Source organism: Carnobacteriaceae bacterium zg-84 (assembly GCA_013874835.1).
Classification (GTDB): Bacteria; Bacillota; Bacilli; order Lactobacillales; family Aerococcaceae; genus WM01.
In genome coordinates this window covers 1,268,771-1,326,441 of record CP059430.1, presented here as the reverse complement: position 1 = coordinate 1,326,441, position 57,671 = coordinate 1,268,771, and the positions used below count along the sequence as shown (strand labels likewise).

The 57,671-nt window shown below is 32.3% G+C and carries 60 protein-coding genes (2 of these 60 running past the window's edge); 49 read left to right on the top strand and 11 right to left on the bottom strand.

Annotated elements, in window-relative coordinates:
* The 5 genes from H1220_06245 to H1220_06225 all read left to right on the top strand — a co-directional run.
* Nucleotides 1–1,557, top strand: the 3' portion of a protein-coding gene (locus H1220_06245; GenBank protein QMI85320.1) for a PASTA domain-containing protein. Its footprint begins 552 nt before the window's first position; only the last 1,557 of its 2,109 coding nucleotides appear in the window; its start codon lies beyond the left edge, outside the window; the stop codon is at nt 1,555–1,557.
* A gap of 14 nt (nt 1,558–1,571) precedes the next feature.
* Nucleotides 1,572–2,534 carry a phospho-N-acetylmuramoyl-pentapeptide-transferase gene (locus H1220_06240; GenBank protein ID QMI85319.1) on the top strand — a complete coding sequence of 321 codons (963 nt, stop codon included), beginning with the start codon at nt 1,572–1,574 and terminating at the stop codon, nt 2,532–2,534.
* A 147-nt stretch (nt 2,535–2,681) separates the two neighbouring features.
* Complete coding sequence (locus H1220_06235) at nt 2,682–4,040, top strand: UDP-N-acetylmuramoyl-L-alanine--D-glutamate ligase (protein ID QMI85318.1); 1,359 nt, start codon at nt 2,682–2,684, stop codon at nt 4,038–4,040.
* A gap of 12 nt (nt 4,041–4,052) precedes the next feature.
* The gene (gene murG / locus H1220_06230) at nt 4,053–5,150 is read left to right on the top strand and encodes an undecaprenyldiphospho-muramoylpentapeptide beta-N-acetylglucosaminyltransferase (GenBank protein ID QMI85317.1); all 1,098 of its coding nucleotides are present in this window, start codon (nt 4,053–4,055) and stop codon (nt 5,148–5,150) included.
* 12 nt (nt 5,151–5,162) lie between these two features.
* Entirely contained in the window at nt 5,163–5,885 is a 723-nt protein-coding gene (locus H1220_06225) for an FtsQ-type POTRA domain-containing protein (protein QMI85316.1), read from the top strand.
* Nucleotides 5,886–6,044: 159 nt separating this feature from the next.
* Here H1220_06225 and H1220_06220 read toward each other — a convergent pair whose 3' ends face one another.
* A complete protein-coding gene (locus H1220_06220; protein ID QMI85315.1) occupies nt 6,045–6,725 on the bottom strand; it encodes an IS30 family transposase in 681 nt (226 codons plus the stop codon).
* A complete protein-coding gene (locus H1220_06215) occupies nt 6,694–7,086 on the bottom strand; it encodes a helix-turn-helix domain-containing protein (protein ID QMI85314.1) in 393 nt (130 codons plus the stop codon). Before H1220_06215 ends, H1220_06220 begins: the two co-directional genes overlap by 32 nt.
* Nucleotides 7,087–7,340: 254 nt before the next feature.
* Between H1220_06215 and ftsA the strand changes: the two genes are divergently transcribed.
* The 9 genes from ftsA to nth all read left to right on the top strand — a co-directional run bounded on the left by ftsA (nt 7,341) and on the right by nth (nt 17,179).
* Nucleotides 7,341–8,711, top strand: coding sequence for a cell division protein FtsA (gene ftsA, locus H1220_06210; protein ID QMI85313.1), 1,371 nt, complete (start codon nt 7,341–7,343; stop codon nt 8,709–8,711).
* A 46-nt stretch (nt 8,712–8,757) separates the two neighbouring features.
* A complete protein-coding gene (ftsZ, locus tag H1220_06205) occupies nt 8,758–10,020 on the top strand; it encodes a cell division protein FtsZ (GenBank protein QMI85312.1) in 1,263 nt (420 codons plus the stop codon).
* Entirely contained in the window at nt 10,020–10,691 is a 672-nt protein-coding gene (locus H1220_06200; protein QMI85311.1) for a YggS family pyridoxal phosphate-dependent enzyme, read from the top strand. Before ftsZ ends, H1220_06200 begins: the two co-directional genes overlap by 1 nt.
* Nucleotides 10,692–10,704: 13 nt before the next feature.
* Nucleotides 10,705–11,145, top strand: a complete 441-nt coding sequence (gene sepF / locus H1220_06195) for a cell division protein SepF (protein QMI85310.1) — start codon at nt 10,705–10,707, stop codon at nt 11,143–11,145.
* Between the two features lie 4 nt (nt 11,146–11,149).
* Nucleotides 11,150–11,932: an RNA-binding protein gene (locus tag H1220_06190; GenBank protein ID QMI85309.1), complete on the top strand. Its 783-nt coding sequence runs from the start codon at nt 11,150–11,152 to the stop codon at nt 11,930–11,932.
* Between the two features lie 60 nt (nt 11,933–11,992).
* On the top strand, nt 11,993–12,571 hold the full coding sequence (locus H1220_06185) for a DivIVA domain-containing protein (protein ID QMI85308.1): 579 nt from the start codon (nt 11,993–11,995) through the stop codon (nt 12,569–12,571).
* A 402-nt stretch (nt 12,572–12,973) separates the two neighbouring features.
* Nucleotides 12,974–15,742, top strand: coding sequence for an isoleucine--tRNA ligase (gene ileS, locus H1220_06180; protein ID QMI85307.1), 2,769 nt, complete (start codon nt 12,974–12,976; stop codon nt 15,740–15,742).
* Between the two features lie 118 nt (nt 15,743–15,860).
* A complete protein-coding gene (locus H1220_06175) occupies nt 15,861–16,541 on the top strand; it encodes a DnaD domain protein (GenBank protein QMI85306.1) in 681 nt (226 codons plus the stop codon).
* A gap of 2 nt (nt 16,542–16,543) precedes the next feature.
* A complete protein-coding gene (nth, locus tag H1220_06170; protein ID QMI85305.1) occupies nt 16,544–17,179 on the top strand; it encodes an endonuclease III in 636 nt (211 codons plus the stop codon).
* 115 nt (nt 17,180–17,294) lie between these two features.
* On the opposite strand, the gene H1220_06165 is transcribed toward nth, so the two are convergent.
* Nucleotides 17,295–17,495, bottom strand: coding sequence for a DUF2929 family protein (locus H1220_06165; protein QMI85304.1), 201 nt, complete (start codon nt 17,493–17,495; stop codon nt 17,295–17,297).
* A gap of 209 nt (nt 17,496–17,704) precedes the next feature.
* On the opposite strand from H1220_06165, the gene H1220_06160 reads away from it, so the two are divergent.
* Nucleotides 17,705–19,159 carry an ABC transporter substrate-binding protein/permease gene (locus H1220_06160; GenBank protein ID QMI86678.1) on the top strand — a complete coding sequence of 485 codons (1,455 nt, stop codon included), beginning with the start codon at nt 17,705–17,707 and terminating at the stop codon, nt 19,157–19,159.
* A gap of 106 nt (nt 19,160–19,265) precedes the next feature.
* Here H1220_06160 and H1220_06155 read toward each other — a convergent pair whose 3' ends face one another.
* A complete protein-coding gene (locus H1220_06155) occupies nt 19,266–19,892 on the bottom strand; it encodes a hypothetical protein (protein ID QMI85303.1) in 627 nt (208 codons plus the stop codon).
* Nucleotides 19,893–20,035: 143 nt separating this feature from the next.
* Here H1220_06155 and H1220_06150 point away from each other — a divergent pair, with 143 nt between their 5' ends.
* Entirely contained in the window at nt 20,036–20,377 is a 342-nt protein-coding gene (locus H1220_06150; GenBank protein ID QMI85302.1) for a putative DNA-binding protein, read from the top strand.
* Complete coding sequence (gene ffh / locus H1220_06145; protein QMI85301.1) at nt 20,377–21,792, top strand: signal recognition particle protein; 1,416 nt, start codon at nt 20,377–20,379, stop codon at nt 21,790–21,792. Before H1220_06150 ends, ffh begins: the two co-directional genes overlap by 1 nt.
* 97 nt (nt 21,793–21,889) lie before the next feature.
* Here the strand turns inward: ffh and H1220_06140 are convergent, their stop codons facing one another.
* Together H1220_06140 and H1220_06135 are read right to left on the bottom strand one after the other, a co-directional pair.
* Nucleotides 21,890–22,021, bottom strand: a complete 132-nt coding sequence (locus H1220_06140) for a DUF4044 domain-containing protein (GenBank protein QMI85300.1) — start codon at nt 22,019–22,021, stop codon at nt 21,890–21,892.
* A gap of 48 nt (nt 22,022–22,069) precedes the next feature.
* A complete protein-coding gene (locus H1220_06135; GenBank protein ID QMI85299.1) occupies nt 22,070–23,734 on the bottom strand; it encodes an NFACT family protein in 1,665 nt (554 codons plus the stop codon).
* 134 nt (nt 23,735–23,868) lie between these two features.
* On the opposite strand from H1220_06135, the gene H1220_06130 reads away from it, so the two are divergent.
* A complete protein-coding gene (locus H1220_06130; protein ID QMI85298.1) occupies nt 23,869–25,899 on the top strand; it encodes a penicillin-binding protein 2 in 2,031 nt (676 codons plus the stop codon).
* Nucleotides 25,900–26,002: 103 nt separating this feature from the next.
* On the opposite strand, the gene H1220_06125 is transcribed toward H1220_06130, so the two are convergent.
* Nucleotides 26,003–26,719 (bottom strand): HAD family hydrolase, encoded by a 717-nt coding sequence (locus H1220_06125; protein QMI85297.1) that lies wholly within the window; start codon nt 26,717–26,719, stop codon nt 26,003–26,005.
* The gene (locus H1220_06120) at nt 26,694–27,545 is read right to left on the bottom strand and encodes a YitT family protein (protein QMI85296.1); all 852 of its coding nucleotides are present in this window, start codon (nt 27,543–27,545) and stop codon (nt 26,694–26,696) included. Before H1220_06120 ends, H1220_06125 begins: the two co-directional genes overlap by 26 nt.
* 143 nt (nt 27,546–27,688) lie before the next feature.
* Here H1220_06120 and tadA point away from each other — a divergent pair, with 143 nt between their 5' ends.
* The 17 genes from tadA (at nt 27,689) to H1220_06035 (ending at nt 39,045) form a co-directional block, all read left to right on the top strand.
* The gene (gene tadA, locus H1220_06115) at nt 27,689–28,738 is read left to right on the top strand and encodes a Flp pilus assembly complex ATPase component TadA (protein ID QMI85295.1); all 1,050 of its coding nucleotides are present in this window, start codon (nt 27,689–27,691) and stop codon (nt 28,736–28,738) included.
* The gene (locus H1220_06110; protein ID QMI85294.1) at nt 28,722–29,642 is read left to right on the top strand and encodes a type II secretion system F family protein; all 921 of its coding nucleotides are present in this window, start codon (nt 28,722–28,724) and stop codon (nt 29,640–29,642) included. Before tadA ends, H1220_06110 begins: the two co-directional genes overlap by 17 nt.
* A gap of 118 nt (nt 29,643–29,760) precedes the next feature.
* Nucleotides 29,761–30,081, top strand: a complete 321-nt coding sequence (locus tag H1220_06105) for a prepilin-type N-terminal cleavage/methylation domain-containing protein (protein QMI85293.1) — start codon at nt 29,761–29,763, stop codon at nt 30,079–30,081.
* Between the two features lie 4 nt (nt 30,082–30,085).
* Nucleotides 30,086–30,223 carry a hypothetical protein gene (locus tag H1220_06100; protein QMI85292.1) on the top strand — a complete coding sequence of 46 codons (138 nt, stop codon included), beginning with the start codon at nt 30,086–30,088 and terminating at the stop codon, nt 30,221–30,223.
* Between the two features lie 105 nt (nt 30,224–30,328).
* A complete protein-coding gene (locus H1220_06095; GenBank protein QMI85291.1) occupies nt 30,329–31,369 on the top strand; it encodes an IS30 family transposase in 1,041 nt (346 codons plus the stop codon).
* A 77-nt stretch (nt 31,370–31,446) separates the two neighbouring features.
* Nucleotides 31,447–31,797 carry a hypothetical protein gene (locus tag H1220_06090; GenBank protein QMI85290.1) on the top strand — a complete coding sequence of 117 codons (351 nt, stop codon included), beginning with the start codon at nt 31,447–31,449 and terminating at the stop codon, nt 31,795–31,797.
* Nucleotides 31,798–31,870: 73 nt separating this feature from the next.
* The gene (locus tag H1220_06085) at nt 31,871–32,059 is read left to right on the top strand and encodes a hypothetical protein (protein ID QMI85289.1); all 189 of its coding nucleotides are present in this window, start codon (nt 31,871–31,873) and stop codon (nt 32,057–32,059) included.
* Nucleotides 32,022–32,471 (top strand): prepilin-type N-terminal cleavage/methylation domain-containing protein, encoded by a 450-nt coding sequence (locus H1220_06080; protein ID QMI86677.1) that lies wholly within the window; start codon nt 32,022–32,024, stop codon nt 32,469–32,471. The genes H1220_06085 and H1220_06080 overlap by 38 nt, the downstream gene beginning before the upstream one ends.
* Nucleotides 32,437–32,796, top strand: a complete 360-nt coding sequence (locus H1220_06075) for a hypothetical protein (GenBank protein ID QMI85288.1) — start codon at nt 32,437–32,439, stop codon at nt 32,794–32,796. The genes H1220_06080 and H1220_06075 overlap by 35 nt, the downstream gene beginning before the upstream one ends.
* A 58-nt stretch (nt 32,797–32,854) precedes the next feature.
* Nucleotides 32,855–33,712: a DNA-binding protein gene (locus H1220_06070; GenBank protein QMI85287.1), complete on the top strand. Its 858-nt coding sequence runs from the start codon at nt 32,855–32,857 to the stop codon at nt 33,710–33,712.
* Between the two features lie 7 nt (nt 33,713–33,719).
* Nucleotides 33,720–34,622 carry a tyrosine recombinase gene (locus tag H1220_06065; GenBank protein ID QMI85286.1) on the top strand — a complete coding sequence of 301 codons (903 nt, stop codon included), beginning with the start codon at nt 33,720–33,722 and terminating at the stop codon, nt 34,620–34,622.
* A 15-nt stretch (nt 34,623–34,637) separates the two neighbouring features.
* On the top strand, nt 34,638–35,810 hold the full coding sequence (gene deoB, locus H1220_06060) for a phosphopentomutase (protein QMI85285.1): 1,173 nt from the start codon (nt 34,638–34,640) through the stop codon (nt 35,808–35,810).
* 17 nt (nt 35,811–35,827) lie between these two features.
* Complete coding sequence (locus H1220_06055; protein QMI85284.1) at nt 35,828–36,646, top strand: purine-nucleoside phosphorylase; 819 nt, start codon at nt 35,828–35,830, stop codon at nt 36,644–36,646.
* Nucleotides 36,647–36,725: 79 nt separating this feature from the next.
* The gene (locus H1220_06050; protein QMI85283.1) at nt 36,726–37,508 is read left to right on the top strand and encodes a segregation/condensation protein A; all 783 of its coding nucleotides are present in this window, start codon (nt 36,726–36,728) and stop codon (nt 37,506–37,508) included.
* Complete coding sequence (gene scpB, locus H1220_06045) at nt 37,501–38,109, top strand: SMC-Scp complex subunit ScpB (GenBank protein QMI85282.1); 609 nt, start codon at nt 37,501–37,503, stop codon at nt 38,107–38,109. Before H1220_06050 ends, scpB begins: the two co-directional genes overlap by 8 nt.
* A gap of 11 nt (nt 38,110–38,120) precedes the next feature.
* Nucleotides 38,121–38,855: an rRNA pseudouridine synthase gene (locus H1220_06040; GenBank protein QMI85281.1), complete on the top strand. Its 735-nt coding sequence runs from the start codon at nt 38,121–38,123 to the stop codon at nt 38,853–38,855.
* Nucleotides 38,856–38,865: 10 nt separating this feature from the next.
* Complete coding sequence (locus H1220_06035; GenBank protein ID QMI85280.1) at nt 38,866–39,045, top strand: hypothetical protein; 180 nt, start codon at nt 38,866–38,868, stop codon at nt 39,043–39,045.
* An 81-nt stretch (nt 39,046–39,126) separates the two neighbouring features.
* Here H1220_06035 and H1220_06030 read toward each other — a convergent pair whose 3' ends face one another.
* The 3 genes from H1220_06030 to H1220_06020 all read right to left on the bottom strand — a co-directional run bounded on the left by H1220_06030 (nt 39,127) and on the right by H1220_06020 (nt 43,099).
* Nucleotides 39,127–41,295 carry a PBP1A family penicillin-binding protein gene (locus H1220_06030; GenBank protein QMI85279.1) on the bottom strand — a complete coding sequence of 723 codons (2,169 nt, stop codon included), beginning with the start codon at nt 41,293–41,295 and terminating at the stop codon, nt 39,127–39,129.
* Nucleotides 41,296–41,323: 28 nt separating this feature from the next.
* A complete protein-coding gene (gene recU / locus H1220_06025; protein ID QMI85278.1) occupies nt 41,324–41,926 on the bottom strand; it encodes a Holliday junction resolvase RecU in 603 nt (200 codons plus the stop codon).
* Between the two features lie 207 nt (nt 41,927–42,133).
* On the bottom strand, nt 42,134–43,099 hold the full coding sequence (locus H1220_06020) for a rhodanese-related sulfurtransferase (GenBank protein QMI85277.1): 966 nt from the start codon (nt 43,097–43,099) through the stop codon (nt 42,134–42,136).
* Nucleotides 43,100–43,332: 233 nt separating this feature from the next.
* On the opposite strand from H1220_06020, the gene H1220_06015 reads away from it, so the two are divergent.
* The 14 genes from H1220_06015 to msrB all read left to right on the top strand — a co-directional run.
* The gene (locus H1220_06015; GenBank protein ID QMI86676.1) at nt 43,333–43,941 is read left to right on the top strand and encodes a superoxide dismutase; all 609 of its coding nucleotides are present in this window, start codon (nt 43,333–43,335) and stop codon (nt 43,939–43,941) included.
* Nucleotides 43,942–44,159: 218 nt separating this feature from the next.
* Nucleotides 44,160–44,522: an Asp23/Gls24 family envelope stress response protein gene (locus H1220_06010; GenBank protein QMI85276.1), complete on the top strand. Its 363-nt coding sequence runs from the start codon at nt 44,160–44,162 to the stop codon at nt 44,520–44,522.
* Nucleotides 44,523–44,606: 84 nt separating this feature from the next.
* Nucleotides 44,607–46,238, top strand: coding sequence for a DAK2 domain-containing protein (locus H1220_06005; GenBank protein ID QMI86675.1), 1,632 nt, complete (start codon nt 44,607–44,609; stop codon nt 46,236–46,238).
* Between the two features lie 133 nt (nt 46,239–46,371).
* Nucleotides 46,372–48,393 carry an ATP-dependent DNA helicase RecG gene (gene recG, locus H1220_06000; protein QMI85275.1) on the top strand — a complete coding sequence of 674 codons (2,022 nt, stop codon included), beginning with the start codon at nt 46,372–46,374 and terminating at the stop codon, nt 48,391–48,393.
* A 19-nt stretch (nt 48,394–48,412) separates the two neighbouring features.
* The gene (plsX, locus tag H1220_05995) at nt 48,413–49,426 is read left to right on the top strand and encodes a phosphate acyltransferase PlsX (GenBank protein QMI85274.1); all 1,014 of its coding nucleotides are present in this window, start codon (nt 48,413–48,415) and stop codon (nt 49,424–49,426) included.
* Nucleotides 49,426–49,662, top strand: coding sequence for an acyl carrier protein (acpP, locus tag H1220_05990; GenBank protein ID QMI85273.1), 237 nt, complete (start codon nt 49,426–49,428; stop codon nt 49,660–49,662). Before plsX ends, acpP begins: the two co-directional genes overlap by 1 nt.
* Before the next feature lie 238 nt (nt 49,663–49,900).
* Nucleotides 49,901–50,899 (top strand): ABC transporter ATP-binding protein, encoded by a 999-nt coding sequence (locus tag H1220_05985; GenBank protein QMI85272.1) that lies wholly within the window; start codon nt 49,901–49,903, stop codon nt 50,897–50,899.
* Nucleotides 50,899–51,852: an ABC transporter ATP-binding protein gene (locus H1220_05980; GenBank protein ID QMI86673.1), complete on the top strand. Its 954-nt coding sequence runs from the start codon at nt 50,899–50,901 to the stop codon at nt 51,850–51,852. The genes H1220_05985 and H1220_05980 overlap by 1 nt, the downstream gene beginning before the upstream one ends.
* The gene (locus tag H1220_05975) at nt 51,853–52,815 is read left to right on the top strand and encodes an ABC transporter permease (protein QMI85271.1); all 963 of its coding nucleotides are present in this window, start codon (nt 51,853–51,855) and stop codon (nt 52,813–52,815) included.
* Nucleotides 52,816–52,928: 113 nt separating this feature from the next.
* A complete protein-coding gene (locus H1220_05970; GenBank protein QMI86674.1) occupies nt 52,929–53,735 on the top strand; it encodes an ABC transporter permease in 807 nt (268 codons plus the stop codon).
* 60 nt (nt 53,736–53,795) lie between these two features.
* Complete coding sequence (locus tag H1220_05965; protein ID QMI85270.1) at nt 53,796–55,592, top strand: oligopeptide ABC transporter substrate-binding protein; 1,797 nt, start codon at nt 53,796–53,798, stop codon at nt 55,590–55,592.
* 434 nt (nt 55,593–56,026) lie between these two features.
* Nucleotides 56,027–56,737 carry a cytochrome c biogenesis protein CcdA gene (locus tag H1220_05960; protein ID QMI85269.1) on the top strand — a complete coding sequence of 237 codons (711 nt, stop codon included), beginning with the start codon at nt 56,027–56,029 and terminating at the stop codon, nt 56,735–56,737.
* A 32-nt stretch (nt 56,738–56,769) separates the two neighbouring features.
* Nucleotides 56,770–57,453: a redoxin family protein gene (locus tag H1220_05955; GenBank protein ID QMI85268.1), complete on the top strand. Its 684-nt coding sequence runs from the start codon at nt 56,770–56,772 to the stop codon at nt 57,451–57,453.
* 11 nt (nt 57,454–57,464) lie between these two features.
* Nucleotides 57,465–57,671 carry the 5' end (the start) of a peptide-methionine (R)-S-oxide reductase MsrB gene (msrB, locus tag H1220_05950; GenBank protein QMI85267.1) on the top strand. The gene runs 909 nt beyond the window's last position, so the window shows 207 of its 1,116 coding nt (coding positions 1–207); it begins with the start codon at nt 57,465–57,467; its stop codon lies off the right edge, out of view.

Genomic DNA, 57,671 nt, shown 5'->3' with positions numbered 1-57,671 from the left:
GATAAAGATTTTTATGGATATTCTGTTCCAGGAACACAAAAAGTGATAGAAGAAGTTCAAAATGGGAACAATATTTATACCACATTTGACAGTCGTTTAACAGAATACTTAGAAGAACAAATGTCAAAAATTTATGAGAAATATAAACCAAAATCTATGACAGCAATTGTTGTAAGACCTAAAACAGGAGATGTCGTTGCAGTTTCTCAAAGACCAACTTTTAATCCAAAACAACAAGAATATCCAGAAAATGGTTGGATTAACCAAATTGTTGAGCGTGCTTTTGAGCCGGGATCAACTATGAAAACACTTGTTCTAGCGGCAGCTATAAATGAAGGTGTATTCAGCCCTATGGAATTATACGATTCTGGAAAAATCAAAGTTGGGAGTATTGTTGTCAATGACTGGAATAGAACTGGTTGGGGTAGAATTTCTTATTTGCAGGGTTTGATTTATTCGAGTAACGTGGCGTTTGTTAATATTGTATCTCAAATTGGCTATGATAAGTGGAAAGAATATATGGACGCTTTTGGTATTGGTCGCTCTACGGAAAGTGGTTTCCCAAATGAAAATGTGGGATTAAACAGTTATGCTTCAGAAGAAGGACGAGCGAGTACCGGCTTTGGACAAGGTGTTTCTGTGACTAGCTTACAATTAGTTCAAGCATTTACAGCGATTGCAAATGAAGGGAAAATGCAAAAATTAAGATTTGTTGATCGCATTGAAAATACAACAACTGGAGAAGTGACATATACAAAAGTACAAACATTAAGTAATCCTATTAAGCCAGAAACAGCAAAATGGGTTTTAAAATACTTAGAAGAAGTTATTTATGCAGAAAATGCGACTGGGGAAAATTATAAAGTAGACGGTGTACGTTTGGCAGGTAAAACAGGTACAGCTGAAATATATGATGAAGAAAAGAAAACGTACTTAACAGACGGTAACTATTTACATTCTATTGTTGCTTTTGTGCCAAGTGAAAAACCTGAATATGTTATTTACTTTACATATGATAGACCTGAATCATCTAGAACAAGTAGTTTAGGTTTGTCTGAATGGTTTACAACGTTTACTAGCTATGCAATGAAATATTTAGGAAAAGATGAAGCTCCAGAATCACAAAAAGCGGAAGTTGTACCGTCTGCAACAGGAGCAGATGTTGAAACAGCAAAAGAAGCATTAAAGAATATTGGATTTACAGATATTATTGTATTAGGTAACGGTACAATTATTGAGAAACAAGCACCATTGGATAATCAATTATATACGCTTGATACGAAATTGATTTTATATACAGGTGGTATTGTGACACTTCCTGATATGACAGGCTGGTCTAAATTAGATGTTATGAAAGTCATGAATTTACTCAATATTCCTGTCAACTTTGAGGGAGAAGGATTTGTAAGTGAACAGAGTATTCCGTCTGGCGTAGATGTATCTACGATTACAGATACTGTAAATATCACATTAACATCACCAACTGTTAAATCAACTGCTATAAAAAATACATCGGATAAGATAGAAACGACAAGTACAACAAAAGAAACAGAATAAAGAGAGAGAAAATTATGAATATTTGGATTGAATTATTTATCATTTATTGTGCGAGCCTTACGCTAACAACAATGATGATGCCCTTTTTTATCATGTATTTCACACAAAAAAAATTAGGGCAAGTAACAAGAGAAGAAGGACCTACATGGCATGAAGTGAAAACTGGGACACCAACAATGGGTGGCGTGGCATTTGTTATTGCAAGTATCATTTCATTTGGTGTAATGGCACTTTATAAAGGATATCTTAATTTTTCAACTGGATCACTTATTTTTGTTTTAGTTGCATTTGGTATTATCGGTTTTCTTGACGATTACTTAAAATTGATTCGACAACATAATACAGGACTAACATCAAAACAAAAATTTTTATGTCAAATTATCTTTAGTATCATTTATGTTTTGTTTTATTTGTTATCCGGAAAAAGTATTTTACTATTTGCATCATTTGGTGGTGTTTTTAGTCTTATTTGTTACTTTTTATTTTCAATTATTTGGATAACTGGATTTTCAAATGCAGTTAATTTAACAGACGGTTTAGACGGATTAGTAGCTGGAACGGCAAGTATTGCTCTAGCATCGTATAGTGTGATTGCGTATCAGCAACAACAGTATGATATTTTAGCATTTTGTACAGCACTTCTTGGGGGGCTGTTAGGATTTTTTATCTTTAATAAAAAACCAGCAAAAATTTTTATGGGGGACGTTGGTGCATTAGCTTTAGGTGCGGTGTTTGCAGTGTTGTCTATGTTGTTACATGTTGAATTTAGCTTGTTGTTTATTGGTATTATCTTTGTTTTAGAAACAGCCAGCGTGATGTTACAAGTTGCCTCTTTCAAATTGTTAGGCAAAAGAATTTTCAAAATGACACCTATACACCACCATTTTGAAATGTTAGGGTGGAGTGAATGGAGAGTTGTTTTAACCTTTTGGTTTATAGGTTTGTTAGGTTCTCTTGTCTATTTTATAATTGTTTAGTATTGATAAAAATAGGATAGTGGATAGAGATAATATATCTCTATCCCTCTTATCGTGTTAGACGACCTATTTTTGTATGTTAGTACATGTATTGATATACAAAAGTTGGTAGTCATTATTGAAATTAACAGAAATTGAGGAAGAAAAATGAAACAAATTGATGATTTTAAAGGAAAACATGTTCTTGTTTTAGGATTGGCTAAAAGTGGGTATCATGCAGCACTACTTTTACATGAGTTAGGAGCACATGTCATTGTAAATGATGGTAAAATACCAGAGGATTTAACAGATGTTCATACATTACAAGATTTAAATATTCATGTTGTATTAGGAGAACATCCATTAGATTTAGTGCATGAAAAACTTGATTATATGGTGAAAAATCCAGGTATTTCTTATGAAAATAGTTTAGTAAAAAAAGCAATAGACTTAGATATTCCTGTTTTAACAGATGTTGAATTAGCTTTTCGTGTATCCAAAGCAGCTATTATTGGCGTGACAGGTTCAAATGGAAAGACAACAACAACAACATTGATTGGCAATATGTTAGAAAAAAATGCAAAAGGCCATACGTATATTGCAGGTAATATAGGTATACCGTCTACAACAGTTGCCAAACAAACAACTGAAAATGATGTTATCGTAATGGAATTATCAAGTTTTCAATTAATGGGTGTGACAACGTTTAGACCTAAAATTGCTATCATAACCAATATTTATGAAGCGCATTTAGACTATCATGGTAGTAGAGAAGCCTATAAAGAAGCAAAATTACATTTGATAAAGCAACAATCAATAGATGATTATCTCATTTTAAATGGTGATTTAGCTGAAATGAAAGACATCGCATCAACATCGAATGCACAAGTTTTATATTTTTCTAAAACAGATGATACAGCAGATGCTTATGTGAAAAACGGTAATATTTTTGTATTAGGAGAACCAATTATGTCTGTATCTGATATTCAAGTTCCAGGTACACATAATATTGAGAATGTTTTAGCTGCAAGCTTAGCTGCACGTTTGTATGGTCAGTCTAAAGAACTTATTCAACAAGCGGTTCAACAATTTCATGGTGTAAAACATCGTACTCAATTTATTGGTAATGTTAATGGGCGTCAATTTTATAATGATTCAAAAGCAACAAATATTTTAGCTACTAAAATGGCATTACAAGGTTTTAATGATAAAGTAATTTTAATTGCAGGTGGATTAGATAGAGGTAATGGCTTTGAAACATTGGAGCCTTCTTTAGAAAAAGTAAAAACACTCGTATTATATGGTGAAACAAAAGAAAAACTAAAATTAGCGGGTGAACATAAAAAAGTTGAAAAAATTATTTTAGTGGATACTTTAGAACAAGCCGTTAATACATCTTATGCATTAAGTCAAGTAGGAGATACTATCTTATTTTCTCCAGCTTGTGCAAGTTGGGATCAATTTCCAAGCTTTGAAGTACGTGGTGATGTCTTTATAGATTGTGTTTCACGATTAAATCAACAATAAGGGAGAATACGCATGAAGATAGTTTTATCAGGTGGCGGAACAGGTGGTCATATTTATCCGGCACTCGCTTTAAAAAATTATATTTTAACACAGTATCCTGAAACAGAGTTTTTATATATTGGAAGTGAAAGAGGACTTGAAAGAGAGATTGTTTCTAAAGAAAATATTCCTTTTCAGTCGATTAAAATACAAGGTATTAAACGTTCTTTATCACTAGAAAACATAAAAACAGCATGGTATATGCTAAGAAGTACATCACATGCTAAAAAGATATTAACAGATTTTCAGCCAGATATTGTTATTGGGACAGGTGGCTATGTCTGTGGCCCAGTATTGTATGCAGCAGCCAAGTTACATATTCCAAGTATTATTCATGAACAAAATAGTGTTGCAGGTATTACGAATAAATTTTTAAGTCGATATGTCACAAAAATTTGTACATGTTTTGATACAGCTAAACACGATTTTCAAAAATATGCTAATAAAGTTGTCTTAACAGGAAATCCAAGAGGACAAGAACTTGTATCCTTGGAGTATCAACAAAATGTTTTAGAACAAATTGGTTTAAAAAAAGACAAATCAACTGTTTTAATTTTCGGTGGTAGTCGTGGTGCTATGAATTTAAACAAACATTTTATATCGTATATAAACGACTATACAACAAATGATTATCAAGTTATCTTGGTAACAGGAAATGCTCACTATCAATCTGTTATAGATAGTCTTGAAACAATTCCGGATAATATTAAAGTTTTAGCATATATTGATAATATGCCAGATATTCTCCGTGCTGTTGACTTAGTTGTTTGTCGTAGTGGTGCAACAACTTTAGCAGAGTTAACTGCTCTAGGTGTAGCCAGTATTTTAATTCCAAGTCCTTATGTTACGAATAATCATCAAGAAAAAAATGCACAAACTTTAGTCGATAAAGGTGCAGCATTTATGGTTTTGGAAAAAGAATTAGCAGAAAATAAACTAGCTATACTAGTGAATGATGTGATGCAACATGAAGAGAAACAAAAAAAAATGGCACACCATGCTAAAGAACTAGGTATTACAAATGCCTCAGAACGTTTATTAACAATTATCAAGGAATGTGTTCAATCATAGATTGGAGGCTTTATGAGTAAACAAAAGAGAAAAAAACGTCGCTTTTTACATAGAGATATGACAGTCTATGAAAAAAGAATAGGATTTATTTTGTTTATCTTATTATGCATTTTTGCTTATTTTGTTGTCCCGTTTTCACGTATTTCAACTATTTCTGTAATTGGAAGTAAAGATACAGACGCACAAAGTATTGAAGCTAGTGCAAATGTGGTGCCAAACGACTTGATTTTAAGTTTATGGCTTAGACAAAATAGTATTAAAGAAAACATAAAAAAACAACAAGCGAGAGTGGCGGATGTAGCCATTCGTTTAGAGGCAGGAAATGTCTTTCAAATTCAAGTAACCGAATATGACACGATTGCCTACGTTGAACAAAATGAAGATTATTATACTATTCTATCTAGCGGTATCGTTTTAAAAGAAGAGAGTAAAAAGTATTTAGGAACAGTTCCAATCGTGAAATGGGAAGGTACTATTCAAACTTTAGAAATTATGGCTAAAGAATTAGCGAAATTAACATCGGATATTCGAGATAGTATTTCTGACATCAATTATAAAGAAAGTGATAAGTTAGCCTTAACTATTTTTATGAATGATGGGAACCAAATAAAAGCAAATTATACAAATTTCGCATCTAAATTAGAATATTATAAAGGGATGAAGTCTATTTTAGAAGGAAAAAAAGGTATTATTGACTTAACAGTAGGTGCTTACTTTGTACCATATAAAGAATAAATAAAGTATATAAAACTCCAATTGTAAAGTAAAGTGCAAAAAAACAGATAATTACTTTCTCTTTTGCGGGGTTAATAACCAAACAATAAAAACAAAGGTTTTCTAGTCAAGGCGAAAAACAAAGTGTGCCTTGACGGGAAACCTGTTTTTATTAAACTATTAATCTACCCGCAATAAAAATAACTCTGCAGGTGTACGATAACCTAATTTACGCCGTATTTTCTGATTTAAGCAGGATTCTATTTTACGAATAGTTGACTTTTTAACGGTATTGATAGATTTACCCTTAGGTAAAAACTCCCGTATCTGTCCGTTATGATTTTCGTTAGTACCACGCTCATAAGATGAATAAGGGTGTGCATAGTAAATGCTTAAATATGTCGATTCTAATTCAGATAACGAGGCGAATTCTGACCCATTATCAGATGTAATACTCTTGAAGGTTGATTTCCTATATTGTTTAAAAATATTCTTTAATGTCCGTAAGACACATTGTGCTGTTTTATCATTCATTTTACGTATAATTGTATAACGTGTTTGTCGTTCTACTAACGTTAATAATAGTGCTTCATTTTTTGTCTTCTTAAATAAGACTAAATCAATTTCCCAATGTCCAAATTCTGTACGATTATTCGCTACGTCTGGTCGATTTTCGATAGATGTACCCATATTTTTCTTGTATGTTTTGGTGTTCTCTTTTTTCGGTCGTTTTCTAATGCTTACCATTTTGGGTAAATCAATTGGTTTGATAGGGATAATACCTTGATGAACAAACGTATAAACCGTTTTCGTACAAGGGACTTTTTCATTAGGATGATTTTTGCCGATACCAATGTACAAAGGTATCAATACTATGGGTTCTATATTTTTCAGTAACTACCTGTTGTAAGTCTTTGAAAAATTGTTGACTAAATTTTTCAGTTAAATCATGATGATATTTATTTTGTTGCTTAGCTTTATAGATGTAATGGCTTGTTTCAGCGTAATATTTTAATTCGTCACGTTGGATACCATTTCGATTAACAATTTGATTAACGCTTCCTCGTTTAATTTCTCTATAAATTGTGGATACATTTCTTCCGAGTCGTTCAGCGATATATCGTATTGGCTTTTTTTCGTTTAATAACGTTTCAATTTTTGTACGTTCAACCAATGATAGCTGTTTATATTGTTTTTTTGTGTTATAATTTGTTTTAGACATGATAATGACCTTTCTAATTTTGTGGTGAATCTTAGTAAGTTAATTATCTGTCTTTTTTTGTTTTTATAACACTATTTTGCTTTTGCACTTTATTTTACAACTCGGCAAAGTATATAAAAGTCATTTATTTAGTGTAAAATACTACTGTTTTTCACGTTTTTATGGTAAAATGTATGGGTGATAGTTTATCAAAAACTATCTTTAAATGAATTTAAGAGATAAATAGCTGAAAAATCCAAAGAGGAGGAACTTGTATGATAGAAAAGTCTATTCATGTTAGTTTAGACATAGGAACGAGTTCAATTAAAGTTGTTGTATGCGAATTTGCAAGACAGCAATTAAATGTGATAGGCGTCGGAGTAGAACGTTCAACCGGTGTGAGTAGAGGCATTATTGTTGATATTGACGCAACAGTTGAAGCGATTAAACGAGCAGTAAAAAAAGCAGAACAAAGAGCAAATGTGACAATAAAAAATGTTATTGTTGGTGTACCAAGTAATCAAATCAGTATTGAACACTGTCAAGGAATGATTGCTGTTTCTAGTGAAAATAGAGAAATTACAAATAAAGATGTCGACAATGTTATTTCCGCAGCTAAAGTAAGATCTGTTCCACCAGAAAGAGAAATTATTTCTATTTTACCTCAAGAATTTATTGTTGATGGATTTGACGGTATTCGTGATCCACGAGGTATGATAGGCGTACGTTTAGAATTACACGCTCACTTAGTGACAGGTCCAAAAACAATCGTACATAATATTAGACGCTGTGTGGAAAAAGCAGGTTTACATATTTCTGAATTGGTTTTACAACCATTGGCAACAAGTAAAGTTGCTTTAACACCAGGAGAAAGAAGTTTTGGAACTGTTTTAATTGATATGGGTGGTGGACAAACAAGTGTTTCTGCTATTCATGAAGATCAAGTCAAATTCGTCTTTATCGACCAAGAAGGTGGCGAATATGTCACAAGAGATATTTCTACCGTGTTAAATACAACTTTAGATAATGCGGAATTATTAAAGCGTGAGTTTGGTTATGCTATTCCATCAGAATTAGCCCAAGATAGATATATTCCAGTAGAAATTGTAGGGCATAAAGATCCTGTTAGAATTGAAGAACAATATTTATCTGAAATTATTGAAGCAAGATTAGTACAAACATTTGAAAATGTGAAAAGAGCATTAAATAGTGTCGATGCTCTATCTTTACCAGGAGGCATTGTGTTGACTGGTGGAGCATCTATGTTACCAGGTGTTGTTGAACTAGCTGAAGATATTTTCGGTGTTCCAGTAAAACTTTATATGCCAGAACAAATGGGATTAAGACATCCAAGTTTTTCACAAGCAGTCGGTTTATTGCATTACACAGTTGATTTAGATGATATTCATCATTTTGCACAAGCAGATGTAAACACACAAAAAGTGGGATCAACGCAACAAAGTAAACCACTAGAAAAAGCTAAAAATTTAGGACAAACTTTCAAGGAAACTATTCAACAAGATGTTCGTGAATCTGAGGAAAAACGTGTCGATAAAGAAAGCGAGAATACACCTAAAAAAGAAGGAATATTTAGCAATATAGGATCTAAATTCAAAGGATTTTTTGATGCATTAGGTGAAGACTAGTTAAAACAAGTGATGTTATTCTAACAGACATATCAGGAGGTAAAATATGAGTTTTGAGTTTGATACATTAAATAATAAAGCCATTATTAAAGTAATTGGTGTTGGTGGCGGTGGTGGAAATGCCGTTAACCGAATGATTGAAGAAGGCGTTCAAGGCGTTGAATTTATTGTTGCAAATACAGACGTACAAGCATTGAGTGCATCTCGTGCTGAAACAAAAATTCAATTAGGGCCAAAATTAACAAAAGGTTTAGGTGCAGGCTCTATTCCAGATGTTGGTCAAAAAGCCGCTGAAGAAAGTCAAGAACAATTAACGGCAGCATTACAAGGTGCAGACATGATTTTTGTTACTGCTGGAATGGGTGGCGGAACAGGAACAGGTGCAGCTCCAGTTGTTGCAAGAATTGCTAAAGAAGTAGGTGCTTTAACAGTTGGTGTGGTTACAAGACCATTCACATTTGAAGGACCAAAAAGAGCAAGAGGTGCCGCTGAAGGTATCGCAGAAATGAAACAATATGTAGATACATTAGTTGTCATTTCAAATAACAGATTATTAGAAATCGTTGATAAGAAAACACCTATGTTAGAAGCATTTCGTGAAGCAGATAATGTATTACGTCAAGGGGTACAAGGTATCTCTGATTTAATTACAGCACCAGGATATGTTAACTTAGACTTTGCCGATGTACAAACAGTTATGAAAGATCAAGGCGCTGCTTTAATGGGTATTGGTGTAGCAAGTGGCGAAAATAGAATTGTTGAAGCAACAAAACGTGCTATTTCATCTCCTTTATTAGAAGTATCTATCGACGGAGCAGAAAATGTCTTACTAAATATTACAGGTGGACGTGATTTAACATTATTTGAAGCACAAGATGCTAGTGAAATTGTTGCGAATGCTTCAACAACAGATGTCAATATTATCTTTGGTACATCTATCAATGAAAATTTAGGTGATGATGTTGTTGTTACAGTTATTGCAACAGGTATTGATTCAGAACGTAATAGAAAATCAGCACCAAGAACAAGTGCTTCTTCTTATCAAGCAGGAGCATCATTAGTGAATGAGTTTGGTGGAACATCAGGATATTCATTCCAAGAAAAACCAAAATTTGTTGAAGCAGCAAAACCAAAAACAGAAGAACGTAATTTGTTTGGTGATTGGGATATTCGCCGTGAAACAAATATGCGTGATGTATTAGATGACAACAGAAACACGTCATATCCAGAAGTGTCTTATGTTGAAACAGATGTAGAAAGTGAAGATGGTTTAGATACACCGCCATTCTTTAGAAAACGTCGTAAATAATGACTATTTTAGATAATGTTGAAAGTATTCGTGAAACCATTCAACAAGCTAAAAGAACAAGTCGGTATATAGAAAATCCTCAAATACTTGTTGTTACTAAGCAACAAGTATTTGAGGATATTTCCCAATTATATACACTAGGTTTTCGTTCTTTTGCTGAAAATAGAGTAGATGCTATATTGAAACGGCAAGAGGAATTTCCACAAGAGGATATTGAATGGCATTTGATAGGTACATTGCAGACACGCAAAGTAAAAGATATTATTGATAAAATTGATTATTTTCATGCATTAGATAGACAATCGCTAATAGATGAGATAGACAAAAGAGCTACTAAATGTGTCAAATGTTTTCTGCAAGTGAATGCTTTTCATGAAGCGTCTAAACACGGGTTTTATTTAGATGAGATAGAAAATATTTTAGATTATTTACATGATAAAAAGCATATTCTCGTTGTTGGTTTAATGGTTATGGCACCATTTGATGCCGACTGTGCTGTTATCAAAAGAGTGTTTCAACAAGTAAAAGAATTACAATTAAGCATAAAAAACAGATGTATTCCGTATGCTCCGTGCTCTTTCTTAAGTATGGGTATGAGTAATGATTATAAAGAAGCAGTGGAAATGGGAGCAACGCACTTGAGAATAGGAAGTGCATTTTTTAAAAACTAATGGTGGTGATATAATGGGAATAAAAGATACTTTTTCAAAATGGTTTAAAGTAGCCGATGATGATTTAGATTACGATAATTACGGCGAAAATTACGAAGTGGAAACAGCGACTGAAGTATTACCAGCTGTGCAAAAGAAATTTGTTCAAAAAAAATACGAAGGAAAAGATATGGCTAAAATAAATATTGTTGAACCTAGAGTTTATTCAGAAGTAGAAACAATTGCTGCTTTATTATTAGAAAAACAAGCAGTACTTTTAAACTTACGTCGAGTAGATGAAGCACAAGCAAGACGTATTATTGATTATATGGCAGGGATTGCTTACGCCATTGGTGGAGATGTTCAAAAATTAAGTGGTGATATTTTCTTATGTGCACCGTCTAATATTGAAATCGAAGGTATGTTGAGTGAAGAATCTGAAGCAAATCATATTAACTTTCTAGATTCTATTTAATCCTATGAAGCATGTTTATCAACACTTTAAAAAAGATGAATATACTTTTATTGAAAAAGTAAATGATTGGAAAATGTATGTTCAAGATACCGGATTGGCGTACTTGACTCCTTTTTTAAATCCTAGAGAACAATGGATTATTGATAAATTAATTTCAAAAAGTGATGATATACATTATTTATTTTTTGGTGGATTTGAAGAAAGTGAGCAAAAGCGATGCCTTTTATCTTATGATACAACATTTCAGTCTGATGATTTTGAGATAACGGTATGTCAAATAGAGTATCCTAAAAAATTTGCAACATTAAAACATAGCAGTATTTTAGGTAGTTTATTAGGATTAGGGATAAAACGTGAGCAAATAGGCGATATTATAACAAATGGTACAGATTGGCAATTTATTGTATCTAGTCATGTTGTGTCATACATTTTGTTGCATTTAACAAAAATCGGCGCAACAAAAGTGAGTGTGAAAACCATTGATTTAAAACAGGTTATTCAACCAACATTTGATTTTATGACTTTATATGATACAGTTTCTTCTTTAAGATTAGATAGTATCATATCGAGTGCGTATCATTTATCCAGACAAAAAGCAAAAACGTTGATTGAGCAAGGTGCTGTTAAATTGAATTGGGTCGAAGAAATAAAATCAATGACAGAAGTACAAGAATTTGATACAATTTCTGTACGGGGTTATGGACGAATACGTTTCATAGCAACAAATGGTATTTCAAAATCAGGAAAATACCGTGTTCATTTAGATATTTTGAAAAATAAAAAGTAATTGTTTATTTTAAATTGATATGTTATATAATATTTGTATAGAACGAGAAGGAGGGTCAATATGTCGATTACACCAATTGATATTAGTAGTAAAGAGTTTAGTAAGAAATTTAAAGGCTACAATCCTGATGAGGTAGATGATTTCTTAGATAGAATCATGCTTGAAATGGAATCTTTAATTAAAGAAAAACGTGAATTAGAGAAAAAAATTAAATTTATGGGTGAGCAAGTAGAACACTACATGAGCTTACAAGATACATTAAATAAATCCATCGTTGTAGCACAAGATGCTGCTGACCGAGTAAAAGAAAATGCTGAAAAAGAAGCAGAAATTATTGTATCAGAAGCACAAAGAACAGCAGATGATTTAGTAAATGTAGCTGTTGAGAAAGCAACACGTATTGCCAATGAAACAGATACATTACGCAAAACAGCTATTGTATTCCGTAAAAAATTCCAATTATTAGTTGAATCTCAATTAGATTTAATTCAAAACGAAGAGTGGGATCACTTATTGGAAACTCAACCAAATCCAGTAGATACACCAACTGTTGATGAATTTTTAGACGGACAGTTACAACAACCAGTAACGGTTAATACATCAGAAATAGACTTGTCTGATGTATTGCCAATTCAATAAATATTAACACACGTGTATTGTGTATACTTAAAAGCGAGCTAATAGACGGTGAAAGATTAGTATGTCCCTATACAATATATATCAGTTAATGAATCATTTATTTTGAAGTATAGTAAAGATAAACGTGTTGCGACGTTATACGCAATAGAGTATAAAATAGGGTGGTACCACGTTTATCAACGTCCCTTTTGACGAACAGTCAAAAGGGACGTTTTTTATATTATTAACTCTGCATCAAAGTATGCTAGTAAAGAGAAAGATAAAATGTTTTGCTACTGAGAATGATGTGAATTAAATAAACATTATTCAAATGATATCAATATTTTTTCATACTAGTACAATTTATGATAAAGTCTACTATTTTAAAAATGTAATGAAACAATTTTTTAGGAGATAAAAAACATGGAAATGAAAGAAACACTATTATTAGGAAAAACAGAGTTTCCTATGAGAGGTAATTTACCTGTTCGCGAAGCTGAATGGCAAAAAGAATGGGAAGAAGACCATTTATATCAAAAAGTACAAGAAAAAAATGAAGGAAAACCAAGTTATATTTTACATGATGGTCCTCCGTATGCCAATGGACCAATTCATATGGGACACGCTTTGAATAAAATTTCCAAAGACTTTATTGTACGTTCTAAATCAATGTCTGGTTTTAGAGCGCCATTTGTGCCTGGCTGGGACACACACGGTTTACCAATTGAACAAGCCTTATCAAATAATGAAGGTGTTGACCGTAAAAAATTATCAGTAGCTGAGTTTAGAAAATTATGTGAAGAATACGCTTGGAAGCAAATTAATAATCAACGTGAAGTGATGAAACGTTTAGGTGGGCAAGCGGATTGGGATAATCCATATGTGACATTAGATCCAAAGTTTGAAGAAGCCCAAATTCGTTTGTTTGGTAAAATGGCAGAAAAAGGCTATATTTATAAAGGCCTAAAACCAATTTACTGGTCTCCTTCAAGTGAGTCCTCACTAGCTGAAGCAGAAATCGAATATAAAGATGTAGAATCTCCGTCTATTTATGTGGCTTTCCCTGTCAAAGACGGGAAAGATGTTGTTGATAATGACGCATTCTTTGTAATTTGGACAACAACACCATGGACATTACCAGCAAACTTAGGAATTTTTGTACACCCTGATTTTGATTATGTTCAAGTATTGGCAAATGGTAAGAAATATATTGTTGCTAAAGAGTTACTTGAGTCTGTATCTAAAGCAGCGAAATGGGAAACAGTTGATATTTTAAAAGAGTTTAAAGGACAATCTTTAGAATATGCTATTGCTAAACATCCATTCTATGATAGAGATTCATTAGTAATGGTTGGAGATTATGTTACATTAGATGCTGGTACTGGACTTGTGCATACAGCACCAGGACACGGGGAAGATGACTATCACTATTCAAGAAAATATCAGCTAGATGTTCTATCCCCAGTTGATAATCAAGGGCATTATACAGATGAGGCACCAGGCTTTGAAGGTATGTACTATGCAAATGCGAATAAAGCAATTTGTGAATTATTACAAGAAAAAGGTTTATTATTAGATTTAAGTTTCTTTACACATAGTTATCCGCATGACTGGAGAACAAAAAAACCGGTTATTTTCCGTGCAACACCACAATGGTTTGCGTCTATTGATAAATTCCGTGATGAGATTTTAAATGAAATTGAAAATAATGTAACATGGTATCATCCATCAGGGAAAGTTCGTATTTACAATATGGTACGTGATAGAGGAGATTGGGTTATTTCAAGACAACGTGTATGGGGTGTCCCACTACCAATTTTCTATGCAGAAAATGGAGAACCTATTATTACACCTGAAACAGTTGATCATGTAGCTAATTTAATTGGAGAACATGGTTCAACCGTTTGGTTTGAACGAGAAGCTAAAGATTTATTACCTGAAGGATTTACACATGAAGGTAGTCCAAACGGAGTCTTTACAAAAGAAATGGATATTATGGATGTTTGGTTTGACTCAGGTTCTTCTCATGCTGGTGTTTTACGCCAAAGACCAGAGTTATCATTCCCAGCTGATATGTACCTAGAAGGTTCTGACCAATACCGTGGATGGTTTAATTCAAGTTTAACAACGAGTGTCGCTGTGAATGGATGTGCACCTTATAAGAGTGTTTTATCTCAAGGATTTGTGAATGACGGTGAAGGACGTAAAATGAGTAAGTCACTAGGAAACACGATTGATCCTGCAAAAGAAATGAAAACAAAAGGTGCCGATATTATTCGTTTGTGGGTTGCTAGCGTAGACTATGAGTCTGATGTACGTGTAAGTGACGATATTTTAAAACAAGTATCTGAAGTTTACCGTAAAATCCGTAATACAATGAGATTTATGCTAGCTAATACATCTGATTTCAACCCAGAAACAGATCGTGTATCTTATCAAGATTTACGACCAGTCGATCAATATTTAGCAATTAAATTAAATGACTTAGTCAAATCAACACTAGATCACTACAACAACTTTAAATTCTCAGCTATTTATCGAGATGTGATTAACTTCTGTACAGTTGAATTATCAAGTTTTTATTTAGATTTTGCAAAAGATATTGTTTATATTGAAACAGCAGATCATCATGATCGTCGTTGTATGCAAACAGTGATGTACGATGTACTTGTTAAATTAACTAAATTATTAACACCATTTATTCCACATACAACAGAAGAAGTGTGGTCACATTTATCTGAAAAAGAAGAATATGTACAATTAGCTGATTTCCCAGTTGTAGATGTATATGAAAACCAAGAAGACGTTTTACGCTACTGGCAAGCATTCTTAACCGTTCGAGATAGTGTCTTAAAAGCATTAGAAGATGCACGTAATGAAAAAGTTATCGGAAAATCATTTGATGCCTTTGTTACAATTTATGCGAATGAAGAGTACCAAGCTATTTTAAACGCAGAAAATGTCAATGTCGCACAAATTTTAATCGTATCTGGACTAGACGTTAAAGATATTTCAGAAAGTCCAATAGATAATGCCAATGGATTGAGTGTCGTTGTGTCCCATGCAGATGGGCAAGTATGCGAAAGATGTCGTGCTATTCGATTGGAAGTTGGACAAATAGAAGACGCACCAACATTATGTCAACGTTGTGCTGATATTGTCAAAATACATTTTCCAGAAGCGTTACAATAAAAATAATAGGGTGAACTAACACTTAAATGTGTTGGTTCACCCTATTATAGTATAACATTGGTTGAAAATGATGCTAATTCCGATATAATAGAAATGAATAGACAATGGAGATGAATATATGAGAGAAAAATTATTAGCATCATTACAAGCAAAACCGGTGACAGTATCTAGTACGCTATTAACATACTATACACAATTAGGTATGACTAATGATGAATTAGCTCTATTTTTACAGTTTGAGTATGTGGCTAATCAAGACCTTACAATCGTTGCAAAAAATATGGGGATTTCTGAGCAGATTGTTTTAAAAATTTTACAAAATTTAATGACAAAACAACTTGTCGTGATGCAGCAAATCGTATTAGGTGACGGAAAAATTGATTTACAATATTCGTTTGAACCTATGTATCAAAAATTGGTCACTTTGTTAATGCAAGCACCACAAAACAAAAAAGAAACAGTGAATGCCAGTGATATTGTTAGTATTTTTGAACAAGAAATAGGCAAACCTTTAACACCAATGGAATTAGAAATGTTACAAGGGTGGTTATTTGAAGACCACTATGAGCCAGATTTAATTAAGTTGGCATTAAAAGAGGCGAGTTTAAATCAAGTGACGAGTTTGAAATATATTGATAAAATTTTGTTGAGTTGGGAACGTAAAAATATTAAAACAGTTGCACAGGCACAAAAGCAGAGTGAACAATTTAGAGAGCAACAAAAGGATAGTCAACCAATTACCAATATATCTGAAAACATGACGGATATTTTAATGCAAAATTGGTTGCATGAGGAATAAAAATGACGACAAAAAAAGAAATGAATGCTATTTTAGACATTATGGAACAAATATTTCCTAATGCAGAATGTGAATTAACTTATACAAATATTTTTGAATTATTGATTGCTGTCATGTTGAGTGCGAGAACAACAGATAAATCAGTCAATAAAATCACACCGGCTTTATTTAAAAAATATCCTACACCACAAGATTTTTTAACGGTGACGGTAGAAGAGTTGATGCAAGACATCAATAAAATAGGATTGTATAAAAGTAAAGCAAGGCATATTCAACAATGCTGCCAACAATTATTAGAAAATCATAATGGGCAAGTGCCAAATACTTTTGAAGCATTAACCGCATTGGCTGGTGTTGGTAGAAAGACAGCTAATGTCGTTTTGAGTGTAGGATTTAATGTACCGGCCATTGCTGTAGACACACATGTGGAGCGTGTCAGCAAATGTTTAGGGATTGTAAAAAAAGACGCTACACCTTTAGAGGTAGAAGAAACATTGAAGAAAAAAGTACCTAAGGAACGTTGGTCAAGAGCGCATCATCTATTTATTTTTTGGGGACGATATAGATGTACACGATCAGCAAGAAATCATATATGTCCAGCATGTAATAGTATTAAATCAGCAATTAAAGGTTCTTGATTAAATCGTGTTGAAGGAGAGATATAAACATTTTAGAGTAAACAGGGTTATATGGTTATATCTATTACTTATTTGAATAAGACATAAAAAAAGACAGTTGGTAGACTGTCTTTTTTTAATGAGATACTTCATGTGATTTTTCTGCTTTTTGAATAGGTGGTAACATTTTTGTGATGATGATTACTGATAATGTTGCTGCAACGGCTAAAGCAGTCGCGTGAGAAAAATGGTATTGCATTCCTGATAAGGATGCACCCAAAAAGAATGTTACTTGTGTAATTAAAAATGCCCAAAAAAATGTGATGACGACTTTCATCCTAGTATCGCCTCCTATCTTGCTTAAATGAAACTTTCTTTGTTCATTATACGCCCAATAAATTATTTTTTCAAATAGTTTAATTTACTAATCATGTTATATTATATAACATGATTAGTGATAAGAATTTTGCGAAATTAAATGTTTATCATATAATATAAAGAAAGAAAATTTAGTTTACAGAAAAAAGGAGTTAAATAATGAAAATAATAAAAAAAATAGGGAAAGTGTTTAGTGTTATTATATTATTTTTGGTATATTTTATAACATCAAACAATACTTTTGCTACTGAAGTTTATACAATCGCAACAGATACAACATATGCTCCTTTTGAATGGGTAGATACATCTGGAGAGATGGTCGGATTAGATATGGATTTATTAAAAGCTATTGCTAGAAATCAAGGATTTGAGGTAAGAATTAAAGCACTAGGATTTAATGCTGCTTTACAAGCGTTAGAATCAAATCAAGTTGACGGTGTAATCGCAGGTATGTCGATTACAGAAGCAAGAAAAGCTAAATTTAATATGTCGGATATTTATTTTGAGGATGATGGTATTGTTGTAGCCACAAAAAAAGATAGTACAATCCAATCATTAGATGATTTAAAAGGAAAACATATTGCTATAAAAATTGGAACAGCAGGTGCGACATACGCTCAAGAATTAGCAGAAAAATATGGGTTTACAACAACAACTTTTGAAGACTCGGGAGCAATGGTTGAAGCTGTTTTATCCGGAAATAGTGATGCTTTATTTGATGATTCAATAAGTATTGAATATACTATTTCATCAGCTAATGTTCCATTAAAAACGATAAAAACAGAATCACCGAAATCTATTTATGGCTTTGCATCAACGAAAGATGATAAAGGAAAGTCTTTGGTTGAAAAATTTAATGCCGGATTAAAACAATTAAAAGAAAGTGGCGAGTATGCGACTATCGTGAACAAATATTTAGGTGGTTCATCATTAGCTGTAACGACACAAAATACACAAACTACAGTAGAAGATACGTCTATCATCGGTATTTTACGTACAAATGGTAGTCAAATTTTTAGTGGACTTTGTCAAACACTTTTATTAACGTTTATATCTATTGTTATTGCACTAATATTAGGTATGATTTTAGGATTGTTCAGTGTTTCTCATAATAAAGTATTGATGTTTTTCTATCAAGTTTATATTGATATTATGCGTGGTACACCACTCTTGGTTTTAGCCTTTTTCGTTTATTTTGCTATACCACAATTTTTTAATTTCAAATATACAGATGCATTTTTACCAAGTTTGATAACATTAGGATTAAATGCAGCTGCCTATATAGGTGAATTATTTAGAGCAGGTATCAACGCTGTAGATAAAGGACAATTCGAGGCTTCTAGTAGTTTAGGATTACCATATCATACAACAATGCGAAAAGTTATTTTACCTCAAGCGTTAAAAGTCATGATTCCACCATTTATTAACCAATTTGTGATGACATTAAAAGACACTTCTATCTTATCAGCTATTGGATTAGTAGAATTAACACAAACAGGAAGACTTATTATTGCTAGAACGTATGCGTCAGGAAATACATGGGTTGTTGTAGCTGCTATTTATATTATTTTAATTACATTACTAACAAAACTATCAGCATTATTAGAGAAAAAATGGCATTAAAAAAATTATTCAAAAGTAAACAATTTAGAAGTATATTATCATAGTAAAAAGTCTTGACATCAACATGTTCAACAAGTTGATGTCAAGACTTTTATTGATTTTCAGTTTATTCCTTTTCTTCGTTATCTCTAATTGAATATTTGTAAAATTTTCTTGTTAGAGCAAAAATAGTAAAAATAGTAAGAGATACACACGAAACGATATAACTGATAAGTTCATTTTTTATTTCTGAAGCAATAACAGCTATTACTAATTGAAAAAAGATCCATAAAATCGCTTTTATATTCGTTGTTGTAAAGTGAACATACATTTTATACATAACAATTAAGTACCAAATACCAAAATAAAGTAAACCTATTATCAATAGTAAGAAAATAGGACCTAATTGTAGGAAGAGTGAGGTATAATCTGTTATATCACGATATTGAAAAATAGTGGATACAATAAATACAGCCATACCAATAATACATATCAAAGGAATAATCGTAAACCAAATAAATTTTTTTATACCATTTTTATGTTTTTCTTTATGTAGCACGTCTTTAGGTAGTTGCATATTTTTACTATAAGACAAATAACCTAAGAAATAGGCACTTGAAAAAGGTATAAAAGCACGTAGTGGAGATTTATATTGTGATAATTTTAGTAATTTATAATAGGCTATTGCAGACGTAATATACGATATTAGCAAGGGAATTAATGAATTAGATAATAAAGATCGATTTTCATTCATAAACAACACTCCTTTTTTATTTCTTTTATTGTAAGCGTTGTTTTTACTTTTGTAAAGCCAATGCACTTTTAATGAAAATAATACATCATCCTTAAAAAATATGCTATAATGAAAAATGTGCATAAAAGGTTAGGAGTGAGAAGATGGAAATGGAAAAAACAGCATATATGAGCATGTTGTACGATTTTTACGGAGGGCTCCTAACAGCAAAACAAAAAGAATATTTAGAATTATATTATGAACAAGATTTATCGCTGAGTGAAATTTCTGAGGAGCTAAATGTTAGTAGACAAGCTGTATATGATAATATTAAGCGTAGTGAGCAAATATTGGCACATTATGAAAGTGTCCTGCGGTTAATTGAACAATATGCTGTAAATGAAAAACATCTAAAAGTATTACAAGAATATGTTCGTACACATTATCAAGAGGACGCTGTGTTGCATCGTCTTGTTCAAGAAATAAGGAATGGAGAGGATAAATAATGGCTTTTGAAGGTTTATCTGAACGCTTACAAGGAGCGGTCAAAAAGCTAGGTAGAAAAGGAAAAATTACCGAAGCTGATTTAAAAGAAATGATGCGTGAAGTACGTTTAGCATTATTAGAAGCAGACGTTAACTTTAAAGTTGTCAAAGAATTTGTAAAAAAAGTAAATGAACGAGCTTTAGGAGCAAATGTGCTAGAAGCATTGTCTCCTGCTCAGCAAGTCATTGATATTGTTAATGAAGAATTAACAGCCTTAATGGGAGGCGAGCAAGAACCGTTCCGGTTTTCTGTTAAACCACCGACAGTTGTGATGATGGTTGGTCTACAAGGGGCAGGTAAAACAACAACTGCTGGTAAATTAGCGAATTATTTGAAAAAACAAGAACATAAACGCCCAATGTTAGTAGCCGGCGATATTTATCGTCCTGCAGCAATTGAACAATTAAAAACAATTGGTCAACAATTAGAGCTACCTGTTTTTTCATTAGGTGATACAGTTAGTCCAGTTGATATTGCAAAACAGGCCATTGATAAAGCCATTTTAGATGGTAGAGATTTAGTCATTATTGATACAGCAGGTCGTTTACATGTGAATGAAGAATTGATGTTGGAATTAGAACAAATTAAAGCGGTGGCTAATCCGACAGAAATTTTACTTGTTGTCGATGCAATGACAGGGCAAGATGCTGTTAATGTTGCACAAGCATTTAATGACCGTTTAGATATTACGGGTGTTATTATCACAAAACTTGACGGTGATACTAGAGGTGGGGCAGCCTTATCTATTCGTCAAATGACAGGTAAACCAATTAAATTTACTGGTCAAGGTGAAAAATTAGATAATTTAGAACCATTCTATCCAGATCGAATGGCATCACGTATTCTTGGTATGGGCGATTTAATGACATTGATTGAACGTGCAAAACAAGAATTTGATGAAAAAGAAGCTGCTAAAATGGCAGAAAAAATGCGTGAGAACACATTTAACTTTAATGATTTTATTGCTCAAATGGATCAAGTATCCAATATGGGACCTTTAGAAGATTTAATCAAAATGATTCCAGGTATGAGTAATATTCCTGGAATGGACCAGTTAAAAATTGATCCAAAAGATATGGCACATATGAAAGCCATTGTCTTATCCATGACACCAAGTGAACGTGAAAATCCAGATAGTTTAACGCAAAGTCGTCGCAAACGTATTGCCAAAGGATCAGGACGTAATATCATGGAAGTTAACCGCATGATTAAACAATTCAATGAATCACGTAAGATGATGAGCCAAATGTCAAAAGGTAATCTAGGAGGTTTGGAAAATCTTATGGGTGGTGGTGTCAAAGGAAAACTTGGGAAACTTGCCATGAAACAAATGATGAAAAAGGCAAATAAAAAAGCGAAAAAGAAAAAAAGATAGATAGTTTGCGAGTTGATGAATAGAAGCATCAACTCGCAATATTTTTCAATAAAAAATAAGCGAAGAAATGGAAGATGTCCATTTGCTTCGCTTGTTTTTAGTGATTTAAAAAATTATAAACGTACATACCGCTACCGATAATGATAGATCCCAATGTTGCAATGAGCATTAACCACACAACAATTTGTGTAATTTTTTCCATTTTTGTTTTCTCTTTTTTCTTATACATATATAAACTCCAATCTATTCTTTCGTATACATTATAATGAAATACCCTTTAAAAATCAACTTTTAGACGCTCAATAATAGACTTATCCGGAGATACAAATAATGTTTTTTGATTTTCATAAATAACAAATCCTGGTTTTGCACCATTCGGTTTTTTTATATATTTGACAGCAACATAATCGACTGGGACATTTGATGATGCTTGAAATTTTGAATAGTACGCAGCAATTTGTGCAGCTTCTAATAATGTATCTTGACTAGGAGAGTCATGTTGAATAATAACATGGGAGCCCGGAATGTCTTTTGTATGTAACCAGATATCTGTTTTTTTAGCTTGTTTCAGTGTTAATGTATCATTTTGTAAATTATTCCGTCCAACTAAAATAGATATTCCGTCGCTAGAACAAAATTGTAGTGGTGCTAGTTTTTTGTGTTGTTGTTTTCGGTTCATTCGGTTTTGCTGTTTCAAATAACCTGTTGAAATAAGTTCTTCTTTAATCGCCACCAAATCTTCTGTATTTGCTAATTTAATTTGTACAAGAACACTTTCTAAATACATATTTTCATTTTGTGCTAGTTCAATTTGTTCATCAAGATGAGAAATTGCTTGTTTTAATTTTTGATATTTTTTGAAGTAATATTGTGCATTTTGTGTCGGTGTTAATTCAGGTTTTAGTGTGATAGTCATTGGTTTATTATCATCATAAAAATTTAAAAAAGTTCCAGAGGTTTGTCCTTTTGGTATTTCATAAGAAAAAGCTGTTAAAATCTCACCTTTGATACGGAATGTATCTGCATGTTCAGCGGAATTTTTTTCTGTATGCAGTTTATTTAATTTATCTAGATTTTTATCAATAATTTGTTGTAGTTTATAGATTAAATTTCCACTTAATTGTTGGACACGTTCTAATTTTGCTTTTTCTTGATAAAAGACATCTAATAATTCGTGTAGAGAATTTATTTTTTCACCAGTTGTGTCTATACATGAAAAACCATGGGAGGTTAGTGATGGACAAGTAGGAGCGTTCTTTAATTGATAAAGACTATCCGACAAAGAGCATTGCTCGTGCTCCATTGTATCTAAGACCCATTGAATAGTATCTCGACCTAATCCTTGGAATGTTTCTTGAATAGATTTTGGATTTGCATCAACCGTGCTACAAATATGTTCCAATTCATTTTTTGAAAGTGTGATAATATTTTGTTTGTGTTGATACGGTGGGAGTGTGTATAGTTGATTGGCTGCCAATAAACGATATGAATTTTTTGTTTGTGACACACGTTTTAAACAATCCAAAATTTTATTCGTATAAGGATTGATTAAAAATAAATTACTATGTCTACCCATTAGTTCAATCGTTAGGTGGAGCAAATGCTCATCACCAATATCATCTTTATTTTGAAAAATAAAGGTTGTGATACGGTCAATACCCACTTGTTGAATATTTTTTAAAAAAGCACCTTCTAAATGTTTTCTTAGTAACATACAAAAATTTGGTGCTATTTCAGGATTGAAAAATGTTTCTTGTGTTAAATGGTATCTTGCTTGTGTTGGATGAATACTTAAAAGTAATTTATAGTTTTGGCGATTTGCACGCATCGATAATACAATTTCGTACGGACTAGGTTGATAAATTTTATTGATACGTCCATTTTCAAGCTGTTTTTTTAAATCGTTATTTATGTGATAGGTAAAAAATCCATCGAAGCTCATGCTTATCTCCTTTTTTTATTTAATATATTGGATACATTCTATCGTATTATTGAAAAAATAGCCAATAAATGAATGTAAACAAGTATAATTTCTGATATAATAGTTTTTATGTTAGTATGAAAAGGTGACGATAAGTGAACAAAAAAGTAAAGAAATCACATATTCCATTGCGATTAAATCTATTGTTTTCTGTTATAGTGATTTTATTTATTATCTTAATTGTAAGATTAGTGTCTTTACAATTAACAAATCATGATAAATACACAACTATTTTAACAGATACCAAAGCTATACACGTAAAAACGGAAATGGCAAGGGGACAAATTTTTGATAGAAATGGTGTTTTATTGGTTGGAAATAAGGCACATACGACCATTAACTATACAAGACATACACTTAATACGAGTGATATGGTAAAAATTGCAACACGTTTATCGGATTATATTTCTGTTTCAACAGAAGAATTAAAAGAGAGAGATTTGAAAGATTATTGGGCTGTTTTGCATAAAGATGAATTGAATAGTCGTTTGAGTACCAGTGAAAAAAAATTATCTGGGGTAGCTTTATATAATACGCAATTAGAAAAAATAACAGCAGAGGATATTATGTTCTCTGATAAGGATAAGCAAATTGCAGCTATTTTTACACGAATGAACAGTATTAGTTCATTATCTACGATAGCGATTAAAAATAGAGAGGTTACAAATGAAGAAATCTTTAATGTAACAGAGCATTTAACCGAATTAACAGGCATATCCATAGGTTCTGATTGGGAAAGAATTTATCCTGAAGGAGATTTTTTGAAAGCAATTCTTGGTAGTGTATCTACTGAGAAAACAGGGTTACCTCAACAAGAAGCTAATTTATTGATGGCGCAAGGTTATGCAAGTAATAGTCGTGTTGGAACTAGTTTTTTAGAGAAACAATATGACTCAGTTTTAAGAGGAACACCAAAAGTAACGTCTGTTACATTGGATACGAATAATAAAGTTATGTCTTCGACAGAAACATACGAAGGAAAAGCAGGTTCAAATCTTGTTTTGTCATTAGATACAGCATTACAAAAAAGAGTAGATGGCATTTTAACGAATTTTTTAACAAGAAATATTGAACATAAAGGATTAAATAGTTCTATTTATGCGGTTGTTCAAAAAACTAGTACTGGAGAAATTTTATCAATCAATGGTAAAAAATATGCTTATAATGAAGAAAAAGATACTTACGATACCTCTAAAATTGAAGATGATATTTTAGGTGCAATGAATAAAAATTTTGGTATGGGATCTGTTGTCAAAGCAGCCAGTGTAGGTATAGGGTATAAATACAATATAATCGATGAAGAGAATAATGTATTAATCGATTCTCCGTTGCATTTTCAAAATTCAAATGCAATTCGTTCTTTCTTCAATCAAGAGGGAAGTGTTGCGATAAATGATATTACAGCATTAGAACGTTCTTCCAACGTGTATATGGCAAAAATCGCCTTAGCAGTTGGAGGACAACCAGATTTTGCCACTGGGAACACATTGTCTATTATGGACGATACGATTTATAAATTGAGAAGAGAGTATGCTGCGTATGGTTTAGGAGGCTCTACTGGTATTGATTTACCAAATGTCAGCACGGGATATTCTCCATATCAAACACCACTTGTTGGGGCTGTCTACTTATCTTTTGGTCAGTATGATTTATACTCTCCACTACAAGTATCACAATATATGACGACAGTTGCAAATGACGGAGTGCGTTTTGCACCAAGACTAGTACGAGAAATTCGTGACATCAATAGCTTAACTGGTTTTGGGCAAGTTCAAACAGATATGACGCCAACATTGATGAATAAGGTTGATTTAACAACCTCTCAATTCAGTCGTATAAAAGAAGGTCTATACCGTGTTGTAAACGGATATTTAGGAACAGAATATACAAATTATGCTGGATTTGGTATATCAGTAGCAGGTAAATCAGGAACAGCAGAGGCCATTTATGACGGAGATATTAAAGACAAAGCACAATCAGAAGTAATCAACTCTATTTTTTCTGGATATGCTCCGAGTGATAATCCCGATATAACAGTAACTGTTGTTGTACCACATTTAGAAGGTAACGAAGGTTATGCGGGTCAAGTGGCTAGACAAATTTTTGCAACCTATTTTTATAATTAGAAGTTTTTCAGTAGTGAATGACATTAGTCATTACCAATAAAAGAGGAGAACTGACAATATGAACTGTCAGTTCTCCTTTTTTGTTTGCTATAGATATTCATTTTTATGAAAAGATATTTTGTATCATTGAGAATAAAGTTTGCTCGTTTGTTACAGTATAAGTAGATAATTTGTTTTTGTGTAAATCTTTATTAAACCAACACGTTTGCATATTTAATGCTAAAGCAGGTGCGATGTCATGATGATAGGAATCACCTATCATTAACGTATGTTCGGGCAATCTATCAAAAGTGTTTAAAACAGTATGAAAAACATGTTTATCTGGTTTAGCATATCCTAATTGTTCTGAAATAAACCAATATTTTTTGGGAATATACACTTCAATATTTAAGGCTTCTAATTTGATATTTTGTCCATAGGTAGGTCCGTTTGTTAAAATAGCCATTTGCTTATTGGCTTGTTTTAATAAAGTGAAAATATTTTTCATTGTATCTGATAAGGTGATATGTGTTTGGAAATAGCGATATTGTGATTGCATATGTTTAAGTGTGTCCATATTATACGGAACATGATAGTGTTCTAGTAATAGTCTAAAACGATAGGAATAAGATTGTTCTAAAGGCATTTCTTTACGTTGGACAGCTTGAAAAGCTATTTCAGAAAACACACTATACTGTTTAAAAACAGTATTTATTTTATCAGAGAATGTAAGAGAACACGATTGAACCATTTTTTCAAATGGTTCAATCGTGTCGTATAAAGTATTGTCTAAATCAAAGATAATCAGCTCTATATTAGCGTTTCTTTTTGGATATATCATAAGTGAATCCCTCTCCTAGCACATTATGGACATCTGATATTGTCATAAATGCTTTTGGATCGATGTGGTTGACTAATTTTGTAATATCTACAACTTGATTTCTATCTACGACGATGTATAGTATTTGTTTTTCTTCTTTTGTATAGGAACCATGCCCGTGTAAGACTGTTACACCACGATATAAGTCGGTTAAAATTCGTTGGCTAATTTCTTCATGATGTTCAGAAATAATTAAAATCGACTTTCTGACGTTGAAACCTTCCAAAATATAATCAATCACTTTAACAGCAACAAATAACATAATCAATGTATAAATACTTTTTTCAAATCCGATTACAAATGCAGAAGGACCGACAATAAATAAGTCAATGACAAATAATGCTGTACTTGTTGGAACATTGAAATAACGATTGATGATAAGAGCGATAATATCTGTTCCGGCTGTTGAGCCACCTGCCCAAATAATAAATCCGATAGATGTTCCGCTCATTAATCCACCAACGATTGGAACCAATAACTGATCGTGCATGACGTATTGAAATGAAGAGGTTAAGCGAACAAAAACAGAAAAAATAGCAAATGAGTAAATTGTATAAAAAATGGTTGATTTTTCCAAATATTTATAGCCAATTGCCATTAAAACGAGGTTGATTAAAAAATAAGATAATTCAACGGGAATTTGTGCAACATAGTATAAAAGTAGTGAAATACCAGTGACACCACCTTCTCCCATATGGTTTGCTAATAAAAATGTATTAACAGCTATAGCAAAAACTAAATTCCCTAAAGTAATAATAAATAATGATTTCCAAGAAATATTTTTCACCTTATTGTTCTCCTTTCTTATGTATATGGTACCGAAAAATTGTAACATAACCTTTTTCATTATTCAATTATCTATTTAAATATTTTGTCAAAAATAGACATAAAATGTATATAGTTAATAATAGGAAGATGGAGGAGAAAACTATGATTGAACAAATTGCAGATAAAATGATGCATACTGCTTTAGAAAAATCTATTTCAGATATTCATATTATGCCTAAACAAAAGATGTATATCATCTATTTCCGTTATTTAGGTAAATTAGTGATATTTAAAACATTAACTTATGAGATAGGAGAACAACTCATAAGACATTTTAAATATATAACAGGATTAGCTGTCGGTGAAAAAAGAAAATCTCAAACAGGATCGGCAACTTATAAAATAGCTAATGTATCTTTTGATATTCGAACATCGACCATTTGTAATGTGTATTATCAAGAAACAATGGTTATTCGTTTACTTAAAATAAAAAAAGAAACAGGTGTTATTCAACATTATTTTCCTAAGAAAATAGATGCTTTATATAGATTATTCACGAAAAAACAAGGCATGATTATTTTTTCTGGACCAGTCGATTCGGGTAAAACAACGCTCATTCATTATTTATTATCAAAAAAATACAATGAAAAGCCTATTCATATTATGACTTTAGAAGATCCGGTAGAGATTATTAACGATCATTTTTTACAAACGGAAATCAATACATCCATAGGTGTTGATTATCAACACTTAATAAAAGCAAGTTTGAGACATCATCCAGACATTTTATTTATTGGGGAAATACGAGATGAACAAACAGCTGCAATGGCGGTTAGAGCATCTTTAACAGGACATTTAGTAGTTGCTACTATTCATGCAAAAAGTTGTGAAGGTTGTATGATGAGATTATTAGAATTAGGTGTTTCAAAAGTGTTGTTAAAAGAAGTATTAACAGGAATTGTGATGCAAAGGCTTATTCCTAGATACTGTCCATTTTGTGAAATGGAATGTTTGTTTTATTGCACGCATATCCCGAGTCACGAGAAACGCTTATTGTTAACATGTGTTATGACAGAAAGCGATATTCAATTATATTGGACGACAAATAAAGGGAAATCTATGCAGTTTGATAAGCTTTTATCTAAATTATATGCCTTGTCTTATATAGGAAAAGAAACATTGGAGGAGTATCGAATTGGGGTATCGCTTTAAAAAAGAACACCAAGCAGAATGTTTAATCAAATTATCTGAATTATTAAAAGAAGGATTTCCTTTGTCAGAGGCTTTGACGTTCTTAGTGCATTTGATGGTGAAACAAAAACCTATATTTGTCTATATGGAACAAGCTTTAAAATCTGGTAAATCATTTGACTCTATTTTAGGAATATGTGGGTTTGATCAGTCTATCACAACAAGAATTTATTTAGCACAATTACACGGTCATTTACAAGAAGTCTTGTTCAGTTGCGGTCATCAATTAAAAGAACGACGAAAGCAATATCAAAAAATACAACAACTGTGCTTGTATCCAACTATATTATTGTGTTTTATTATTGGATTGATTATTGGGATCCAGCAATTTTTTTTACCCAGTTTAGAAGATATGTTTCATCAATCTAATTATGAAAATAGTCAGTTTACTTTTTTTCTTATAAAAACATTACCTGTTTACATATTATGGAGCATTGTTATGTGTGTTCTGTGTTTTTTGTTATTGCTTTTTTATTATCAAAAGCAATCTCCTATGAAAAAAGCTGGGTTTTTAAGTAAAATTCCTTTTATTAAAAAGTGGATAAAATGGTATTATACGTCTTATTTTTCCAGGGAGCTCGCTTATTTGTTAGGAAGTCAGTACGGTTTTAATGAAGTGGTCGATGTATTGAAAAGAGGAAACACCTTACCGTTATTGAAAGAGTTTATCGTATTGCTTGAACACTATATGCAACAAGGACAAACGATAAGTGATGTTATTCGTAAGTTGCCGTTTTTAAGTGAAGAAATGGCACTTGTCATTGAACATGGAGAAAAAATTAGCCATTTATCAATGAAATTATTTGTCTTTTCAAAAGATAATTTGGAAAAATTAGAAAAGGATATTCATCAAAAAATGACATGAATACAGCCTATTCTTTTTTTGAGTGTGGGTCTATTTATTGTTGCAATTTATATTGCTTTAATGATGCCAATGTTTGATATGGTTAATCATGTTTTAGTTGAATAAAAGGAGGATATATATGTTTAAATCACTAAAAAATAAAAAAGCTTTTACACTTTTAGAGATGATTATTGTTTTGTTTATTATTTCTATTTTAATGCTACTAATTGTCCCTAATTTAACAGATAAGAAAGAGCGTATTGATAAACAAGGTACACAAGCATTGGCAAATGTTGTACAAACACAGGCAGCTTTATATTTATTAGAGCATCAAGATCGTTCTGTTTCTTTAGAAGCTCTGCTAGATGAAGGTTATTTAAATGATAAGCAAATAAACGAAATCAATCAACGTCATATTACACTTTCTGGAGATGGGCATGTATCTTATCCGACAGAATAAAGGTATGTTATTTATGGATAGTCTAATTGCTCTAATGATTATCACATTTTTGTTCGTTATAGGTATTCAATTTCAAAAAAGTGCTCTACAAGATATGACGTGTCAATTATTTTTTGAAGCGTTTCAAGAAAAATTACTTTAGCCGAGTTGTAAAATAAAGTGCAAAAGCAAAATAGTGTTATAAAAACAAAAAAAGACAGATAATTAACTTACTAAGATTCACCACAAAATTAGAAAGGTCATTATCATGTCTAAAACAAATTATAACACAAAAAAACAATATAAACAGCTATCATTGGTTGAACGTACAAAAATTGAAACGTTATTAAACGAAAAAAAGCCAATACGATATATCGCTGAACGACTCGGAAGAAATGTATCCACAATTTATAGAGAAATTAAACGAGGAAGCGTTAATCAAATTGTTAATCGAAATGGTATCCAACGTGACGAATTAAAATATTACGCTGAAACAAGCCATTACATCTATAAAGCTAAGCAACAAAATAAATATCATCATGATTTAACTGAAAAATTTAGTCAACAATTTTTCAAAGACTTACAACAGGTAGTTACTGAAAAATATAGAACCCATAGTATTGATACCTTTGTACATTGGTATCGGCAAAATCATCCTAATGAAAAAGTCCCTTGTACGAAAACGGTTTATACGTTTGTTCATCAAGGTATTATCCCTATCAAACCAATTGATTTACCCAAAATGGTAAGCATTAGAAAACGACCGAAAAAAGAGAACACCAAAACATACAAGAAAAATATGGGTACATCTATCGAAAATCGACCAGACGTAGCGAATAATCGTACAGAATTTGGACATTGGGAAATTGATTTAGTCTTATTTAAGAAGACAAAAAATGAAGCACTATTATTAACGTTAGTAGAACGACAAACACGTTATACAATTATACGTAAAATGAATGATAAAACAGCACAATGTGTCTTACGGACATTAAAGAATATTTTTAAACAATATAGGAAATCAACCTTCAAGAGTATTACATCTGATAATGGGTCAGAATTCGCCTCGTTATCTGAATTAGAATCGACATATTTAAGCATTTACTATGCACACCCTTATTCATCTTATGAGCGTGGTACTAACGAAAATCATAACGGACAGATACGGGAGTTTTTACCTAAGGGTAAATCTATCAATACCGTTAAAAAGTCAACTATTCGTAAAATAGAATCCTGCTTAAATCAGAAAATACGGCGTAAATTAGGTTATCGTACACCTGCAGAGTTATTTTTATTGCGGGTAGATTAATAGTTTAATAAAAACAGGTTTCCCGTCAAGGCACACTTTGTTTTTCGCCTTGACTAGAAAACCTTTGTTTTTATTGTTTGGTTATTAACCCCGCAAAAGAGAAAGTAATTATCTGTTTTTTTGCACTTTACTTTACAATTGGAGAAAAATTACTTTATGCACAACATCAATCGATTGTGACACATCAAGATAGTATCATAACAGTAAACATGAAAACGCATGAAGTGTATACAAATTTAGCATTGGACAAATCTTTGAAAGTACCTCGTGTACTTTCAGGCATGACACATGCATATTGTTTTTCAAAAGATACGGGAACGTTAAAAAGATATGATACATTCACATCGTACACAGAAACGTATACATATATTTTACATGTACAATTTGGAAGAGGGGTATGTTATCTTGAGAAAATTAAGCGATATTAGAGCGAGCATTTTGTTTGAATGTGTCTTATCTTTTTTTCTATTGTCGAGTTTTATTCTTTTAATGAGCTTTTGTATGATACAACAATTTGTATTTGAACAGACCCAAATAGACATTAACCATCTTTATGATTTATTGGATAATCGCATAATCTCAGAGCAAACAGGAACAATTAATCAAGGAAAAGGGCGTATTGATAATGATGTGAATGGCGGAGTTATTTATTATGATAATAAACAAATATTATCAGTTTTTAAAAAATAAAAAGGGATTTACATTATTGGAAACAGTAGTGTCATTATTTGTTTTTTGTGTTATAACGATATTACTTCTTTCTACTCAACCAATGATAACAAAATATCATGGCTATATACGACAACATCATGAAACAGCCTTTATTCAATTCAAAAACTATTTAGAATACTGTTTGTCCAAAGAACAATATATCAAACATGATACAAATGTACTTTTCACACAAATAGATAAGAAAACAATTCGATATGAACAGTATCATAACATTCTAAGACGTACAACTGATAAAGGTGGATATGAACCCTTGCTATTCAATGTGCAAAAATGGTATGTCAATAAGCAAAAAGACTATTATCACATTCGTGTATTTTTTCAAAATGGAGATTATTATGAAGCGAATATTCTATATATTATTCAAAAATAAACAAGCTAGTATTTTTGTGACTGTGATGACTTTATGTCTTTTTATGATAACGAGTTTACTATATCTTCAAATGACTTATCACGATAAAATAGCTATGCTATATAGTGAACGAGAAAATCGTTTGGCGAAAATGATGATACATATTGTTTGTAAAGATATGGATAAAAATATAAAAAAGAAGGCGATTATCTTTAATACTGGAACCGTTTATATTGATAAAAAAGAGGAAGACATACTATTACTGACTTGTGTGTTAAAAAATGGGAAACAAATTTATCAAGAAATTACATTAAAACAAAAAACTGAACCGTCATCTAAAGAGTGATACTATTTTTTATTTCATGATTATGTTAAAATAATATAGGTGAATATGGAGGAATAGTATGAATACATTATATGGAACAGTCATAACAGGCATGGTCACAGATGAAAATAACGATTTTTATTTTATTCAAAAAGACGGTGTGACGTTTGCGATGGATAAACAAGAAGATGAGTCGCTATCCATTGGAGATACAGTAAAAGGCTTTGTTTATGAATCTAGTCAACATAAAAAAAGGTTAACAACGAATATTCCAAAAGTCCAGCAAGGGAAGTACGCATGGGCGACAGTAACGCAAGTTAGAAAAGATTTAGGAGTGTTCGTTGATATAGGATTACCTGATAAAGAAATTGTCGTTTCTTTAGATGATTTACCGCAAATGAAAGAGTTATGGCCAAAGAAAAACGATCGATTGATGATTAGTTTAAGAGTAGATAAAAAAGAGCGTTTATGGGGTATTTTAGCAGACGAACATATTTTTAGATCTGTTGCTAAAAAAGGAAAAGAAACAGATAAAAATAAAGATATTACAGCAACGGCTTTTCGCTTAAAATTAGTTGGTACATACGTTTTAACAGATGATTACTATATTGGATTTATTCATCCAAGCGAACGCGTTGATGAGCCTAGATTGGGTGAACAATTATCTGGACGAGTAATTGGTGTTAGACCAGATGGTATTTTAAATCTATCTCTAAGACGACGTGCACATGAAGCTATTGGAGATGACGCGGAAATGTTATTGGCATTTTTAAACAAATCAAAAGATGGAAGTCTTCCATTTTGGGATAAAAGCGATCCAGATGATATAAAACAATACTTTGGGATTAGCAAGGGTCAGTTTAAACGTGCCGTAGGTAATTTGTTGAAGCGTCGTATGATTGAACAAAAAGATGGCTATATTCGATTAGTGAAATAAGTATATGATGAGTTTAGATAAACGAATAATAAAAGAATATATCATTGACTTCTCAAGAGAGGGAGCTTCAGAAAATAGTTGTATCAATTATGAATTGGATTTAATACACTATGCTAATTTTTTAATAGAGATATATCGTATTGTACATTGGGAAAATATTAGTGCAGATCATATTCGACACTATGTTTCTTTACTTTATGACGAAGGTAAAGAAGCAACTACGATTAGTCGTAAAATATCAGCTTTAAGAAGTTTTCATAAATATTTAAAACACCAGCAGATTGTTGAAACAAATCCAATGGAAAAAATTTCTTTACCTAAAAAAAGAAAGCAGTTACCCCGTGTACTAACAGAAGATGATATAGACGATATTTTAGCTGTTCCTGATTTAAATACCTTGCAAGGTATCCGAGATAGAGCGATTTTAGAAGTGATGTATGCCACTGGATTACGTGTATCCGAATTATGCGATTTAAAACTATCCCAAGTGCATAGAGAAGCAGCAACAGTAAATGTTATCGGAAAAGGAAATAAAGAGCGAATTACACTATTAGGCGAAGAGGCACTACATTATTTAAATATGTACTATAATTTAGTTAGACCTGTTTATGATAAAGATAATCTAAGTGCTTACGTTTTTTTAAATCGTAGAGGTAAACCATTTACAAGGCAAGGTATTTGGAAACGATTGAAAGAAATCGTTCAAGAAAGTGGAGTCGATAAGCATGTCACTCCACATACTATTAGGCATTCTGTGGCAACGCATTTATTGGCAAATGGCATGGATTTAAGAATGATACAAGAATTATTAGGGCATGAACATTTAGAAACAACACAAATTTACACACATATTGATATGAATAAAGTGACGGATGACTATACACTAGCACATCCACATGCAAAAAAATAGGAGCGAGGAATAAAAATGAAATTTAAACGTATACATTTAATCGTAATGGATTCAGTAGGAATTGGAGAAGCACCAGATGCTGATAAATTTGATGATGTAAATTCTCATACATTAGGACATATTACGGACAATATGGAGCTTCATTTACCAAATATGGCAAAATTAGGTCTAGGAAAAATAGAATCTTTAAAAAATATACCAAATGATATTGAAACAATGGGATATTATACAAAATTACAAGAAGAATCTGTTGGAAAAGACACAATGACTGGTCATTGGGAAATTATGGGACTAAATATTGATAAGCCATTTAGAGTTTTCCCAAATGGTTTTCCACAAGAACTTCTTCAACAAATTGAAGAACACACTGGTCGGAAAGTTATTTGTAACTTACCGTATAGTGGAACAGCCGTGATTGATGATTATGGACAAGAACAAATGGAAACAGGAGCTTTAATTATTTATACTTCTGCAGATCCTGTTTTACAAATTGCAGCACATGAAGAGATTATTCCATTAGAAGAATTATATAGCATTTGTGAATATGTACGTAGCATTACATTAGATGAACCTTATATGGTAGGACGTATTATTGCTCGCCCTTATATTGGAGAACCAGGAAACTTTAAACGTACAAGTAACCGCCATGATTATGCATTAAGTCCTTTTGGTGAAACAACATTAAACTTTTTAGAACAATCTCACTATGATTGTATTGCTATTGGTAAAATCAATGATATTTTCAATGGTGCGGGTATTACAAAAGCTATTCGTACAAAAGATAATATGGATGGTGTTGACAAATTACTTGAAGTTTTAGAAACAGATTTTACTGGATTGAGTTTCTTGAATTTGGTCGATTTTGATGCTGTTTATGGACATAGACGTGATGTGATAGGGTACGGACAAGCTTTAGAAGCTTTTGACAAACGCTTGCCTGAAATTTACGAAAAAATGGATGATGATGATTTATTGATGATTACGGCAGATCATGGAAATGATCCAACTTATAAAGGAACAGATCATACACGTGAATATGTACCTTTAATGGTGTATTCGAAAGCTTTTGAAAAAACGGGAGCTTTGTCAGCAGGTGGACATTTTGCTGATATTGCAGCAACTATTTCTAATAATTTTTCAGTTAAACAAACAGAAAATGGAAAAAGTTTCTTATCAGAGTTAGTATAAAGGAGATTTATAAAAAAATGACATATAAAGAAAAAATTGCACAAGCAACAGATTATTTAAAGAAGCAAGGTATTGAAAAGCCACAATTTGCTTTAATACTAGGATCTGGTTTAGGTGAATTAGCAGAAGAAATTCAAAATCCAATTATTGTTGAATATTCAACAATTCCTCATTTTCCTGTATCAACTGTTGCAGGTCATTCTAATGAATTGGTTTATGGTGAATTAAGTGGAAAAAAAGTTCTAGTTATGAAAGGACGTTTCCACTATTATGAAGGCTATGCATTAGATGCTATTACATTCCCAATTCGTGTGTTCAAAGCATTAGGTATAGATTCTGTTTTCTTAACAAATGCAGCAGGTGGTGTTAATGAAACATTTAAACCAGGTACTTTGATGATGATTACAGATCATATTAACTATGCTGGACCAAATCCATTGATTGGTGCAAATGATGAGGAAATCGGTCCACGTTTCCCAGATATGACAAAAGTATATACACCAGAGTATCAAACGATTATTCGTCAAGCTGCTAAAGAAGTAGGTGTGGATTTAAAAGAAGGCGTATATACATGGTACTCAGGTCCTTCTTATGAAACACCTGCTGAAATTAGAATGTTTAGACTATTAGGAACAGATGCAATTGGTATGTCTACTGTTCCAGAAGCGATTGTAGCACGTCATGCAGGTATGAAAGTTATGGGGATTTCTTGTATTACTAACTTAGCAGCAGGCATGAGTGGTAATGCATTAAGTCATGAAGAGGTTGTAGAGGTTACTCAAAAAGTTAAACACTTATTTAAAGACTTAGTCAAAAAAACGTTAGAATTAGCTTAAGCTAAATGTTCTCATTTTTATTGTATATCAATAAAAATGAGAACATTTGCCTATGTATTGATGTTTTTAGGAGTTATAAATGGAAAATAATCAAGAATTATTGATAAAATTAGATGATTTTGAAGGTCCTTTAGATTTGTTATTACATTTGATTAAAGAAACAAAAATGGATATTCAAGAAGTTCCAATGCTGATTATTGTTGATCAATATTTACAATTTATTCGTTCAATGACATATTTACAGTTAGATATTGCTGGAGAGTATTTGGTTATGGCGGCTACGCTTTTAGAAATTAAAAGTAGATTGTTATTACCACGAGTTGATACAATAGAGATTGAAACAGAAGAGTACGAAGAAGATTTACAAGATGAGTTAATTAGACAATTGATTGAATACCAACAATTCAAAGAAGTTGCAAGTGCCTTGCGTGAAAAAGAAGACGAACGAGGACAATTTTTTGCAAAGGAACCTACTAATTTAGAACTACTACAAGAAAATATCCCATTAAAAGAGGGAGAAGTTAGTCTTGATGATATGATTCGTGCTTTTCAAAAGATGTTTCAAAAACAGCTTCAAAAACAACCATTACATGCAAGAATCGAAATGGATCAAGTATCTGTTGAAGAAACAATGTTACGCATAGTTGACACATTATCCAAAACAAGTAGAGAAGTACCGATTATCGATTTTATTGACTCAAAACAGTCTTTAATAGCAACATTTCTAGCTATGTTAGAGTTAGCAAAAGAAAAACGTGTGTATTTTAAACAAGGTACATTACATGATATGATTTATTTATATGCAGGAGAAAATATTCAACAAGAAGAATGGTATGATTATAAAGGAGAAGAAAATGAGTAATCAAATAGGTGCAGTTGAAAGTTTGTTATTTGTATCAGGTGATGCAGGCCTAACACTATTAGAATTGAGCGACTTATTACATATACAAACTTCCGACGTTACAGTATTGCTGGAAACTTTACAAAAAAAATACCATGATGATGAACAATGCGGACTGGCATTAGTTTCTTTTGCCAATCGTTATCAAATAGTGACAAAGGGAATATATTCAGAAGTAATAAAAGAATATGCAGTTTCTCCTTTTGCCACTAAATTATCTCAGGCAGCGCTCGAAACATTAGCTATTATCGCATACAAACAACCTTTAACACGTGCACAAATTGATCAAATTAGAGGTGTACAATCAACAGGTGCTCTACAAAAATTACAAATGAGAGATTTAATTGAATCTAAAGGAAGAGAAAATAGTCCAGGAAAGCCTATTTTGTATGGGACAACAGATTATTTTATGAATTATTTTGGTATTACGGATATGTCAGAATTACCTGATTTAGATCAATTAGAAATGATTCAAGAAAATACGCTACAAGATTTGTTTGAAGAGCGTTATAAAAAAGAGTATCAAACAAATGATGTAAAAATAGAAGATGCTACAGAATAAGGAGAAAACTAGTGGAACGTTTGCAAAAAGTGATGGCGCATGCAGGGGTGGCATCAAGAAGAAAATGTGAAGAATTGATTATAAGTGGTCATGTTCAAGTAAATGGAAAACTTGTGACGGAATTAGGCTATAAAGTAAGTACAAGTGATAAAATTGAAGTAGACGGTGTACCGCTTTATAAAGAAGAACCTGTTTATTATTTATTTAATAAACCACAACGTGTTATTTCAGCTGTATCAGATGATAAAGGAAGAGCAGTTGTAACAGATTATTTTCAAGGATTGCAAGAAAGAATTTATCCTATTGGGCGATTGGATTATGATACAACAGGATTATTATTGTTAACAAATGATGGAGAATTTGCTAATTTGCTCATGCACCCAAAATATCATGTGGAAAAAACATATATTGCAAAAGTAAAAGGTATACCTACTGAACAGCAACTAAAAAAACTGAAATACGGTATTAAAATTGATGGGAAAAAAACAGCTCCTGCAAAAGTAAAATTATTATCTGGAGATACAGATAAGCAAACAGCAACCATTGAATTAACCATTCACGAGGGTTGGAATCATCAAGTGAAAAAAATGTTTATGGCAATTGGTACACCTGTCATGAAATTAAGACGTGAAAAATATGGTTCTTTAACACTTGATCATTTAGGTGTCGGACAGTGGCGACCACTAAAGAAATACGAAGTACAAAAATTAAAACAAGAAGCAATGCAAATGCAACCTAAAAAATAAAAGACTAATCGTGTTAGTGGGAATAATCCACCAACACGATTTTGTATATAAAAGTGGACAAAAAAAGAGAAATACCTGTATGATTAAATCACCACAATTAAACAAGGAGGTATTTCTCATAGATTATTATACAAAAAAATTAGGCTCTTCGTCAAATGGTGTTGGCGGAGAGCTAAATAAGATTGAATAGCGATGCCTATAATGAACTTTATTTAAATAGTAAAGAGCTTTATATCAACTATTAAAAGTAGTTGATATAAAGCTCTTTGTTTTAATTATCTTCCTCTTTTTTAGTCGTTGTTTCACGTGTTGTAGCTTCACGTGATGAGAATGAAAAACTTTTTGTTGTAAAACTAATTGTTGTTTTTTCTTTATCATCGTCAGAATCTTCATCTCTACGTCGTGTGGTTACATCTCTTTCAATTTCTGTATAAACAGGACGTTTTCCTTTTAAATATAGCTCTGATCCGTAACGTTCAACGCTATCTGGTTTTTCCCAAGGTGTATTATCACCATTTTGTGCTAAGTAAGACATAATGTATTTATAAATTAACTGTGCATAGGTTGATTCAGTTTGATCTAAATAATGATTGAGTTCATTTGGGGTATCGTATCCTACCCAAGTTGATACAACGTATCGTTTTGTGTAGCCAACATACCACGCATCTGGTGCTGCAAATGGAACGGTTTTACCACCTGTCACAGTAGCTAATTGATCTTCTGTATAATTCGTTGTTCCTGATTTTCCAGCATGATATAAATAAGGAATGTCTGCACTTGTGGCATAAGTTGTTGGTACACCTCTTAAAATATCTGTAATCATGTAAGCTGTGGAGTCTTTCATGGCACGTGTCCCTTCGCCAATATAACTTGCTTCTTCTCCAGAACGTGTAATAATTTTATTGATTGTAAATGGTTTGTAGTAAGTACCACCATTTGCAAAGGCACTATAAGCGGCCGCCATTTGTAAAGGGCTTGCCTCAAAACCAATAGCATTTGATTCTACTAATCCAGGCACACCATTATTTGTAACATCTATTTTTAATTTAGACAAGAATGCATAAGCGTTATCTAAACCGACATCTCGTAATGTACGTAGAGCAGGAGTGTTTCGTGAAGCAGCAAGTGCTGTTCGGATAGACGTTGATCCAAAATAACGGAAATCCCAGTTATATAAAGGTGTTCCGTCTGAATAATTGATTGGTGAATCTGAAACAGACTGACCAGTTGAGTAGTCTTTATATTCAAATGCAGGACCGTAATCGACTAAAGGTTTTGATGTTGATCCAACACTTCTAGAAGCAACTGTTGCACGATTTAAACCTAATTGGACATTGATATTTCGACCTCCCACCATAGCCACAATAGCCCCATTATTTGGGTCAACAACTGTCACGGCAGCTTGGACATCATTATTTGCCCAGTCAATGTAATTTGTTGTATTTAAAATATCTAACAATTTATTTTGGACATTCATATCTAGGTTTGTATAAATAGATAGACCATCTGTATATGGATTTAAAGAGGTTTTCTCTGAAATTTCAGCAGCAACAGCTTGCACATAAGAATCAATAGATAATTCTGCCGCTGATTTATCATTTTTATGATCGACTAAATTATAAGTAATAGGTAAAGCAGATGCGATATTAAATTCTTCTTGCGTGATTTTTTGATTTGATAGCATTGTACCTAAAACAGTATTTCTTCTTTGTAAAGCAGCTTCTGGATTGACATATGGATCATAGTGATTTGGTGCTTGAACCATACCTGCTAATAAAGCAGCTTCGGCAATATCTAATTTATTGACATCTTTTCCGAAATAATATTGTGCTGCCGTACCGAATCCATAAATATTATTTGCTAAATACACCTTATTTAAATATAAAGCTAAAATATCTTCTTTAGTGTATTGCTTTTCTGCTTGAATGGCTAACCATGCTTCTTGAATTTTTCGCTTAATGGTTTGATCTTCTTTTGACGTTGAAAAAGCGGATAGTTTGATAAGTTGTTGCGTAATTGTACTACCACCTTGAGAAAGTCTTCCTTTTGCTAAGTTTGTAATAAAGGCACCGCCAATACGAACAAAATCAACACCATTGTGATCGTAAAAACGTTTATCCTCAATAGATAGAACAGCATCTGCGACATTTTCAGGAATATCACTTGGATCAATCAAAATACGATCGTTTCCTCCAAGTTTTGTAATAATCTCACCGTTTTTATCATAAATCGTAGACGGGATTGTCCCGATTAAAGCTTCTTGTGTAATACTCGGTGCTGTTGATATGAAGTAAGCTGTCACACTCACAACAATTAGAAAAAGAATGGATAGTATCGCTAAAAAACTTAATAAAATTTTTTTGCCAAGTCCTTTTTTTGTTTTGGGTTTCTTTTTCTTTTTGTTAACAGGCTTACTAGAACGTGTTTGTGTTTTTACCATAAATAAAATAGCCTCCTATATAACACTATTAAAATTTATTGTTTGTATCAATCAAATGCTTTACAATATCTAAATAAGGAATAATAGGATACATGCCTATATGAATTTCATAGCCATACTTTTCAATATATGACAAGGGGATTGATTGACGCTTGCCATCTTTATGTTTTTCTCTCCAAAATTGAATAAAGTGTTGAGCCTTTAATAAAAAGACACGATTATGGAAAGAAAATTTAAAAAGAACAAACGTTATTCCTTGTTGTTCAAGACATTGCTCCATGTGTTGTACTTGATGCTCATGAAAATTTGTCAGAGGAAAAGACGTTTTATTTTTCGTTTCTTTTGCTTCAAAATCAATATAAAAACCTTGGTACACACCATTATAATCTGTTGTTGAAGCATGACGGAAGTAGGCTTCTGTTATTTTAGCAGCACTACGTTTGGGGTAGTCTACTTTTACAACTTGAACAGGTGTTGGCTTTTTATGAATCACTGCAATTTTCTTTTGTAAATAGTAAAGATTCGACTGATTGATTTGTTCCTCAAAAATCATGCCCCGTTTGCCGTGTATGATATTATTTTGAGATGTTTTAGTAGATAAAACAGTACCCGCAGGGTATTGTATTGGCATGATAAGACTCCTTTTTCACTTCATAAACGATTTCATTATACCAAAAACGGATTAAATAAACAATTTTAGAGCATATTTGATCATAAGAACTACTCTATTAAGAAGCGAAATTACTCAAAAAGACTTGAAACCAACTCATTAAAAATGTTGATTTCAAGTCTTTTTTATTTAAGAAGTAAAACCTTTGTTTTTAGGTTAACTTCTTATTTATGCATTTGTTGCTAATGTTTCACCAATTTTTTGTAGACGTTGTTCTAATTCATCACGTGTTAGCTCATGACGTTTGACGTAAAGATTTTCTGGATGAATACGGCATTCGTGTGAACAGCTCTTTAAATATTTTTCTTCATTTTCAACTGAACATAGAATTTGACGATTACAACGAGGGTTAGCACAGTTGACATAACGTTCGCAAGGTGTGTTGTCAAACCAGTCACGACCAACGACAATATGTTCATTTTGATTGATATCTACAGCGATACGGTCATCAAATACATACATTTTTCCGTCCCATAAATCACCACGTACTTCTGGATCTTTTCCATAAGTTGCGATACCGCCGTGTAATTGCCCAACATCTTTAAATCCTTCACGTACTAACCAGCCAGAGAATTTTTCACAGCGGATACCACCTGTGCAATATACAACTAAACGTTTTTCCATAAATTTTTCTTTGTTGTCTAATACCCATTGAGGTAATTCTCTAAAATTACGTATATCAGGACGAACAGAACCTCTAAAATGACCTAAATCATATTCATAGTCATTACGTGTATCTAAAACGATTGTATCCTCATCTAGCAGAGCTTCTCTAAATTCTTGTGGGGATAAATATTGTCCTGTTAATTCTAAAGGATTAACATCCTCTTCTAAACCTAAATTAACGAGTTCTGGACGATATCTCACAAAAATTTTACGGAATGCCATATTATTTTCTTCATCAATTTTGAATACCATATTGGCAAATCTTGGATCTTTGTGCATGTGATCCATGTATTGTTGTGTTTGTTCAATGGTTCCTGAACAAGTACCATTGATACCTTCATTGGCAATTAAAATACGACCTTTAATACCAATTTCTTTACAAAATGCAAGATGTTCTTTTGCAAATTGTTCTGCATTTTCGATTGGTACATATTGATAATACAATAGTACACGAATTTCTTTTGACATAATGATTCCTCCAAAATAGTCCAAATATTTTGAAACTGTATTTGTGCATTTCGCACGACGTAAATATAGATGAAAAGAATAGAAAAAAACAAGTGATTTGCTTGTGAAATAATAAACTTTAAATGTTTAAAAATGGCGTCATACAAAAGCAAAAGCCTTTTCATGTTTGTGAAAGTATGGTATGCTAAAAACATATAAAAAACGCGTGTGTTTGTACACACCTTAGGAGGAGTATTATGACTTTTGAATTACCAAAATTACCTTATGCTTATGAGGCACTTGAGCCACATTTCGATGCAGCGACAATGCATTTGCATCATGAAAAACATCATCAAGCGTATGTAACAAATTTAAATGCTGCATTAGAAAAAGCACCTGAATTTTTTGGGAAATCAGTTGAAGAAATTATTGCACATTTAGATAAATTACCAGAAAGCATTCAAACTGCAGTCAGAAACAATGGTGGTGGACATGCTAATCATTCATTCTTTTGGACATCTTTAACACCAGCTAAGACTGAACCAGTTGGCGAATTAAAAGCAGAAATTGAAGCAAAATTTGGTAGTGTAGAGGCAATGAAAGAAGCGTTTAATACTGCCGCTAAAACACGTTTTGGTTCTGGTTGGGCATGGTTGGCATTAAATAATGGAGAATTAGAAGTGTTATCAACAGCGAATCAAGATTCACCAATCATGGAAGGTAAAACACCAATTTTAGCTTTAGATGTTTGGGAACATGCATACTATTTAAACTATCAAAACAGACGTCCAGACTATGTTGATGCATACTGGAATTTAGTAGACTGGAATAAAGCAAACGACCGCTTTACTGCAGCAAAGTAGTTTATCTCATTCGTAAATTAGGTTTGAAATAAAGATAAAATATATTTACAATGAGAAAAATCATCATTTAAATACATAAAAAAGGCTCTTTCGTTCATAGAATGCTTTCTATGAACGGAAGAGCCTAATATTTTTCTATAAAAAAGATAGATATAGATAATAAAGTATGTTATTATCAAGATGATATGCTATAAATCGTATGATAAAGGAGGATTTATATGTCAGTAAAAATCGAAACAAAAAATGGTCATATTGATTTAACACAGGAGGTTATTGCAACAGTTGTTGGAACAGCTGTTACAGACAACTATGGTGTTGTTGGTATGGCAAGTAAGCATCAAATTCGAGATAATATCAATGTTATTTTGAAAAAAGAAAATTATTCTCGTGGTGTGGTCATTCGTCAAATAGACAATCAAGTCATGGTAGATGTTTATATTTTTGTTAACTATGGAACAAAAATTTCTGAAATTTGCCGTAATGTACAATCTAAAGTTAGCTATGATTTAAAACATTTATTGGGTATTGATGTACATTCAGTAAATGTTTATGTACAAGGTGTACGTATCGTACAGGACTAGTATTTTTGAGAAAGTCAATGACATGACTATTAGGAGGATTTTGAATTGGAAATGAAAGAACTAAAAGGACAAGCATTTAAAGATATGGTGCAAGTAGGCTGTGAACGTCTACATGAAAATGCTGAATTAGTAAACTCTTTGAATGTGTTTCCTGTCCCAGACGGAGATACTGGAACAAATATGAACATGTCCTTTACATCAGGAGCACAACGTGTCGCTCAATCTCAAGAAGAAGAAGTAGGTGCTTTAGCTGTTGATTTAGCAAAAGGTTTATTGATGGGAGCACGAGGAAATTCAGGTGTTATTTTATCGCAATTATTTAGAGGGTTTTCAAAATCGGTTGAAACATATAGCTCTTTAACTGCTGAACAATTTGCACAAGGATTTACACACGGTGTTGAAACAGCTTATAAAGCTGTAATGAAACCAGTTGAAGGTACTATTTTAACTGTTGCTAGAGAATCTGCAAAAGCAGGAGAGGAAAAAGCAAAAACAACAGATAATATTATTGATGTTATGCGTGCTATTGTTGAAGGTGCTAGAGTATCATTAGATAACACACCAGAATTATTGCCAGTTTTAAAAGAAGTTGGTGTTGTCGATAGTGGTGGACAAGGATTACTATTTGTTTATGAAGGATTTTTAGAATCTTTAACAGGTGAAAAATTACCAACATCATTTGGAAAAGGTATTTCAGCGAACTTAGCATCTGTTGCGCATCATGAAAACTTTTCTAATGTTGCACATGCAGTGGATACAAAAGATATTCAATTTGGTTACTGTACAGAAATTATGGTACGTATTGGAGAAGGAGAAACTGTTACAGATACATTTGATTATGATACATTCCGTAATTATTTAAATGACTTAGGAGATTCTTTATTAGTTGTAGCAGATGATGAAATCATTAAAGTTCATGTACATACAGAACGACCAGGAGAAGTCATGAATTATGGTCAAAAATTTGGTTCACTTATTAAAATTAAAGTAGATAATATGCGTTTGCAACATGAAGATGTATTAACAAATAAAGCAACAAAACAAAAACCAGTTGAAAAAGCAGAATATGGTATTATTGCAATTGCTGCTGGAAATGGTGTACAAACGTTATTAAAAGATATGGGTGCTACAGTCATTATCAATGGTGGACAAACAATGAATCCAAGTACAGAGGATATTTTAAAAGCTATTGAAGAAGCACATGCAGAAAAAGTGATTATTCTACCAAATAATAAAAATATCCAAATGGCAGCAGATCAAGCTGCTCAAGTGAGCGATACACCTGCTGTTGTTGTTCCGACAAAAACAATTCCACAAGGTATGACAGCTCTACTTGCATTTAATCCACTAAACCAATTAGAAGAAAATAAAGAGAACATGACAAATGCTTTATCTTCTGTTGTTAGTGGTCAAGTTACAATAGCGGTACGTGATACACAAATTGACGGCATAGACATTAAAGAAAATGATTTTATGGGATTGATTGACGGTAAAATCGTCTTTTCTCAAAAAGATAAACAAGAAGTAACGCTTGATACATTACGTCAAATGATTTCTGATGATACTGAAATTGTCACAATCTTAATCGGAGAAGACGCAACACAAGAAGAAGCTGAAGAAATTGTTTCTGTTTTAGAACAAGAATTTGAAGATATTGAATTTGATATTCAATTAGGAGATCAACCAGTATATCACTTCTTGTTGGCAAGTGAATAACCAATAAAAATTGGGACTATAAGTAAAGAGGTGAATGGATGTTTAAAGACGTCATTTGCCTCTTTTTTCATTTGTATTGGGTGATTTTTTTTTCTTGTTTTGATATGATATATAAAAAGTAAAGGAGAATGGTATGAAAAGTATTTATGATCGTGTCGATACATTAAAGTCAGTTGGTCCCAAAAGAGTGCAAGATTTAAATCAATTAGGTATTGAAACCGTAGAAGACTTACTTTTACATTTTCCATTTCGCTATGAAGATATTCAAATTCGTGATTTAACAGAAGTGTTAGATCAAGATAAAATTAGTTTAAAAGGAACGATTTTAACAGATCCAGTGGTTAGTTTCTATGCAGGGAGAAAGAATAGATTATCGTTCCGTTTAGGTATAGGTGCACAAGTGATAAATGTTGTTTTTTTTAATCAACATTATTTAAAAGATAAATGTCAAATTGGATTAGAAATTGCTATATATGGGAAGTGGGAAGAAAAAAGACAAACATTATTAGGTATGAAATTGCTCGGCACAGCTAATCAAGATACTGAATTTTCAGCTGTTTATCACACAACAAAATCAATGAAGCAAGCAACTTTAGTGAAATTGATTAAACAGTCTTTTGATGATTATAAAGATGTTATTGAAGAAGTCTTACCCGATGAGATTTTGGATAAATATGCTTTTATGGATTATATGCACGCTATTGAAAACATGCACTTTCCTGAAAATCAGCAATCGGCAAATGAAGCACGAAGAAGAATGATTTATCAAGAATTGTTTTTCTACCAACTAAAATTAAACTTGTTAAAATACGAAAGGCACAAAACAAAAACAGGTTCTTTAAAATACGACACAAATAAGTTGAAAGCTTATATTGATACTATTCCATTTTCTTTAACCAATGCACAAAAAAAAGTAAGCAATGATATTTGTAGAGATTTACTTGCTCCATTTGATATGAATCGTTTGCTACAAGGAGATGTTGGAAGTGGTAAAACAGTTGTGGCAAGTATTGCCATAGCAGCGTGTGTATTTAGCGGGAAACAGGTTGCTTTTATGGTGCCAACAGAAATATTAGCACAACAGCATTACAAAACCATTCAAACATTATTTCAAGGTACCTCGATAAAAATAGGATTATTGACAAGTAGTACGACAGTAAAAGAAAGAAAACAAATGTTATTAGATGTATTGAATGGTCAATTAGATTGCTTGATTGGGACACATGCACTTATTCAAGAAGATATTCAGTTTTATGAGTTAGGTTTAATTATTATTGATGAACAGCATCGCTTTGGTGTGATGCAAAGACAAAAGTTAAATGAAAAAGCTATTTTTCAAAATGTACTGTATATGACGGCTACCCCAATTCCACGAACACTTTCAATGACATTATTTGGTGAAATGGATGTATCCGTTATTGATGAATTACCTGCTGGACGGCAAAAAATTATTACAAGATGGGTAAAAGAGCAGGAAATGGAAAAAGTACTTGAATTTATGAAACGAGAAATAGATAAAGGATACCAAGCATATATGATTACACCTCTAATTGAAGAGTCTGAAGCATTAGAAGATGTACAAAATGCACAAAAAATGTATGAATATATTTCAGAGTATTTTTATGAGTATTCGGTCGGTTTATTGCACGGTAAAATGAAAGCTGATGAAAAAGACGATGTCATGAAACGATTTAAACAAAATAATATTCACATTTTAGTTTCTACAACCGTTATTGAAGTGGGTGTGGATGTACCTAATGCAACAATTATGGTTATTCAAGATGCAGAAAGATTTGGATTGGCACAATTACACCAATTACGTGGACGTGTTGGACGAGGGGATAAACAATCTTATTGTATTTTAGTTGCTAATCCTAAAACAGAACAAGGAAAACAACGTATGGCAATCATGGTTGAAAGTCAAGATGGCTTTTATCTGAGTCAAAAAGACTTAGAAATGAGAGGAACAGGAGATATTTTTGGATTAAAACAATCTGGTATTCCAGATTTTTCTTGTGCAGATATTATTCGAGATGTTCACATATTAAATCAAGCTAGACAAGATGCAATGGACATTGTGCATTCACAAAATCCTTATATAAAAAATGCGTATGAGTTGTTAAGAAAAAAGACTTTTGATAAGATAAAGTTGTAGTGATTAAAGGAGGTGCTTCATGAAAAAAATTGCAGTAGATGCAATGGGAGGCGATTTTGCGCCGCAATCAGTCGTTGAAGGTGTGATGCGTGCAGCAAAAGAATTTCAAGATATTACCTTTGTTTTATATGGTGATGAAACAAAAATAAAAGAATATTTAATAGATGATACAAGAATTGACATTGTACATACAGATGAAAAAATAAATAGTGATGATGAACCAGTAAAATCTATTAGACAAAAGAAAAATGCTTCCATGGTATTGGCGGCACAAGCTGTTAAAGATAAGCAAGCAGATGCCATGTTTTCGGCAGGGAATACAGGCGCATTGTTAGCTGCGGGGTTATTTATCGTTGGAAGAATTAAAGGTATTGAACGTCCGGGCTTAATGCCAACTTTACCTGTTATAACAGATCCAAGTCGTACGTTTGTATTTATGGATGTTGGTGCTAATGCGGATTGTAAACCACATCATCTCGTTCAATTTGCTATTTTAGGTTCGTACTATGCACGTTTTGTACAAAAAATAGATAAACCAAGAATAGCATTGTTAAACAATGGAGCGGAGGCTTCAAAAGGAAATGAGTTAACGAAGCAGGCGTATCAACAATTATTGCAATTAGAGGATATTCATTTTATTGGAAATATTGAAGCAAGAGATTTGTTATTAGGAGAAGCTGATGTTGTTGTAACAGACGGTTTTACGGGAAATGCTGTCTTGAAATCCGTTGAAGGAACAGCTTTGTCCATGGTTCAGTTAATTAAATCAACGATTAAACAAGGTGACCTTAAAACAAAACTAGGTGGATTACTCGTTAAAAATGCTTTAAGTGGCGTAAAAGATGTGTTAGACTATTCTAAACACGGTGGTGCTGTTTTATTTGGTTTAAAAGCACCTGTTGTGAAAACACATGGTTCAGCAGACAGCACAGCTGTTTATTACACATTAAAGCAAATTCGAACAATTTTAGACTCCCATGTGATTGAAGATTTAGCAAATCATTTCGATAATGAGAAAGAGAGTGATAATTAATGGAAGAAAAAATTTATGAGAAAGTTTTAGACATTGTGTCTGAACAGTTTAATACAGATAAAAGCGATTTATCAAAAGAAACACGATTTAAAGAAGATTTACAAGCAGATTCTATTTCGGTCGTTGAATTGATTATGGCTTTTGAACAAGAATTTGGGGGAACAATTTCTGATGAAGAATCAGAACATATTCAAACAATAGGAGATATTGTTTCGTATATTGCTTCTAAATCATAAAAGCTAGGCACTTTGCTTAGCTTTTTTTATAAAAAATATAAAATAGGATAGAATATTCAGACAATTTGTAGTATAATAATATGGCTATATTATTGACTAAATTGTTTTTTATTAAAAAAAAATGAAAATATAAGTTGCTTTTGATGAGCATAATCTATATAATGTTGTTATACATGTTATGTATTCGTCGTGATGATAGGATAGTATAGAGAAGTTAAATGAAGAAGGAGGAATTATTTTGACGTATGAAAAAACGTTATTAGATGTACGTGATTTACATACAGGATTTCGTTACAACGATCAATTTTATGATGCAGTAGATGGTGTATCATTTACATTATCAAATAATGAAATTTTAGCTATTGTAGGTGAGTCAGGTTGTGGTAAAAGTACATTAGCAACAACAATTGTTGGATTGCATGATGCAAAAAACACACGTATATCTGGTGAAATTTTATATAGACAAGATAACTTAGCAGAATTTACAGATAAACAATTTGAAAAAATCCGTGGTAACGACATTGGTGTTATTTTCCAAGATCCATTGTCAGCATTAAATCCATTGATGACGATTTTTAAACAAATTGAAGAAACACTGATTTATCATACGACAATGAACAAAGAAGAACGTCGTCAACGTGTGTTGGAATTATTAACTCAAGTAGGTATTCCTAATCCAGAGCGTGTGGCAAAGCAATATCCACATGAATTATCCGGTGGGATGCGCCAACGTGTCGTTATTGCGATAGCTTTGGCTTGTAAACCACCAATTATTATTGCTGATGAACCAACAACAGCGTTAGACGTAACAATCCAAGCGCAAATTCTTGACTTATTAAATGATTTACAAGAAGAAACCGAAGCAGGAATTATTTTAATTACCCATGACTTAGGGGTAGTGGCTGAAACAGCCGATAAAGTAGCTGTTATGTATGCAGGACAATTTGTTGAAGTAGCTCCAGTAAATGAATTATTTAATAATCCGTTACATCCGTATACACGTTCATTATTACAGTCAATGCCTCAAGATGATAGTGAAGAAGACTTACATGTGATTCAAGGTAGCGTACCGTCTTTAATTAACTTAGATCGTACAGGGTGCCGTTTTGCACCACGTATTCCGTGGATTTCCGAAGACGCACACGAAAAAGATCCAGTTTTACACGAAGTATCGCCTGGTCATTTTGTGAGATGTTCTTGTTACAAACATTTTCATTTTGATGGGGAAGGAGAATAATCGTGGGTATTATCCAAGTTGAAAATTTAAAAGTACATTATCCAATTCGTAGTGGATTTTGGAATCGTGTCACAGATCATGTGTATGCCGTGGATGGTGTTAACTTAGATATTGAAGAAGGTAAAACGTATGGTTTAGTTGGTGAATCTGGATCAGGTAAATCAACTATTGGTAAAGCTATTATTGGTTTAGAAAAAATTACTTCTGGTAAAATTTATTACAATGGAGAAGACATTACAAAACAAGTAAAAAAACGTACATCTGAATACAACCGTAACGTTCAAATGATTTTCCAAGACTCTTTATCAAGTTTTAATCCTAAAAAACGTATTCAAGATATTTTATCAGAACCATTACGTAATTTTGAAAAATTATCACCAGATGAAGAAAGACGTCGTATTTTAGAATTATTAGACATTATCGGATTTACGGAAGATATTTTAACGAAATATCCACATGAATTTTCAGGTGGTCAACGTCAACGTATTGGGGTGGCACGTGCTATTGCATCCAAACCGAAATTAGTGATTGCTGATGAACCGGTATCTGCATTGGACTTATCTGTACAAGCGCAAGTATTAAACTACATGAAACGTATTCAAGATGAATATGGTATTGCTTATTTATTTATTTCTCATGATTTAGGTGTTGTCAAACACATGTCAGATGATTTAGCTATCATGTATCGTGGACGATTTGTAGAGTATGGTAACAAAAAAGATATTTATGAAAATCCAAAACATATTTATACACAACGTTTATTATCCGCAATTCCATCTGTTAATCCTGATTCAGCTGAAGAAAATAAAATAAAACGTTTGAAAGTTGAAAGTGAGTATGCAAAAAATCAAGCAGAATACTTCGATAAAAATGGGCGTGTGTATGATTTAGAAAATATTAGCAATACACATAAAGTCGCACTATCTTCAGTTCAAAAAGGAGGTACGATGTAAATGTGGAAAGTGATTTTACGAAGAATATTGGTCATGATTCCTCAAATTTTAATTTTAAGCCTATTAATTTTCATATTGGCTAAAATGATGCCTGGGGATGCGTTATCTGGGAAAGCGAGTGCTTCATTAACGATAAAAGACATTGAAGCAATTCGACAAGCAAATGGTTGGAATGATCCGTGGTATGTACAATATGGTCGTTGGATTAGTAAAGCATTTCATGGAGATTTAGGAAACAGTTATCAAAACCAACGTCCTGTTGTTGATATTATTGGTGAACGTTTGAGTAATACGGTGTGGTTATCTATCTTAACAGTTGTGATTATGTATTTAGTAGCTATTCCTTTAGGTATGATAGCTGGTCGTTACCAAAATTCATGGGCTGATAAAATTATTGTTTTCTTAAACTTTTTAAACTTTTCAATTCCAGGGTTTGTTGCCGGATTATTGGCTATTTGGCTATTCGGATATTCATTAGGTTGGTTCCCAACTCGTGGTACTGAAACATCTGGTGTTGTTTTAACTGGTCTAGCGTACTTCTGGGATAGATTCCATCACATTTTATTACCATCCTTAATTATGGGTATTTTATCAACAGTTGGTACCATTCAATATTTAAGATCAGGTATTATTGATGCGAAATCTTTAGACTATGTACGTACAGCACGTGCAAAAGGTGTTCCTTTGAATAAAGTATATTCAAGACATATTTTTAGAAACTCTATTTTACCGATTGTGACATTTATTGGATATGATATTACAGGTATTTTATCTGGTTCAATTTTTATTGAGAACATTTTCTCATTCCCTGGGATGGGTAAATTATTTATCGATTCAATCAATGGACGTGACTACTCACTAATGACAGCACTGATTTTAATGTATGGATTAGCCGGTTTATTTGGTTCCTTACTATCGGATGTGGCACTTGCATTAGTTGATCCACGCATTCGCATTCAGTAGAAAGGAGACTAAAAGTGGCTAAAAAAGATAAATTAAAACAAGAAAAAGATAACAAAAAAGCCGTTGTTGGTTTTGGTGTTATTGTTCGTGAATTTAAACGTGATAAAGTTGCGATGACAGCTTTTATTATCTTTGCGACATTGATTTTAGGTATTTTTATTACATCAATGTTTTTAGATAGTAAAAAAGCAATGGAAGTATTTATTACAAATCGTTTTGCCAAACCAGGTACAAAAGGTTACATTATGGGTGCCGATGAAGGTGGTCGTGAGATTTTATTCCAGTTGATTATTGGTGCAAGAAATTCATTGACAATTGCTTTTAGCGTAACTGTTTTAACAACTCTTGCCGGGTTGTTTATTGGAACGATTTCAGGATACTATGGTGGATGGGTTGATGCTGTTGTGATGCGTATTGTTGATTTCATCAGTATTTTACCAAGATTATTGCTAATCATTGCATTTTTACAAGTTGTACCAAACTATTCAATGCTTGCGTTCATTTTTATCATGAGTGTTTTCTCATGGGTAGGGAATGCAAGATTATATCGTGGGAAAGCTTTAGCAGAATCTTCAATGGAGTATATAAAAGCTGCTAAAACATTAGGTGAAAGTGATTTGCGTATTATGACACGTGAATTATTACCGAATATGAGTTCTATTATTATTGTAAATACAACATTATCCTTAGCAGGAAATATTGGTTTAGAAACAGGTTTGAGTTATTTAGGATTTGGTTTACCAAGTTCTACGCCAAGTTTAGGGACATTGATTGGATATGCAACCAACTCAGATATTATTAAAAACAAAGTGTGGGTGTGGCTACCCGCATCATTACTTGTTTTGGTGTTAATGCTTTGTGTTAACTATATTGGTGAAGCGTTGAAACGTTCATCAGATGCAAAACAACGTTTAGGTTAGTTTATTAAACTACTTTATAAAAAGTAGATAGTAAAAATATTTATTAAGGGAGTAATTACAATGGCAAAAAAAGCAAAATGGTTTTTAGGTTTAGCATCAGTTGCTGTATTAGCAGCTTGTGGCAATAACACAGATACTGCAAAAAAAGAAGAAACAAAGTCAGCAGACAGTAATGTTGCAGAAACATTAGCAAAATTTCCGTCTAAAATAGAGCATGAAGGTACACCAATTAAAGGTGGCGTATTAAAATATGCATTGATCAGTGATAGTCCTATTCCAGGTGTATTCAGTGGTCTTTACCAAAAAGAAGCATCTGATTCAGAAGTAACAGCATTTACAGAAGAAGGCTTATTTGTAGCTAATAGTGACTACAAAATTGTCGAAGGTGGTTTAGGAACTTTAGCAATTGACAAAGATGCAAAAACGATCACAATCAAAGTTAAAGAAAACGTAAAATGGTCAGATGGCGAACCATTTACAATTGATGATTATATCTATGCATTTGAAGTGATTGGACATAAAGATTACACAGGTGAAAGATATAACGATACATTTAAAAATATCGTTGGTATGGATGAGTATCATGAAGGAAAATCTGAAACAATTTCAGGTATCAAGAAAAATGATGATCATTCTGTAACATTCCAATTAAAAGAAGTATCTCCATCATTGAATCATGTTGGCGGATTTTGGTCTACACCATTCCCTAAACATCAGTTGAAAGATATTGCAATTAAAGATCAATCAGCATCTGATGCAGTTCGTAAAAATCCAGCTGGTTTAGGTGCATTTAAATTCAAAAAAATCGTAACAGGTGAATCTGTTGAATTAGAAGCAAACCCATACTACTGGAAAGGTCAACCAAACTTAGATGGTGTTATCATTGAAGTTGTTAACTCAACAAACTCTCCAGATGAATTTAAAGCAGGTAAATATGACATTATGTCAGTATCAACATTAACAGCTATTTACGATTCATTTAAAGAATTAAACAATGCAACTTTAGCTGGTAAATGGCGTCATGCTTACCAATACATCGGATTTAAATTCGGTAAATGGGATGCAGAAAAAGAAACAAGTGTTATTACAAACGAAAAAATCAACGATAAAGCATTACGTCAAGCAATGGGGTATGCATTAAACTTAGAAGAAATTGGTCAAACATTCTACAACGGTTTACGTGTTCGTGCAAACTCAATGTTAGCACCAACATTTGGCTCATTACATGACAGCACATTACCTGGTTTCCCACATGATCCAGAAAAAGCTAAAAAAATCTTAGATGAAGCAGGCTATAAAGATAAAGACGGTGATGGATTACGTGAAAATCCAAAAGGTGAAAAATTAACGATTAATTTAGCGATGTCTGCTGGTGGCGATAATGAACCGATTTCTCAAGCATACATCAAATACTGGAAAGAAGTTGGTTTAGACGTTCAATTAGTAGGCGGACGCTTAATCGAAGGTAACTCATTCTTTGATCGTTTAGAAAACGATGATCCAGAAGTAGACTTATTCGTTGCTGGTTGGTCATTATCTGGTGACCCAAATCAATCACATACATGGGGTAATACTCAATTAAATATGACACGTTATGTATCTGAGAAAAATGATGAATTATTAGCTAAAATGGGTTCAGCAGAAGCATTTGATTCTAAAAAACAAAAAGAAATTTTTGATGCATGGCAAAAATATGCTAATGAAGAAGCATTTGGTTTACCATTGTTCAATATCTTATCATTAACAGCTGTTAATACACGTGTGAAAAACTTAGATGTTAAAGATTATGAAGGTAACTGGGGTTACAACTTACATAAAATCCAGTTAACAGCAGATGCTCCAGCAGCTTCAAAATAATTAAATAAAATACTAGTTGTCTGTCAAATAGGGCTGATAGCTATGAAAGATAGTGATTTAATACAAGTTAAGTCACTATCTTTTTGTTTTATGTTAGGGACAAAAAATTAAGAGTTTTAGGCTCTAAAATCGTGTTGGTGGAGCAATCCACCAACACGATTTTTAAATAAAGAGGTATTTCTCATAAATTGTTCTATAAGAAAATTAGATTCTTTGTTAAGTTGTAGCTTTTAATAAATGAAGCGGTGAACGGACATTTTACAATGTTCGCTCACCGCTTTTTGATAGTAGTGTGAGTTTTGCACTATTTTCTAGTTTTGTGCGTCATTCAATAAAATTCATATTAAATTCAAGTTTTTTAATATCTTATTCTATGTTTTTATGAGAGATAGTTTAGTATAGTATACATGTAAACAAGGAAAGGAGTTGAGCGTATGGTTCAACAATTAGATGCCGTTTTTCTTTGGACGACATTTTTAGCCGGTATTTTATCGTTTTTTTCACCGTGTATTTTACCGTTATTACCTGTATATACGGGGATTTTAATGGAGGAAACAGGTGATAAAGCTATTAAAATAGGGCGATTTAAAATTTATACAAAACCTGTTTATACCACATTGGCTTTTGTGTTTGGTATTTCAACGGTTTTCATTACATTAGGTTTTGGAGCAAGTTTTTTAGGAAAACTTATTGCAAGCCCGTATACACCAATTATTATGGGGATTATTGTTATTATTCTTGGGTTACACCATGCTGAATATATTCATATTCCATTTTTAGAAAGACAAAAATCGACAACGATGTCTAGTAATAAAAATCATTTACTAAATGCTTATTTATTAGGATTTACATTTAGTTTTGGATGGACACCTTGTATTGGTCCAGTTTTGAGTGCGATTTTTGCATTATCCTCATCTGGAGGAAGCAATAGTCTTTTAGGAGTTATGTTAATGGCTGTCTATGCATTAGGTTTAGCATTACCATTTATGTGTATTTCATTAGCATCTACACTATTTTTAAAACATATTGCCAAAGTTAAAAAATATATGTTACGCATTAAAAAAGTTGGTGGTTGGTTGATTATTTTAATGGGCGTATTATTGATATTTGGACAAGCTAACTTTTTATCAACACTTTTTCATTAAACAATAAATAATAAATAAGGAGAGAAAATAAAATGAAAAAATATATGAAACAATTAGGAACAGTAGCAACAGCATGTGTATTATTAGCAGGTTGCGGACAAGCTGCAATGAAAGATGATAAAATGATGGAAAGCTCATCCATGATGAAAGACGGTAAAATGGACGATAAAAAAATGGACGACAAAAAAATGGATGATAAAAATATGAGTGACAACAAAATGAAAGATGATAAAATGATGGAAAGTTCGTCTATGTCTGATAAATCAAATATGAAAGATGATATGATGAAAAATAAAGGTGAGATGGCACCAAGTTTTAAATTGATGGATGTTAATGGCAAAGTACATACACTGGAAGAATATAAAGGTAAAAAAGTATTTATCAAAGCATGGGCTTCATGGTGTTCAATTTGTTTGTCCACACTACAAGAAACTCAAGAATTAGCTAAAAATGAAAAAGACTTTGTTGTCTTGACGATTGTTGCACCAAATTATCGTAATGAAAAATCAAAAGAAGATTTCTTGAAATGGTTTAATGGCACATCTTATACAGATTTACCAGTACTATTCGATGAAAATGGTGAGTATTTCCAAAAATTAGGTGTCGTAGGCTATCCATCAGAATTGTTCATAGGATCAGATGGTACACTTGTTAAACAACAAACAGGTTATATGTCAGCAATGGATATTAAAGAATTTATGAAAACAGTGAACTAATGAGGTGAACTATGAAGAAAGGCGTCATTATAGGAGCGGTAATTGTTGCTGTGTTAGGTGTACTGTTCTTACAACGCTATGTAAGTGCAAAAAATGCAAGTACACAATCTATTGAAAATAGAGTTAAAGAACAAGTAACTTCAGAAAGTAAATCAATGCAAAAAGGAGGAGAAACTGTGGATAAAAGTATGTTAAAAGATCTTTACTTAGCAGGAGGC

Coding starts and splice junctions, on each gene's coding strand:
- H1220_06055 (QMI85284.1), top strand. CDS start 35,828: ATGACATATAAAGAAAAAATTGCACAAGCAACAGATTATTTAAAGAAG.
- H1220_06190 (QMI85309.1), top strand. CDS start 11,150: ATGAAGCATGTTTATCAACACTTTAAAAAAGATGAATATACTTTTATT.
- H1220_06135 (QMI85299.1), bottom strand. CDS start 23,734: ATGAGCTTCGATGGATTTTTTACCTATCACATAAATAACGATTTAAAA.
- H1220_06085 (QMI85289.1), top strand. CDS start 31,871: ATGATACAACAATTTGTATTTGAACAGACCCAAATAGACATTAACCAT.
- H1220_06075 (QMI85288.1), top strand. CDS start 32,437: ATGAAGCGAATATTCTATATATTATTCAAAAATAAACAAGCTAGTATT.
- H1220_06105 (QMI85293.1), top strand. CDS start 29,761: ATGTTTAAATCACTAAAAAATAAAAAAGCTTTTACACTTTTAGAGATG.
- H1220_06175 (QMI85306.1), top strand. CDS start 15,861: ATGAGAGAAAAATTATTAGCATCATTACAAGCAAAACCGGTGACAGTA.
- scpB (QMI85282.1), top strand. CDS start 37,501: ATGAGTAATCAAATAGGTGCAGTTGAAAGTTTGTTATTTGTATCAGGT.
- H1220_06215 (QMI85314.1), bottom strand. CDS start 7,086: ATGTCTAAAACAAATTATAACACAAAAAAACAATATAAACAGCTATCA.
- H1220_06065 (QMI85286.1), top strand. CDS start 33,720: ATGAGTTTAGATAAACGAATAATAAAAGAATATATCATTGACTTCTCA.
- H1220_06005 (QMI86675.1), top strand. CDS start 44,607: ATGGTGCAAGTAGGCTGTGAACGTCTACATGAAAATGCTGAATTAGTA.
- ffh (QMI85301.1), top strand. CDS start 20,377: ATGGCTTTTGAAGGTTTATCTGAACGCTTACAAGGAGCGGTCAAAAAG.
- H1220_05960 (QMI85269.1), top strand. CDS start 56,027: ATGGTTCAACAATTAGATGCCGTTTTTCTTTGGACGACATTTTTAGCC.
- H1220_06070 (QMI85287.1), top strand. CDS start 32,855: ATGAATACATTATATGGAACAGTCATAACAGGCATGGTCACAGATGAA.
- H1220_06140 (QMI85300.1), bottom strand. CDS start 22,021: ATGTATAAGAAAAAAGAGAAAACAAAAATGGAAAAAATTACACAAATT.
- plsX (QMI85274.1), top strand. CDS start 48,413: ATGAAAAAAATTGCAGTAGATGCAATGGGAGGCGATTTTGCGCCGCAA.
- ftsZ (QMI85312.1), top strand. CDS start 8,758: ATGAGTTTTGAGTTTGATACATTAAATAATAAAGCCATTATTAAAGTA.
- H1220_06100 (QMI85292.1), top strand. CDS start 30,086: ATGTTATTTATGGATAGTCTAATTGCTCTAATGATTATCACATTTTTG.
- H1220_06125 (QMI85297.1), bottom strand. CDS start 26,719: ATGATATATCCAAAAAGAAACGCTAATATAGAGCTGATTATCTTTGAT.
- tadA (QMI85295.1), top strand. CDS start 27,689: ATGATTGAACAAATTGCAGATAAAATGATGCATACTGCTTTAGAAAAA.
- H1220_05965 (QMI85270.1), top strand. CDS start 53,796: ATGGCAAAAAAAGCAAAATGGTTTTTAGGTTTAGCATCAGTTGCTGTA.
- H1220_06010 (QMI85276.1), top strand. CDS start 44,160: ATGTCAGTAAAAATCGAAACAAAAAATGGTCATATTGATTTAACACAG.
- H1220_06030 (QMI85279.1), bottom strand. CDS start 41,295: ATGGTAAAAACACAAACACGTTCTAGTAAGCCTGTTAACAAAAAGAAA.
- H1220_06095 (QMI85291.1), top strand. CDS start 30,329: ATGTCTAAAACAAATTATAACACAAAAAAACAATATAAACAGCTATCA.
- H1220_06020 (QMI85277.1), bottom strand. CDS start 43,099: ATGTCAAAAGAAATTCGTGTACTATTGTATTATCAATATGTACCAATC.
- nth (QMI85305.1), top strand. CDS start 16,544: ATGACGACAAAAAAAGAAATGAATGCTATTTTAGACATTATGGAACAA.
- ileS (QMI85307.1), top strand. CDS start 12,974: ATGGAAATGAAAGAAACACTATTATTAGGAAAAACAGAGTTTCCTATG.
- recG (QMI85275.1), top strand. CDS start 46,372: ATGAAAAGTATTTATGATCGTGTCGATACATTAAAGTCAGTTGGTCCC.
- murG (QMI85317.1), top strand. CDS start 4,053: ATGAAGATAGTTTTATCAGGTGGCGGAACAGGTGGTCATATTTATCCG.
- H1220_06165 (QMI85304.1), bottom strand. CDS start 17,495: ATGAAAGTCGTCATCACATTTTTTTGGGCATTTTTAATTACACAAGTA.
- H1220_06240 (QMI85319.1), top strand. CDS start 1,572: ATGAATATTTGGATTGAATTATTTATCATTTATTGTGCGAGCCTTACG.
- H1220_06185 (QMI85308.1), top strand. CDS start 11,993: ATGTCGATTACACCAATTGATATTAGTAGTAAAGAGTTTAGTAAGAAA.
- deoB (QMI85285.1), top strand. CDS start 34,638: ATGAAATTTAAACGTATACATTTAATCGTAATGGATTCAGTAGGAATT.
- H1220_06200 (QMI85311.1), top strand. CDS start 10,020: ATGACTATTTTAGATAATGTTGAAAGTATTCGTGAAACCATTCAACAA.
- H1220_05975 (QMI85271.1), top strand. CDS start 51,853: ATGTGGAAAGTGATTTTACGAAGAATATTGGTCATGATTCCTCAAATT.
- H1220_05970 (QMI86674.1), top strand. CDS start 52,929: ATGACAGCTTTTATTATCTTTGCGACATTGATTTTAGGTATTTTTATT.
- acpP (QMI85273.1), top strand. CDS start 49,426: ATGGAAGAAAAAATTTATGAGAAAGTTTTAGACATTGTGTCTGAACAG.
- H1220_06225 (QMI85316.1), top strand. CDS start 5,163: ATGAGTAAACAAAAGAGAAAAAAACGTCGCTTTTTACATAGAGATATG.
- H1220_06150 (QMI85302.1), top strand. CDS start 20,036: ATGGAAATGGAAAAAACAGCATATATGAGCATGTTGTACGATTTTTAC.
- H1220_06155 (QMI85303.1), bottom strand. CDS start 19,892: ATGAATGAAAATCGATCTTTATTATCTAATTCATTAATTCCCTTGCTA.
- ftsA (QMI85313.1), top strand. CDS start 7,341: ATGATAGAAAAGTCTATTCATGTTAGTTTAGACATAGGAACGAGTTCA.
- recU (QMI85278.1), bottom strand. CDS start 41,926: ATGCCAATACAATACCCTGCGGGTACTGTTTTATCTACTAAAACATCT.
- H1220_06050 (QMI85283.1), top strand. CDS start 36,726: ATGGAAAATAATCAAGAATTATTGATAAAATTAGATGATTTTGAAGGT.
- H1220_05955 (QMI85268.1), top strand. CDS start 56,770: ATGAAAAAATATATGAAACAATTAGGAACAGTAGCAACAGCATGTGTA.
- H1220_06080 (QMI86677.1), top strand. CDS start 32,022: ATGATAATAAACAAATATTATCAGTTTTTAAAAAATAAAAAGGGATTT.
- H1220_06235 (QMI85318.1), top strand. CDS start 2,682: ATGAAACAAATTGATGATTTTAAAGGAAAACATGTTCTTGTTTTAGGA.
- sepF (QMI85310.1), top strand. CDS start 10,705: ATGGGAATAAAAGATACTTTTTCAAAATGGTTTAAAGTAGCCGATGAT.